Origin of the sequence: Marinobacter sp. NSM, assembly GCF_052380025.1 — a bacterium.
Taxonomy (GTDB): Bacteria; Pseudomonadota; Gammaproteobacteria; order Pseudomonadales; family Oleiphilaceae; genus Marinobacter.
On record NZ_JBQTCK010000001.1, the window covers coordinates 684,217 to 741,887 of the forward strand.

General features: G+C 56.4%; 48 protein-coding genes and 2 tRNA genes (2 of these 50 only partly in view). 12 read left to right on the forward strand and 38 right to left on the reverse strand.

Translation table 11 applies throughout. The features are described 5' to 3' along the window. Both smc and ACTZWX_RS03245 read right to left on the reverse strand, forming a co-directional pair. A protein-coding gene (gene smc, locus ACTZWX_RS03240) for a chromosome segregation protein SMC (protein ID WP_444712723.1) crosses the window boundary here: on the reverse strand, positions 1-2,985 show its 5' portion. The gene continues 507 nt to the left of window position 1, outside the view; 2,985 of the gene's 3,492 nt are visible here — the first part of the coding sequence; the start codon lies at positions 2,983-2,985; its stop codon lies beyond the left edge, outside the window. Position 2,986: 1 nt separating this feature from the next. Then, the gene (locus ACTZWX_RS03245) at positions 2,987-3,667 is read right to left on the reverse strand and encodes a GntR family transcriptional regulator (protein WP_444712724.1); all 681 of its coding nucleotides are present in this window, start codon (positions 3,665-3,667) and stop codon (positions 2,987-2,989) included. Between the two features lie 285 nt (positions 3,668-3,952). Here ACTZWX_RS03245 and ACTZWX_RS03250 point away from each other — a divergent pair, with 285 nt between their 5' ends. Next, positions 3,953-4,879: a GGDEF domain-containing protein gene (locus ACTZWX_RS03250; RefSeq protein WP_444712846.1), complete on the forward strand. Its 927-nt coding sequence runs from the start codon at positions 3,953-3,955 to the stop codon at positions 4,877-4,879. Between the two features lie 16 nt (positions 4,880-4,895). Here the strand turns inward: ACTZWX_RS03250 and rluB are convergent, their stop codons facing one another. From rluB to sdhC, 13 genes are all read right to left on the reverse strand, one after another. Then, on the reverse strand, positions 4,896-5,918 hold the full coding sequence (rluB, locus tag ACTZWX_RS03255) for a 23S rRNA pseudouridine(2605) synthase RluB (protein ID WP_444712725.1): 1,023 nt from the start codon (positions 5,916-5,918) through the stop codon (positions 4,896-4,898). Between the two features lie 38 nt (positions 5,919-5,956). After that, on the reverse strand, positions 5,957-6,625 hold the full coding sequence (gene scpB / locus ACTZWX_RS03260; RefSeq protein WP_072677192.1) for an SMC-Scp complex subunit ScpB: 669 nt from the start codon (positions 6,623-6,625) through the stop codon (positions 5,957-5,959). Positions 6,626-6,639: 14 nt separating this feature from the next. After that, positions 6,640-7,467, reverse strand: coding sequence for a segregation and condensation protein A (locus tag ACTZWX_RS03265; protein WP_152438273.1), 828 nt, complete (start codon positions 7,465-7,467; stop codon positions 6,640-6,642). 37 nt (positions 7,468-7,504) lie between these two features. After that, positions 7,505-8,719, reverse strand: a complete 1,215-nt coding sequence (locus ACTZWX_RS03270; protein WP_444712726.1) for a tryptophan--tRNA ligase — start codon at positions 8,717-8,719, stop codon at positions 7,505-7,507. A 195-nt stretch (positions 8,720-8,914) separates the two neighbouring features. After that, positions 8,915-9,787: a succinate--CoA ligase subunit alpha gene (gene sucD / locus ACTZWX_RS03275; RefSeq protein ID WP_011784666.1), complete on the reverse strand. Its 873-nt coding sequence runs from the start codon at positions 9,785-9,787 to the stop codon at positions 8,915-8,917. Continuing rightward, the gene (sucC, locus tag ACTZWX_RS03280) at positions 9,787-10,953 is read right to left on the reverse strand and encodes an ADP-forming succinate--CoA ligase subunit beta (protein ID WP_061332180.1); all 1,167 of its coding nucleotides are present in this window, start codon (positions 10,951-10,953) and stop codon (positions 9,787-9,789) included. The genes sucD and sucC overlap by 1 nt, the downstream gene beginning before the upstream one ends. 195 nt (positions 10,954-11,148) lie before the next feature. Further along, positions 11,149-12,591: a dihydrolipoyl dehydrogenase gene (lpdA, locus tag ACTZWX_RS03285; RefSeq protein ID WP_444712727.1), complete on the reverse strand. Its 1,443-nt coding sequence runs from the start codon at positions 12,589-12,591 to the stop codon at positions 11,149-11,151. A 35-nt stretch (positions 12,592-12,626) separates the two neighbouring features. After that, positions 12,627-13,844, reverse strand: coding sequence for a 2-oxoglutarate dehydrogenase complex dihydrolipoyllysine-residue succinyltransferase (gene odhB, locus ACTZWX_RS03290; protein WP_072677188.1), 1,218 nt, complete (start codon positions 13,842-13,844; stop codon positions 12,627-12,629). A gap of 25 nt (positions 13,845-13,869) precedes the next feature. Beyond that, positions 13,870-16,707: a 2-oxoglutarate dehydrogenase E1 component gene (locus tag ACTZWX_RS03295; protein WP_444712728.1), complete on the reverse strand. Its 2,838-nt coding sequence runs from the start codon at positions 16,705-16,707 to the stop codon at positions 13,870-13,872. Positions 16,708-17,024: 317 nt separating this feature from the next. Next, on the reverse strand, positions 17,025-17,729 hold the full coding sequence (locus ACTZWX_RS03300) for a succinate dehydrogenase iron-sulfur subunit (protein WP_058091183.1): 705 nt from the start codon (positions 17,727-17,729) through the stop codon (positions 17,025-17,027). 15 nt (positions 17,730-17,744) lie between these two features. Beyond that, a complete protein-coding gene (sdhA, locus tag ACTZWX_RS03305; protein WP_444712729.1) occupies positions 17,745-19,517 on the reverse strand; it encodes a succinate dehydrogenase flavoprotein subunit in 1,773 nt (590 codons plus the stop codon). A gap of 3 nt (positions 19,518-19,520) precedes the next feature. Then, positions 19,521-19,865 (reverse strand): succinate dehydrogenase, hydrophobic membrane anchor protein, encoded by a 345-nt coding sequence (sdhD, locus tag ACTZWX_RS03310; protein WP_061332176.1) that lies wholly within the window; start codon positions 19,863-19,865, stop codon positions 19,521-19,523. Beyond that, positions 19,859-20,233, reverse strand: coding sequence for a succinate dehydrogenase, cytochrome b556 subunit (sdhC, locus tag ACTZWX_RS03315; protein WP_444712847.1), 375 nt, complete (start codon positions 20,231-20,233; stop codon positions 19,859-19,861). The genes sdhD and sdhC overlap by 7 nt, the downstream gene beginning before the upstream one ends. A 477-nt stretch (positions 20,234-20,710) precedes the next feature. Here sdhC and gltA point away from each other — a divergent pair, with 477 nt between their 5' ends. Together gltA and ACTZWX_RS03325 are read left to right on the forward strand one after the other, a co-directional pair. Next, positions 20,711-21,985 carry a citrate synthase gene (gene gltA / locus ACTZWX_RS03320; protein ID WP_061332175.1) on the forward strand — a complete coding sequence of 425 codons (1,275 nt, stop codon included), beginning with the start codon at positions 20,711-20,713 and terminating at the stop codon, positions 21,983-21,985. A gap of 104 nt (positions 21,986-22,089) precedes the next feature. Continuing rightward, entirely contained in the window at positions 22,090-22,959 is an 870-nt protein-coding gene (locus ACTZWX_RS03325; protein ID WP_444712730.1) for an NAD(P)-dependent oxidoreductase, read from the forward strand. Between the two features lie 37 nt (positions 22,960-22,996). Here the strand turns inward: ACTZWX_RS03325 and topA are convergent, their stop codons facing one another. From topA to fadB, 3 genes are all read right to left on the reverse strand, one after another. Next, positions 22,997-25,636: a type I DNA topoisomerase gene (gene topA / locus ACTZWX_RS03330; protein ID WP_444712731.1), complete on the reverse strand. Its 2,640-nt coding sequence runs from the start codon at positions 25,634-25,636 to the stop codon at positions 22,997-22,999. 264 nt (positions 25,637-25,900) lie between these two features. Then, positions 25,901-27,076 carry an acetyl-CoA C-acyltransferase FadA gene (gene fadA / locus ACTZWX_RS03335; protein ID WP_058091189.1) on the reverse strand — a complete coding sequence of 392 codons (1,176 nt, stop codon included), beginning with the start codon at positions 27,074-27,076 and terminating at the stop codon, positions 25,901-25,903. A 32-nt stretch (positions 27,077-27,108) separates the two neighbouring features. Further along, complete coding sequence (gene fadB / locus ACTZWX_RS03340) at positions 27,109-29,256, reverse strand: fatty acid oxidation complex subunit alpha FadB (protein WP_444712732.1); 2,148 nt, start codon at positions 29,254-29,256, stop codon at positions 27,109-27,111. A 314-nt stretch (positions 29,257-29,570) separates the two neighbouring features. Between fadB and ACTZWX_RS03345 the strand changes: the two genes are divergently transcribed. Then, positions 29,571-30,389, forward strand: a complete 819-nt coding sequence (locus ACTZWX_RS03345; RefSeq protein WP_444712733.1) for a hypothetical protein — start codon at positions 29,571-29,573, stop codon at positions 30,387-30,389. Positions 30,390-30,519: 130 nt separating this feature from the next. Then, positions 30,520-30,951 (forward strand): universal stress protein, encoded by a 432-nt coding sequence (locus ACTZWX_RS03350; RefSeq protein WP_072677182.1) that lies wholly within the window; start codon positions 30,520-30,522, stop codon positions 30,949-30,951. Between the two features lie 47 nt (positions 30,952-30,998). Here the strand turns inward: ACTZWX_RS03350 and ACTZWX_RS03355 are convergent, their stop codons facing one another. The 5 genes from ACTZWX_RS03355 to ACTZWX_RS03375 form a co-directional block, all read right to left on the reverse strand. Beyond that, the gene (locus ACTZWX_RS03355) at positions 30,999-31,667 is read right to left on the reverse strand and encodes a DUF6901 family protein (protein WP_444712734.1); all 669 of its coding nucleotides are present in this window, start codon (positions 31,665-31,667) and stop codon (positions 30,999-31,001) included. Beyond that, positions 31,664-33,601 (reverse strand): ATP-binding cassette domain-containing protein, encoded by a 1,938-nt coding sequence (locus ACTZWX_RS03360; RefSeq protein ID WP_444712735.1) that lies wholly within the window; start codon positions 33,599-33,601, stop codon positions 31,664-31,666. The genes ACTZWX_RS03355 and ACTZWX_RS03360 overlap by 4 nt, the downstream gene beginning before the upstream one ends. 5 nt (positions 33,602-33,606) lie before the next feature. Further along, a complete protein-coding gene (locus ACTZWX_RS03365; RefSeq protein ID WP_444712736.1) occupies positions 33,607-34,404 on the reverse strand; it encodes an MOSC domain-containing protein in 798 nt (265 codons plus the stop codon). A gap of 133 nt (positions 34,405-34,537) precedes the next feature. Beyond that, positions 34,538-34,613, reverse strand: a tRNA-Gly gene (locus ACTZWX_RS03370). Between the two features lie 107 nt (positions 34,614-34,720). After that, positions 34,721-35,323, reverse strand: coding sequence for a DUF924 family protein (locus ACTZWX_RS03375; protein WP_444712737.1), 603 nt, complete (start codon positions 35,321-35,323; stop codon positions 34,721-34,723). Positions 35,324-35,415: 92 nt separating this feature from the next. Here ACTZWX_RS03375 and ACTZWX_RS03380 point away from each other — a divergent pair, with 92 nt between their 5' ends. From ACTZWX_RS03380 to ACTZWX_RS03390, 3 genes are all read left to right on the forward strand, one after another. Next, positions 35,416-35,793: a sirohydrochlorin chelatase gene (locus ACTZWX_RS03380; protein ID WP_444712738.1), complete on the forward strand. Its 378-nt coding sequence runs from the start codon at positions 35,416-35,418 to the stop codon at positions 35,791-35,793. 28 nt (positions 35,794-35,821) lie between these two features. Beyond that, on the forward strand, positions 35,822-36,727 hold the full coding sequence (locus ACTZWX_RS03385) for a TIGR01777 family oxidoreductase (protein ID WP_444712739.1): 906 nt from the start codon (positions 35,822-35,824) through the stop codon (positions 36,725-36,727). A gap of 85 nt (positions 36,728-36,812) precedes the next feature. Then, positions 36,813-36,888: transfer RNA gene (locus ACTZWX_RS03390), tRNA-Glu, on the forward strand. A 32-nt stretch (positions 36,889-36,920) separates the two neighbouring features. On the opposite strand, the gene ccoM is transcribed toward ACTZWX_RS03390, so the two are convergent. Next, a complete protein-coding gene (ccoM, locus tag ACTZWX_RS03395; protein ID WP_172972268.1) occupies positions 36,921-37,070 on the reverse strand; it encodes a cytochrome c oxidase subunit CcoM in 150 nt (49 codons plus the stop codon). 255 nt (positions 37,071-37,325) lie between these two features. Between ccoM and ACTZWX_RS03400 the strand changes: the two genes are divergently transcribed. From ACTZWX_RS03400 to pta, 3 genes are read left to right on the forward strand one after another with little or no spacing between them, the layout of a single operon-like run. Next, positions 37,326-39,746: an EAL domain-containing protein gene (locus ACTZWX_RS03400; RefSeq protein ID WP_444712740.1), complete on the forward strand. Its 2,421-nt coding sequence runs from the start codon at positions 37,326-37,328 to the stop codon at positions 39,744-39,746. Between the two features lie 21 nt (positions 39,747-39,767). Further along, positions 39,768-40,955, forward strand: a complete 1,188-nt coding sequence (locus ACTZWX_RS03405; protein WP_444712741.1) for an acetate/propionate family kinase — start codon at positions 39,768-39,770, stop codon at positions 40,953-40,955. A 27-nt stretch (positions 40,956-40,982) separates the two neighbouring features. Continuing rightward, the gene (pta, locus tag ACTZWX_RS03410; protein ID WP_444712742.1) at positions 40,983-43,136 is read left to right on the forward strand and encodes a phosphate acetyltransferase; all 2,154 of its coding nucleotides are present in this window, start codon (positions 40,983-40,985) and stop codon (positions 43,134-43,136) included. Between the two features lie 36 nt (positions 43,137-43,172). Here pta and der read toward each other — a convergent pair whose 3' ends face one another. From der to trmJ, 13 genes are all read right to left on the reverse strand, one after another. Further along, entirely contained in the window at positions 43,173-44,594 is a 1,422-nt protein-coding gene (gene der, locus ACTZWX_RS03415) for a ribosome biogenesis GTPase Der (protein WP_444712743.1), read from the reverse strand. A 63-nt stretch (positions 44,595-44,657) separates the two neighbouring features. Further along, the gene (gene bamB, locus ACTZWX_RS03420; protein ID WP_444712744.1) at positions 44,658-45,821 is read right to left on the reverse strand and encodes an outer membrane protein assembly factor BamB; all 1,164 of its coding nucleotides are present in this window, start codon (positions 45,819-45,821) and stop codon (positions 44,658-44,660) included. Continuing rightward, positions 45,821-46,477: a YfgM family protein gene (locus ACTZWX_RS03425; protein WP_444712745.1), complete on the reverse strand. Its 657-nt coding sequence runs from the start codon at positions 46,475-46,477 to the stop codon at positions 45,821-45,823. The genes bamB and ACTZWX_RS03425 overlap by 1 nt, the downstream gene beginning before the upstream one ends. Before the next feature lie 42 nt (positions 46,478-46,519). After that, on the reverse strand, positions 46,520-47,800 hold the full coding sequence (hisS, locus tag ACTZWX_RS03430; RefSeq protein ID WP_444712746.1) for a histidine--tRNA ligase: 1,281 nt from the start codon (positions 47,798-47,800) through the stop codon (positions 46,520-46,522). Between the two features lie 44 nt (positions 47,801-47,844). Next, positions 47,845-48,963, reverse strand: a complete 1,119-nt coding sequence (ispG, locus tag ACTZWX_RS03435) for a flavodoxin-dependent (E)-4-hydroxy-3-methylbut-2-enyl-diphosphate synthase (protein WP_061332158.1) — start codon at positions 48,961-48,963, stop codon at positions 47,845-47,847. Positions 48,964-48,996: 33 nt separating this feature from the next. Beyond that, entirely contained in the window at positions 48,997-49,980 is a 984-nt protein-coding gene (locus ACTZWX_RS03440) for a RodZ domain-containing protein (RefSeq protein WP_444712747.1), read from the reverse strand. Next, positions 49,970-50,740, reverse strand: coding sequence for a type IV pilus biogenesis/stability protein PilW (gene pilW, locus ACTZWX_RS03445; protein WP_444712748.1), 771 nt, complete (start codon positions 50,738-50,740; stop codon positions 49,970-49,972). Before pilW ends, ACTZWX_RS03440 begins: the two co-directional genes overlap by 11 nt. Before the next feature lie 72 nt (positions 50,741-50,812). Next, entirely contained in the window at positions 50,813-51,922 is a 1,110-nt protein-coding gene (rlmN, locus tag ACTZWX_RS03450) for a 23S rRNA (adenine(2503)-C(2))-methyltransferase RlmN (protein ID WP_058091091.1), read from the reverse strand. Between the two features lie 62 nt (positions 51,923-51,984). Further along, the gene (ndk, locus tag ACTZWX_RS03455) at positions 51,985-52,413 is read right to left on the reverse strand and encodes a nucleoside-diphosphate kinase (protein WP_058091092.1); all 429 of its coding nucleotides are present in this window, start codon (positions 52,411-52,413) and stop codon (positions 51,985-51,987) included. Between the two features lie 66 nt (positions 52,414-52,479). Continuing rightward, a complete protein-coding gene (locus ACTZWX_RS03460) occupies positions 52,480-53,628 on the reverse strand; it encodes an IscS subfamily cysteine desulfurase (RefSeq protein WP_444712749.1) in 1,149 nt (382 codons plus the stop codon). A 19-nt stretch (positions 53,629-53,647) separates the two neighbouring features. Then, on the reverse strand, positions 53,648-54,145 hold the full coding sequence (gene iscR / locus ACTZWX_RS03465; RefSeq protein WP_061332149.1) for a Fe-S cluster assembly transcriptional regulator IscR: 498 nt from the start codon (positions 54,143-54,145) through the stop codon (positions 53,648-53,650). Between the two features lie 78 nt (positions 54,146-54,223). Next, complete coding sequence (cysE, locus tag ACTZWX_RS03470; protein ID WP_444712750.1) at positions 54,224-55,003, reverse strand: serine O-acetyltransferase; 780 nt, start codon at positions 55,001-55,003, stop codon at positions 54,224-54,226. Further along, positions 54,996-55,856 (reverse strand): tRNA (cytosine(32)/uridine(32)-2'-O)-methyltransferase TrmJ, encoded by an 861-nt coding sequence (trmJ, locus tag ACTZWX_RS03475; protein ID WP_444712751.1) that lies wholly within the window; start codon positions 55,854-55,856, stop codon positions 54,996-54,998. Before trmJ ends, cysE begins: the two co-directional genes overlap by 8 nt. A gap of 192 nt (positions 55,857-56,048) precedes the next feature. On the opposite strand from trmJ, the gene ACTZWX_RS03480 reads away from it, so the two are divergent. Further along, positions 56,049-56,849: an inositol monophosphatase family protein gene (locus ACTZWX_RS03480; RefSeq protein WP_444712752.1), complete on the forward strand. Its 801-nt coding sequence runs from the start codon at positions 56,049-56,051 to the stop codon at positions 56,847-56,849. Between the two features lie 91 nt (positions 56,850-56,940). Here ACTZWX_RS03480 and secF read toward each other — a convergent pair whose 3' ends face one another. Next, positions 56,941-57,671 carry the 3' portion of a protein translocase subunit SecF gene (gene secF / locus ACTZWX_RS03485; RefSeq protein ID WP_444712753.1) on the reverse strand. 223 nt of this gene lie beyond the right edge of the window, so only the last 731 of its 954 coding nucleotides appear in the window; the start codon falls outside the window, past its right edge; the stop codon is at positions 56,941-56,943.

The following is a 57,671-nucleotide window of genomic DNA, read 5'->3' on the forward strand; positions in this document are numbered from 1 at the left end:
CAGGGTTTCCAGGGCTTCCATCAGGTCGTTGTGCTGCTCATCCAGGTAGGTCTTTCGCTCACTCTGCACCTGATATTCCTCGATGGCTGCCAGGTTAATGGCCCCCAACCGCTGGATACGGCTACCAATCCTCTCCAGTTCTTCGGCCCAGATTTTCTCATCGGCATCTTCCGGCAACTGGCCCAGCACTTCCTGGAGCTTTACATCCAGCTCCTTGAGCTGCTCGATGTGGTTACCGGACCGGATTTCCAGTGCCTGGGATTCCATCTTGAGCTTTTCAAGCCGGGCCCGTACCTCACCGACCACATGCTCGGTGCGGCTTCTGCCCTGCTCCCGCTCCCGTACTTCGCGGTCAATGTCTTCCAGGGCATCCCTGGCGGCCGAAAGCTTCTCCTCCTCCGCCAACCGGCGCTCCAGAAGCCCCTCGAGTTGAAGCTGAAGGTCTTCCAGTGGCTCTTCAGCGCTCTCTCGGGTTTCCCGGAGCATATCAAGACGCTCTTCCAGCCGTTCTTTCTGCATTTGCATCCGTTCGATGGTCTGCTTCAAACCATCGCGCTGGCTTTGCAATGACTGCAGTTGCAACTGTAGCTGGTGGGCATGGTCCCGGTCGTGGCGGGCTTCCTGGCGAAGCCTGTCGAGGTTCTCTCGCAAGGTATCGCGTTGCTCCAGTAACCGCTCTTTCTCTTCATCGCTGTCCTCGGTTGAGGCCAGCGCCATGTTCCACTCTTCCCGGGCGGATTCGAGATCCTCTTTCTGCTGCTCAAGGCTACCGACCACATCCTCGATATCATCCCGGATACGGGCAAGGCGGGCATCAATCTGTTCAGCCCGGGCTTTCAGGCCACTGACTTTTGAGGACAGGGCACCGAGTTCCCGCTCGGCGTCACTCAAACGGGCCTGGGCTTCTTCCCTGGCCGACTCAGCACGCTCGCCCTGTTCCTGAAGTAGCTCCAGTGCCTCGACCGCCTGCTCAAGCAGCTCTTCCGCCTCTTGCAGGCGTACCTCAAGCTCACTCACTTTCTTCTGGCGCTCAATGACACCGATTTGCCCGGCTTCTGAATCGGGCATCAAGACCCAGTCGCGAGCAACCCAGACGCCCTCAGGGGTAATCAAGCTGTCACCGGCCGAAAGTTGGCACCGGCGCGCCAGTGCTTCACTGGTGGAGTCTGCTGTATCAATACCTGCAAGCAGATGGCTGATCGCCGCCACGCCCTCTACTTTGGCTGCCAACCCGCCAGCAGGCCTTGCTTCAGGCCCCGCAGATACCAGCGCAAGACCTTTTGGCGCGCTGCCCAGGGCGTCAACAAGGTGGTCAAACCCCGGCAATGCAAGCCCTTGGCTGAAGCGGCCAATCACCTGCTCTACCGCAAACTCCCAGCCATCTTCAATACGCAACGCGGCGGCGACCCTCGGCGCATCCGACAAACCGTTGTCCCGCAACCACCCCTGCAGGGCATCGTCATGGCCGCCCATCTGTTCATCCAGCAAGGCCGTCTGGGAATCCAGGGCGGCCTTCAGGCTCTGAACCTGTTGCCGGCGTTCGGCAACGCCCTGCTCGGCTTCCCGCAATTTCTGCCGACTCTGATAAACGTCATCCTGCAGCGCCTGAATACGCTCCGCTGCCTCTTCACGCTGTAGCTCGAGGGTTTCCTGCTGTTCGAGCAGCTCATCCAGTTCCGCCCGGTCCAGCTGCTCTTCCAACAACACCTGTTCGTCCTGCAGTTTGCCGTGACGGTTCTGTAGTTGGGCAATAGCGTCTTCCAGCGACCGGATTCGGGATTGGGCGAGTTCCGCCTGGCGCCGAGCGTCGGATGACCGGGTGCTGAACTCCTCCCACCGGTGCTGCCAGTCACCCATGGCGTCTTCGGCCAGCTGGAGTTTTTCTCCAGACTCTTCAGAACGCATAGCCAGGGCTTCCTGCTCCGGCTCAATCATATCGAGCTCTTCCTGAATGCCCGCCAGCTTTTCTTCGTCCTGCTCGAGCTCACGCCCCAGTTCCCGCTGGTTGGCCATGGCCTGATCCAACTCTGCGGCGGTCTGGCGGCTGCGCTCCCGCTGGTGTTCCAGGCTTTGTTCGATCCGGGCAATATCGGCGCCGGCTTCGTAGTAGCGTGCCTGGGCCCGATTGAAATGTTCGGTGCGTTCGTGGTGGTCTTCCCGAAGCGATTCCAGGGAGGTTTCCAGATTAACCCGTTCGGTCAGCAGTTTTTCCAGCTCGAGCTCGGCATCCCGAATCTTTCCACGCCAGGACTGTAAGTCATTATCCAGCGCCTGCCATCGCAGCACGGTGAGCTCTGCCTTTTTCTGCCGTTCTTCCTGCTTGTAGGCCTTATACTTCTCGGCCGCGGCCGCCTGCCGCTCCAGATGCTGCAACTGGCGCCCCAGCTCTTCGCGGAGGTCGGTAAGCCGTTCCAGGTTCTCCTGGGTGCGCTTGATCCGGTTCTCGGTCTCGCGCCGCCTTTCTTTGTACTTCGATATACCAGCCGCTTCTTCGATGTAAACGCGCAGTTCTTCGGGCTTGGCCTCAATCAACCGGGAAATCATGCCCTGCTCAATAATCGCATAGCTGCGCGGGCCGAGGCCGGTGCCGAGAAACAGATCGGTGATATCCCGGCGGCGGCACTTGGCGCCGTTCAGAAAGTATTCTGACTGGCCCTCCCGTGACACCCGGCGCTTGACCGAAATCTCGTTGAACTTGACGAATTCACCAGGCGCGGTGCCGTCACTGTTGTCGAACACCAGCTCAATGGACGCCTGGCCGACAGGCTTGCGGGCACTGGAGCCGTTAAAGATGACATCCGTCATGGACTCGCCGCGCAGATACTTGGCTGAGCTTTCACCCATCACCCAGCGCACGGCGTCAATGATGTTGGACTTGCCACAACCATTAGGCCCCACCACCGCGGTCATGTTGGACGGGAATGGCACCGTAGTGGGATCAACAAACGACTTGAAGCCAGCCAGTTTGATGGACTTGAGCCTCATATCAGGCGTTCTCCTCCGTGAGAATGCTCAAAACCTGTGCTCTCTGGTGTTCACCGAAATCCTGGATAACCCGCTCCAGGAGCGCCGAATCGCCCTTAACCGCCGCATCCGCCAGATGCCGGAAGAAAGTGCCGGTTTCGGCGATCTCGCTTCTGAAATGCTCAAGGGCGACGTAATAGGTGCGGCTGATGGCGGGCCTGAAATTCTCAAGGGTTTCTTCAAGAAACGGGTTTTCGACCAATCGGTAGGCATAACGCATGACGCCGAAGCCGGCGTCTATGACCTGTTCTGCAGCATCATTGGCATCAGAATTAAGTGCATCAATGACCGCCTGAAGCTCCTTGACCTGGCTCATCACGCCACTAAGCTCCGAACCGGACCACCGCTCCAGCACTTTTCGCCCGAGCATGCATAGCAGGTCAATGTAGATATCATACAAGGCGTTGACTGAACCCGGGGTAAGGTCAGACACCACCGCCCCACGACGCGGAAATATTTCTACCAGGTGCCGGCGTTCAAGTATCAACAGCGCTTCGCGAACCGAGCCACGGCTGACGTTCAGCTCACCGGCCACTTTCAGCTCTTGAATCCGCTCCCCCGGCTTGAGATCACGAATGATGATCCGTTGGCCAATATGCTGCGCGATTTGCTCTGAAAGGCTCTCCGGTGCCTGAAATCTCATAAGCCTGATGCTCTCTTGTTATGACAGGACATGGTCAGGCGCAGAAGTTTATCACAGCCTCCGGCCAGCCCCACCCCTTGTCTTACATTTTGATTGCAGGATTTGCCCCAGCGGCAATGCCCTGCCGGAAAAATGGCGCTTTCGGACAATGACCGCGCCAAAACCCTCAAAACGGAATAAAGAAAACATTATACTCCATTGTTTATTATGTCTTTATTTTCAATGGCACAGTTCATGCTGGTAAGGCTGCAACTATACCCGTTTCCAGAAGCAGAGCGAGCCATTGTGAAAAACCTGACTTCGATTCAGCCGTCAAAGACGCAGCCGGCCAGGCTGGCCGCCCTGAAGCAGTCGTTTCATGACTGGAACCAGTCCCCTGATGTTCTTACCAAGATGGCAAAACGACTGTCTACCACCCTGTCACTGGAAACCCAACTAGGCATCATTGCAGAGGAAGTTGCACAAACCATCCCGTTTGATGCCCTCAATTACCGGCATCGGATTGCCCGGCAGGATTTTGTGTTCTCAACCGGTATGGGCGGGCCCCATCGCTGCGAGTATCGCCTTACGCTGGAGGGTAGTTACTATGGCACGCTCGCCTTTCATCGCCGGCAAAAGTTTTCAGACGAAGAACTTACTGGCCTGGAGATGATGCTCTCGGCAGCCATCTGCCCGCTGCGCAATGCCTGCCAGTTCATCGCCATTGAGCAAGCCGCGTTGACCGACGCCCTGACCGGCATTGGCAACAAACGAGCCCTTGACGAAGCTCTGCTGCGGGCAAGCGCGCTAGCCGACCGGCATGGCGATCCCTGGAGCTTGATCCTGTGCGATCTGGACCACTTCAAACTGATCAATGACAATCACGGCCATGTGGTTGGGGATCATATCCTCGCCAGAACTGGAGAGAAGTTGGAACAAGCCATTCGAAATTCGGACACAGTGTATCGATTTGGCGGGGAAGAATTTGCGGTATTACTGCCTCACACCAGTGAGCAGGAAGCACGAGAGGTTGCCGAGCGCATTCGCCTGGAGATCGAAAGTATTCGGGTGGATGGTGGTGAGACCCCGCTGACGGTTACCGGCAGCTGCGGTGTGGCAACCCACCTTGCAGACGAGGCGCCGGAGCAGTGGCTGGCACGGGCGGACGAGGCGTTATATCGGGCGAAAGCGCAGGGCCGCAACTGCACCCGCGTTTTCGCCAGTATTTCCTGAGCAACAATCGGGGGGCTTATTCGCCCCGATTGTTGCGAGCCGGCTTCTTTGCGCCTGACCTTGCTTTGCGGTCATCGCGCTTTGGCTTGGCGGGCGCAGCGTCGCTGACCTGCCAGGTTCCCTTGCGAGCACGCTGCAAAGATTTTCCGGGACTTTTTCTTCGCCTGCGATCATGAGCCGCCTGCTCACCGGGCGTCTTTTGCGGAATATCCACTGCCGACAGGCCAACTGCTTTGCTCAGGGCATCCACACCTTTCTGATCCAGTTCTTCCCACTTGCCCAGGGTAAGGCGGCTTGGCAAGAAAATTGGCCCATAGCGCACCCGCTTGAGCCTGCTGACCCTAACCCCCTGGGACTCCCACAGGCGCCTGACTTCCCGGTTCCGTCCTTCCATCAGGGTCACGTGGAACCACTGGTTGATGCCGCTGCCGCCAGCGGGTGCCAGGTCGGAGAACTTGGCCATGCCGTCATCCAGCAACACACCTTCCAGCAAACGCTGCTGCATGGCGTCGTCTACCTCACCAAATACCCGCACGGCATATTCCCGGTCAATCTGGCTCGACGGGTGCATCAACCGGTTGGCAAGCTCACCGTCAGTTGTGAACAACACCAGCCCGGTGGTATTGATGTCCAACCGCCCGATGGCGATCCATCGCTGGTCTTTCAGGCGTGGCAAGCGGTCAAATACCGTCGGCCTGCCCTCCGGATCTTTCCGGGTGGTGACTTCGCCCTCGGGCTTGTTGTAGATCAGCACCCTGCGAACTACCTGGGCGGCGGCTGACACATCCAGCTGCTTTCCATCCAGCTCGAAACGGTCGTCCGTTGTGGCTTTCTTTCCCGGCTCCGCGGGTTGGCCGTTAACCTGTAAACGCCCGGATTCCATCCACCCTTCAATCTCCCGGCGAGACCCAACACCCGCTCTTGCGAGCAGCTTCTGAATGCGTTCAGGGCCCGCCGTCAGAGCCTTATCGCCCTGAGATGCTCGGGTTCTGGAACCTGGTTTTCCAGGGCCTTGTTTTCCGGGGCTAGATGCCGCCATGTAATACGTCCTTACCGATTAACCGATGTCTTTTGACATCAGTGAAGTGTCTGTTCCGATTCAGCAGTCTGGTTGTCTCCGGGTTGTCCGGGGTCGTCACTGCTGTCATTTTGGGATGATTCAAACTGAATCTCCCCCTGTATGTTTCGTTCGATCTCCCGGCCAATTTCCTCGAGATCACGAACCTCAGACAGCGGTGGCAGTTCATCCAGCCCTGTCAGGTTAAAGTAATCCAGAAACTGTCGGGTGGTGGCGTACATTGCAGGGCGACCCGGCACATCGCGATGGCCAACAACTCTTACCCACTCTCGCTCAAGCAGGGTACGAATGATATTGCTGCTTACCGTAACACCGCGAATATCTTCAATTTCACCCCGGGTGATTGGCTGCCGATAGGCAATCAGGGCCAGGGTTTCGAGCAGTGCCCGGGAATACCGCTGGGGTTTTTCCTCGAACAAGCGTCCAACCCAGGGTGCCAGCTCTTCCCTCACCTGCAGGCGGTAACCGCTGGCCACCTTCTTCAACTCAAAACCTCGCCCCTCGCAGGCTTTGTCCAGCTGCACCAGCACGTGCTCCATCACCTGGCGGGATGGCCGCTCGTCTTCCACAAACAATTCTCTGAGCTGTTCCAGCGACAGGGGCTTTCCAGCCGCCAGCAGGGCTGCTTCGGCAATCGCCTGAACACGCGCAAGATGGTCTTCGTTCATAATCTGGCCTTCACCTAGCTGGCAGCCCGGGCACGCACGTGAATCGGGCCCAGCACCTCTGCCTGTACAATTTCAATCAGCTGCTCTTTCACCAGTTCGAGCGTTGCGAGGAACGTCACCACCACACCCAGCCGCCCTTCCTCAATGGTAAACAGGCTTTCAAACGTGACAAACCGGTCGCCCTGAAGCACTGAGAGAATGTGAGACATTCGCTCGCGGGTCGACAGCCGTTCTTTCTCAACATGGTGACTGGTGAATAGATCCGCCCGTTTCAGCACGCCATGCAAAGCCAACAAAAGCTCTTTCATATCCACTTCCGGGTGGGGCTGAGACGAAGGCAGCTTCGGTAAAGCAGCTGACGCTGCAAAAATGTCGCGCTCCATACGCGGCATTTCATCGATATCTTCGGCAGCCTTCTTGAACCGCTCGTACTGCTGCAACCGGCGAATCAGCTCCGCCCTGGGGTCCAGTTCCTCGTCATCGTCTGTTTCATGGCGGGGCAGCAGCATTCGGGATTTTATCTCTGCCAGCGTGGCCGCCATCACCAGGTATTCGGCCGCCAGTTCAAAGCGCATGGCTTCAACTGCGCCGATGTAGTCCATGTACTGGCGGGTGATTTCACTCACGTCAATATCAAGGATGTTCATGTTTTGCCGGCGTATCAGATACAGCAGCAAATCAAGGGGACCCTCGAAAGCCTCCAGAAACACCGCCAGGGCATCGGGAGGAATGTAGAGATCCTTGGGGATATCCACCAACGGCTTGCCGGAAACCAGAGCCAGAGGCACCTGCTCGCCGGCCTCAGCCGGGGCATGTGTCAACTCGTCAGTCTCGTCGGTCATGGCTTCTCCAGCCGTTGGCAGTGGCTACCGGGTGAACTCAGCGGTAGCTGAGGCCCATGGCAGCGCGAACTTCTTCCAGGGTGTCGCGAGCCGCATCCCGCGCGTGTTCGCGGCCTTCTTCCAGAATGGACCGAACCACATCCGGGTTGTTCTCATAATCCCGGGCCCGCTCGTGAAGCGGCCGCTGCTCTTCAATCACTGCATCGATCAATGGCTTTTTGCAATCCAGGCAACCAATGCCAGCGCTGCGACAGCCTTGCTGTACCCACTCACAAGTCTCGGCGTCTGAGTACACCTTATGCATACTCCAGACCGGACATTTCTCCGGGTCACCCGGATCGGTCCGGCGCACCCGCTGAGGGTCTGTCTGCATGGTGCGGATTTTCTGGGAAACGCTGTCAGGCTCTTCCCGCAGGCCGATGTAGTTGTTATAGGACTTGGACATCTTCTGTCCATCCAGGCCCGGCATTTTCGATTCCGGCGTCAACAACGGCTGGGGCTCTGGCAGGATTACCTTGCCGCCGCCTTCGATATAGCCGTACAACCGCTCCCGGTCACCCAGGGAAATGTTCTGCTGCTCTTTCAACAGTGCCCGTGCGGTTTCCAAGGCCTCCATGTTGCCCTCTTCCTGATAGCGTTTCTTCAGGTTGCGGTAGAGTTTGGCGTTTTTCTTACCCATTTTGACGATGGCCGCCTCGGCCTGCTCTTCAAAACCGGGCTCGCGGCCATAGATGTGGTTGAAACGGCGAGCGATTTCCCGGGTAATTTCCACATGGGAGACCTGATCGGCACCCACCGGCACCTTGCCTGCCCGATACATCAGGATATCCGCAGTCTGAAGCAGCGGATAACCCAGGAACCCGTATGTTGCCAGGTCTTTCTCCCGCAGCTTTTCCTGCTGATCCTTATAGGTAGGAATACGCTCCAGCCAGCCCAGCGGGGTGATCATCGAGAGTAACAGGTGCAGTTCCGCATGCTCCGGCACCTGAGACTGAATGAACATGGTCGACGACCCCGGGTTAACACCGGCGGCCAACCAGTCAATAACCATGTCCCACACACTTTGTTGAATACCGGATGTGTCATCGTATTGCGTGGTCAGGGCATGCCAGTCTGCCACGAAGAAGAAGCACTCATACTCGTGCTGGAGTTTCACCCAGTTTTTCAGCACACCGTGATAGTGGCCGAGGTGAAGCTTGCCGGTCGGTCGCATACCGGACAAAACCCTTTGCTGGGAATCTACAGAACTCAAAGCACGAACTCCTTATTTCTGTTTATTAGGCGCCTGGTTTCACCACCGGAGGTGGCTCAGGAAATCAGGCTGGCCGGGCATTATAGTCTTTACACCTCGCTGCGTTAAGCAAAGCGATATAAAACACCGGCGCCATAACGTAAAACCCCCGGAATTCTCGCGAACCCGGGGGTTTTGGTGAAGGTTATGGCGGGCTTACCAGCCAGTCACTTCCTTCAGGGCCTTGCCGATTTCGGCCAGGCTGCGCACGGTTTTAACGCCGGCATCTTCCAGGGCGGCAAACTTCTCGTCTGCGGTACCCTTACCACCAGAAATGATGGCGCCAGCATGGCCCATACGCTTCCCAGGAGGTGCAGTGACACCGGCGATGTAGGAAACCACAGGCTTGGTGACGTTCTCTTTGATGAACGCAGCCGCTTCTTCCTCGGCGGTACCACCGATTTCGCCGATCATCACGATGGCTTCGGTTTCCGGATCTTCCTGCAGCAGCTTCAGAATGTCGATGAAGTTGGAGCCAGGAATCGGGTCACCACCGATACCGATACAGGTAGACTGACCGTAGCCGAAGTCAGTGGTCTGCTTGACCGCTTCGTAGGTCAGGGTGCCGGAACGGGATACGATGCCAACCTTACCCTTCTTGTGGATATGGCCAGGCATAATGCCGATCTTGCACTCGTCCGGAGTGATCACACCCGGGCAGTTCGGTCCGATCATGCGAACGCCTTTACGGTCAACGTATTCTTTGGCGTAGAGCATGTCGATGGTCGGGATACCTTCAGTGATACAAACGATCAGCTGAATGCCGGCATCGGCCGCTTCGATGATGGCGTCCTTACAGAACGGAGCCGGAACATAGATGACGGTCGCTTCTGCACCGGTCTTCTCTACAGCTTCACGTACAGTGTTGAACACCGGCAAGCCCAGATGCTCAGTGCCGCCCTTACCGGGGCTGACACCACCGACCATCTTGGTACCGTAGGCAATGGCCTGCTCAGAGTGGAAGGTACCCTGTGCGCCGGTAAAGCCCTGGCAGATAACCTTGGTGTCTTTGTTGATCAGGATGCTCATTATTTACCCCCTGCGGCTTTAACGACTTGCTCTGCGGCGTCCGCCAGACTGGTAGCGGCGATAATGTTCAGGCCGCTGTCCTTGAGCACCTTGGTGCCCAGTTCTGCATTGTTGCCTTCGAGACGAACCACAACCGGCACTTTAACGCCCACTTCCTTGACCGCACCGATGATGCCTTCAGCAATCATGTCGCAACGCACGATGCCACCGAAGATGTTGACCAGAACGGCCTGCACAGCATCGTCAGACAGAATGATCTTGAACGCTTCGGAAACGCGCTCTTTGGTCGCGCCGCCCCCTACGTCCAGGAAGTTAGCAGGCTGGCCGCCAGACAGCTTGATGATGTCCATGGTACCCATGGCGAGGCCAGCACCGTTAACCATACAACCGATGTTGCCTTCCAGCGCTACGTAGTTCAGTTCCCACTTGGCCGCTTCGGCTTCGCGAGCATCTTCCTGGGAAGGATCACGCATTTCGTGGATTTTCTTCTGACGGTAAAGCGCATTACCGTCGATGCCGATCTTGGCGTCCAGACAGTGCAGGTCGCCAGCCGGAGTGATCACCAGCGGGTTGATCTCTACCAGCGCCAGATCGCGCTCTTCAAACAGCTTGGCCAGGCCCAGGAAAATCTTGGTGAACTGACCAATCTGCTTGCCTTCCAGACCCAGTTTGAATGCCAGCTCGCGGCCCTGGTACGGCTGAGCGCCTACCAGCGGATCGATTTCGGCTTTCAGGATTTTCTCGGGAGTCTCTTCAGCAACCTTCTCGATTTCCACGCCACCCTCGGTGGAGGCCATGAAAACGATACGGCGGGTGCCACGGTCAACCACCGCACCCAGATACAGCTCCTGATCGATGTCTGTCAGGGATTCAACCAGAATCTTGCTTACCGGCTGGCCATTCTCGTCAGTCTGGTAAGTTACCAGGTTCTGGCCCAACCACTTCTGGGCGAACTCACGGATGTCTTCCTTGTTCTTGACCAGCTTTACACCGCCGGCCTTACCGCGGCCACCGGCGTGAACCTGAGCCTTGACAACCCATGCGTCACCGCCAATTTCAGTGGCAGCGTCAACAGCTTCTTGAGGCGTATCGCAGGCAATGCCCTGGGATACTGGCAGGCCATACTCAGCGAAAAGCTGCTTGCCCTGATATTCATGCAAATTCATAGTTAATGTCCCGTCTATTGATGGAGGATAACCACGTACGGAAATGAACCCGCTGGCACACCGCCCTTGGCATACCAATCGCGAATTCGTTCTTGCGGGCAAGGGATCGCCTGAACCCGCCGGTTACGCACACAGAAAGCTGCCTTTATGATGGCAGCGGGGCGCCGACATTGGCGCCCCGATTCCGGTGTTGCGTTACTTCTTCTTGCGACGGTTGGCGACGTGAATCGCACCGCCAGCAACAGCCAGGGCCGCCTCGTGCACTGACTCTGACAGAGTCGGATGCGCAAAACAGGTCAGGGCCAGATCTTCTGCACTGGAACCGAATTCCATGGCAATAACGCCCTGGGCAACGATTTCAGACGCCTGAGGACCAACAACGTGAAAGCCCAGGATACGATCCGTCTTAGCGTCTGCGATGATCTTGACCATACCGGCGGCCGCATTCGCCGCCATGGCTCGGCCGTTGGCCGCAAACGGGAAGCTGCCTACGTTGTATTCTTCACCTTCGGCCTTCAGTTGCTCTTCGGTCTTGCCGACCCAAGCCACTTCCGGGAAGGTGTAGATCACGTTCGGGATGCAGTCGTAGTTGACCTGCGGCTTATGACCGGCAATGCGTTCGGCAACCATCACGCCCTCTTCAGACGCTTTGTGCGCCAGCATCGGGCCACGAACGATGTCACCTACCGCCCAGACACCCGGCGCTTCGGTTTTGCAGTTATCGTCCACAAAAATGAAGCCGCGCTCGTCCATGGTCACGCCGGAATCCTCGGCCAGGGCGCCGTCGGTGTAGGGGCGACGACCAACGGCAACAATCAGCTTGTCGAACTTCGCTTCCTGCTTGCCCTTGGAATCTTCGTAGCTGACGTTCACCAGCTTGCGCTTGACCTCGGCACCGGTCATGCGGGCACCGGTGATGATGTTCAGGCCCTGCTTCTTGAATTGCTTGAGCGCATCCTTGGCGACCTGCTGGTCCACCGCCGGGAGGAAGCTGTCCTGAGCTTCAAGGACAGTCACTTCTGAACCCAGGCGGGCCCAAACGCTGCCAAGCTCAAGACCAATCACACCGGCACCAATAACGCCAAGGCGCTTGGGTACTTCAGTGAACTCCAGCGCGCCCTCAGAATCGACGATATACTCGCCGTCAAACTGTGCAGGCGGAATCTCGATCGGCTTGGAACCCGTCGCCAGAATAACGTTGTCGGCTTCGTAGGTCTTGGTCTTGCCGTCTTTGTCGGTAACTTCCACCTTGCGACCAGCCAGTAGCTTGCCATGACCGTGAATGGAAGTTACGCCGTTAGCCTTGAACAGTCCGGCAATACCGCCAGTCAGTTGCTGCACGATGCCGGACTTGCGCTCCATCATCTTCGCCACATCGATATCAACACCCTTGGTCATGATACCCATGGACTCATAATCGTGGCTGGCTTCCTCAAATTTGTGAGTCACCTCAAGCAGTGCTTTGGACGGAATACAGCCCACGTTCAGGCAGGTGCCGCCCAGAACCTGGCTTTTACCGTCTTTGCTTGTCCAGGACTCCACACAGGCCGTTTTCAGGCCAAGCTGGGCCGCCTTGATAGCTGCAACGTAACCGCCGGGGCCGGCGCCAATGACAATAACATCGAACTTATCGGACATAATCTTTCCTGTTATCGAATTCGTTGAGTGTCAGCTTACACGTCCAGCAGGATACGGGCCGGGTCTTCCAGCATTTCCTTGATCGCAACCAGGAACTGCACCGCTTCCTTACCGTCGATCATACGATGATCGTATGACAGCGCCAGGTACATCATCGGCAGGATCTCGACCTTGCCATTCACCGCCATCGGGCGCTCCTGGATCTTGTGCATGCCCAGAATAGCGGTCTGCGGCGGATTCAGGATCGGCGTGGAGATCAGTGAACCGAAGATACCACCGTTGGTGATGGTGAAGGTGCCACCAGTCATGTCTTCGATGGCCAGCTTGCCTTCCTTCGCCTTGGTACCGTACTCGACAATCTTCTTCTCGATATCAGCCAGGCCCATAGCGTCGGAATCGCGAAGTACCGGAACCACAAGACCGCGATCCGTGGATACGGCAACACCGATATCCTGATAACCGTGGTACACCATGTCGTTTCCGTCGATCGAGGCATTTACCGCCGGGAAGCGCTTGAGGGCTTCGGTGGCAGCCTTGGTGAAGAACGACATGAAGCCCAGCTTGATGCCGTGGCGCTTCACAAAGCTGTCCTGGTACTGCTTGCGCAGCTCCATGATGGGCGCCATGTTCACTTCGTTGAACGTGGTCAGCATGGCCGCTGTCTGCTGGGCATCCACCAGACGCTTGGCAATACTGGCGCGCAGGCGAGTCATCGGAACACGCTTCTCCGGACGCTCACCCTGGGCAACATTTACCTCAGGCATGGCTGCCGGCTTGGCAGCGGCACCACCGGAGGACTTGCTGCTATCCACAAAGTTCTGCACGTCTTCCTTCGTCACACGGCCGTCTTTGCCAGTGCCCTTGACGGAGGCCGGGTCAACGTTATTTTCTTCGGCCAGCTTACGGGCAGCCGGGCTCAGGATGGCGTCGCCGGAAGTTGCAGCCGGGGCTTCTTCTTTCGGCGCCTCAGCCTTGGCTTCAGGCTTGCTCTCTGCCGGCTTGGATTCACCCGCAGCGCCTTCCTTGAATTTGCCGATCACCTCACCGCTTTCGCAGGTGTCGCCTTCGCCCTTGAGAATTTCTTCGATCACACCATCAGCAGGCGCAACCACTTCGAGCACAACCTTGTCGGTCTCAATATCGACAATCAGCTCGTCACGGGAGCATGCCTCACCGGGCTGCTTGTGCCAGGTCGCGACGGTGCCTTCGGCGACCGACTCAGGGAAAACGGGGGCTTTAATCTCTGTTGACATTACGGATCCTTAGTTCGGTAGCTCGTCAGATTTCAAACGCGTCGTTAACCAGTTTCTTTTGCTCTTCGATGTGAACAGACATGTGTCCACAGGCAGGAGCAGCAGAAGCCTCACGACCGGCATACTGAAGGTGTAACTTGGGGTTCAGGCGCTGCAGCGCGTTACGCATATGATGCTGACTGCAGTACCAGGCACCCTGGTTCATCGGCTCTTCCTGACACCACACCACATGCTTGAGCTTGGGGTACTGGGCCAGGAGCTCGTCCAGATCATCACCGGGGAACGGGTACAACTGCTCAATCCGGACAATGGCGACGTCGTCTCGTTCATCCGCCTTTTTCTTCTCCAGCAGGTCATAATAGACCTTGCCGCTGCACATAATCAGTCGGGACACCTTCTTGGGATCAGAAGGCTCCTTCTCGGGCAGAACGGTCTGAAAAGTACCGGAGGTCAGATCATCGAGGCCGGAAATGGCTTCTTTATGACGCAACAGGCTCTTGGGGGTAATAGCCACAAGCGGCTTACGCAGCGGGCGCTTCACCTGCCGACGAAGCATGTGGAATACCTGGGATGGCGTAGTGGGCACGCACACCTGGATGTTGTGCTCCGCACACAGCTGCAGGAAGCGCTCCAGACGGGCTGAACTGTGCTCCGGTCCCTGGCCTTCATAACCATGGGGCAGCAGCAGCGTCAGGCCACACAAACGGCCCCACTTGTGCTCCCCACTGGTCAGGAACTGATCAATAACCACCTGGGCACCGTTGGCAAAATCACCGAACTGGGCCTCCCAGACAATCAGTGCGTCCGGCGTGGTGGTGGAATAGCCATATTCGAATGCCATAACCGCTTCTTCGGAAAGCAGCGAGTCATAAATATCGAACTTGGGCTGCTCGTCTTTCAGGTTCTGCAGGGAAATATGGGTAGACCCGTCTTTCTGGTTATGCAGAACAGCGTGGCGGTGGGAGAAAGTGCCCCGCCCCACGTCCTGACCCGTCAGGCGGATCGGGTGACCTTCATTCAGCAAGGTGGCATAAGCCATCATCTCACCGTAGCCCCAGTTCAGTGAGAGTGCGCCGGCCGTCATCTTTTCGCGGTCATTGACGATCTTGGAAACCTGACGCTGAATGCTGAAGCCTTCAGGCACCTCGGTAATCTTCTTACCCAGCTTCTGGATGGTCTTCAGAGCCACACTGGTCTTGCACTTGGCAGTCCACTCATGACCAAGGTACGGAGCCCAATCCACATACAGCTCTTTGTTGGGCTCTTTGACCAGCGATTTGACCACGTGATCGCCCTTATCGAGCGCGTCGCGGTAGTCGGTCTCCATCTGCTTGGCTTCTTGTTCGGTAATCACGCCAGCTTCAACCAACTGGTCTGCGTACAGATTGCGGGTGGTCTTGAGCTTGCGGATCTTTTCATACATGAGCGGCTGGGTAGCCGCCGGCTCATCCGCTTCGTTGTGACCGCGGCGGCGGTAGCACACCAGGTCAATGACCACATCCCGCTTGAATTCGTTGCGGTAATCCATGGCCATCTGGGTAACAAACATCACCGCTTCAGGATCGTCTGCGTTTACATGCAGAATCGGCGCCTGAACCATTTTGGCGACGTCTGTGCAGTATTCAGTCGAACGCGCATCTTCCTGCCGGCTAGTGGTAAAACCAACCTGGTTGTTGATCACGATGTGAATGGTACCACCCACGCCGAAGCCCCGGGTCTGGGACATCTGGAAGGTTTCCATCACAACACCCTGACCCGCAAACGCTGCGTCACCGTGCATGACAATTGGCACAACCTTGCTGCCGTCGGTATCGCCACGGCGATCCTGACGGGCCCGCACAGAGCCCACCACTACAGGAGATACAATTTCCAGATGCGACGGGTTAAACGCCATAGCCAGATGAACTTCGCCACCGGGGGTCATCACGTTGGAAGAGAAGCCCTGGTGATATTTCACATCACCGGAGCCCGAATCCGCGAGCTTCTTGCCCTCAAATTCATCAAACAGTTCTTTCGGGTTTTTGCCGAGAGTATTAACCAGCACGTTGAGGCGGCCACGGTGGGCCATCCCCAGAACAATTTCCTTGGCGCCGTATGAGCCTGCTCGCTGGATCAGTTCATCCAGGCATGGAATCAGGCTCTCGCCACCTTCCAGACCAAAGCGTTTTACACCCGGATAGCGGGAGCCAAGGTACTTTTCCAGGCCCTCAGCAGCTGTCAGACGCTCCAGGATATGCTTGCGGGTCTGAGCTTCGTACTCAGGGAGTGAGCGCACAGGCTCCATACGCTGCTGAAACCAACGCTTGATGCGAGTATCTACCACGTGCATGTACTCAGCACCGATGCTCTCGCAATAAGTCTGGCGCAGGCCCTGCACGATGTCGCCGAGCTTCATCGTTTCGGAACCGAAGTTCAGTGAACCGGTCTGGAATTCCAGATCAAGATCCGACTCGCCCAACTCGTGGAAAGACGGCTCAAGATCTTCAACAGACTCACGCTGCCAGACACCCAGAGGGTCAAGCCTGGATTCCTGATGTCCGCGGAAACGGAACGCATTGATCAGCTGTAGAACACGAATCTGCTTTTTATCGGCATCTGAGGTGGCACTGGCAGGTACGCCACTGCTGGCCAGGAAACGCTGATTGCGGGCGATATGCTCAAACTGTTCGCGGATGGTTGAGTGGACAATGTCGCGGCCATGATAGCCATCAACACTGGGAAGCTTGTCGAAGTAGCTTCGCCACTCTTCAGGAACGGCGTTGGGGTCTGTCAGGTAGGTTTCAAAAAGCTGTTCAACATAGGCCAGATTGCCACCTTGCAGGTGGGAAGTCTGCCATAACTGCTCCATGATGCTTTCGTGCATTTTGAATAGCTCACCTTGGGCTGGTGCGGGGGAGCCGGTATGGTCGGCCAGGGGTAATTCACAGTCAATACGGGTTATTACGGCATGACTTTGGCCACCACACCCAGCAAGGATGTTTTCCGTCCCCAGTGATTTTTTATACTCGGCAACACTGCCCGGCATCCTGGATAAGTCAACCGAAGCAGCGGGCCTAAGTTTGCACTCCATTAAGACCTTTGACTATAAGCCTTTGGTTGAAGGCCCCGCGTAATGCGAGGCCTTCGGGGTACTAAACTGGTGCCGAAACACCAGTATAGCTGGTGCTACAGAATTTGCTCTCAGGTAGCGCGCTGCAGCAACAGGTTCCGAATGTGGCCAATTGCCTTCGTGGGGTTCAGGCCTTTCGGACATACACTGACACAGTTCATGATACCCCGACAGCGGAAGACGCTGAACGGGTCATCCAGGTTGGCCAGACGCTCCGCCTGTGCGGTATCACGGCTATCCGCAAGGAAGCGATAGGCCTGCAGCAGGCCAGCCGGACCGATGAACTTGTCCGGATTCCACCAGAACGACGGGCAGGACGTGGAACAGCAGGCACAGAGAATACACTCGTACAGGCCGTCCAGCTTCTCACGATCTTCCGGAGACTGCAGGCGCTCAATGGCGGGTGCCGGGGTGTCATTCACCAGGTACGGCATCACCTTTTCATACTGCTTGTAGAACAGGCTCATGTCGACCACCAGGTCCCGGATCACCGGCAAACCAGGCAGCGGGCGCAGAACCAGCTTGTTGTTCTTGACCACATCCGACACCGGAGTGATACACGCCAGGCCGTTCTTGCCATTCATGTTCATACCATCAGAGCCACAGACACCTTCCCGACAGGAACGGCGATAGCTCATGGAAGGATCCCTCTCCTTCACCAGGTTCAGAACATCCAGGACCATCAGGTCTTTACCTTCCGGAATCTCAACCTCTACATCCTGCATGTAAGGGGCATTATCGGTTTCCGGATTGTAGCGATACAGGCTTACCAACATTTTCAGGATACCCCCTTAGTAGGTCCGGACTTTCGGCTGGAAAGTCGGAACCGTTTTCGGTGCAAAGTTCACGTCACGCTTGCCAACACGCTTTTCCAGCGGGAAGTACATGGAGTGCTTGAGCCAGTTCTCGTCGTCACGCTCGGTGAAGTCGTTACGGGCGTGGGCACCGCGACTTTCCTTACGCTCGATCGCAGACTTGGCGGTGGCGTATGCAACTTCGTACAGGTTATCCAGCTCGAGCGCTTCAATACGCGCGGTGTTGAATGCCTTGCTGGTATCGGCCAGCTTGGTTTTGCGTACACGCTCGCCGATTTCTTCCAGCAGCTTGATACCCTTCTCCATGCTGTCGCCATCGCGGAACACGCCAAAGTATAGCTGCATGCAGTTCTGCAGATCCTTACGGACCTTGGCCACTTCTTCGCCTTCAGAAGCACTATCCAGACGCTCCAGACGGGCCATGGCGCGTTTGATATCTTCTTCGCTGGCACCATCAACCTCGAAACCGCCGCGCAGCTGCTCTTCAATGTGCAGGCCAGCCGCACGACCGAAGACCACCAGATCCAGCAGAGAGTTACCACCCAGACGGTTGGCGCCGTGTACCGATACACAGGCAGCCTCACCGCAGGCAAACAGGCCGGGAATCGGTTTATCGTTGCCGTTTTCGTCTTGAGTCAGTGCCTGACCACCTACGTTGGTGGGAACACCACCCATCATGTAGTGACAGGTCGGAACGACCGGGATCGGCTCTTTCACCGGATCAACGTGCGCAAAGGTACGGGACAGCTCACAAATGCCCGGAAGGCGCAGGTTCAGGGTTTCTTCACCCAGGTGATCCAGCTTCAGTAATACGTGATCCTTCTCGGGACCACAACCACGACCTTCCAGGATTTCCAGAACCATGGAACGTGCAACCACATCACGGCCAGCAAGGTCTTTGGCGTTCGGAGCATAACGCTCCATGAAGCGCTCACCCTCGGAGTTGATCAGGTAACCACCCTCACCCCGACAACCTTCAGTAACCAGTGTGCCAGCGCCGTGGATACCGGTCGGGTGGAACTGCCACATTTCCATATCCTGCACCGGGAAGCCGGCTCGCAGCGCCATGCCAATACCGTCACCGGTATTGATCATCGCATTAGTGGTGGAGGCATAAATACGACCAGCACCGCCGGTGGCAAGGACAGTGGCCTTGGATTTGATGTACGCCACTTCACCGGTTTCGATCTCGATGGCTACAACACCAACCACTTCATCCTTGCTGTTCTTGACCAGATCAACCGCATACCACTCATTAAGGAAGGTGGTACCGCCCTTCAGGTTGGCCTGATAAAGGGTGTGCAGCAAGGCGTGACCGGTGCGGTCCGCAGCAGCACAGGTACGAGCGGCCTGGGTGGGGTTATCCGGACCCTTGGACTGCCCGCCGAACGGGCGCTGGTAGATACGGCCCTGCTCGGTGCGGGAGAACGGGAGACCCATGTGCTCCAGTTCGAATACTGCCTGGGGGCCCACAGAACACATGTATTCGATGGCGTCCTGGTCACCGATATAGTCGGAGCCCTTGACGGTATCGTACATGTGCCAGCGCCAGTCATCGTTGGGATCGGCACTTGCAATCGCACAGGTAATACCGCCCTGGGCGGATACGGTGTGCGAACGGGTCGGAAATACTTTTGTGATACACGCAGTTTTGACGCCAGTCTCAGTCAACTGCAGGGCGGCTCGCATACCGGCACCGCCGCCACCGATAACAATCGCGTCGTAAGACATGGTCTTGATGTTAGCCATCGATTAAAGCCCCCAAAGAATCTGAATGCCCCAGATCAGGTACACAAACATGGTCAGACCGCACAGCGCCTGGACAAGGAAACGGGGCGCCATGGATTTGAGATAATCAGTCGTCACAGTCCAAAGACCAACCCATGCATGGGCACCCAGGGAAAGCAGTGCCAACAGGGTAAAAATACGGAACCAGGTCTGGTCGAACAGCGCGCTCCAGGTTTCGTAGTTGATGTCTGTCATCACCATGAAGCCCAGCAGAAACACTGTGTAAATAGCCAGTACGTAGGCAGTGACACGCTGGATCAGCCAATCAAAAACGCCACTGCGGCCGAGGTTAGTTACGCTGCTTACCATACCCAGACTCCTGCCAGAATGATGAGAACAATGGAAACCACAACAGTGATCTTCGCGGCGAGGCGACCGCTCTCAAGCTCTTCTGCAATACCCATATCCATCAGCAGGTGCTTAATGCCCGCAACCAGGTGGTACAACAGAGCAGACAGGATGCCCCAGATAATCAGCTTCGCCAGGAAGCTGTCCAGCAGTTCGCTCACCCGGGCGAAACCATCTTCTCCGGACAGGGAGAGATCCAGGCCGTACAACAGGAAGGCAACACCAGCAAAAATGATGATGCCGCTGATGCGATGCAGGATCGACGTGATGGCAGGCAGCGGGAAATGGAACTTGCCGAGATCGAGATTTACTGGTCGTTTGCTATTCACAGCGCTCTCACACTCTCTCTTGGTTCCGCAGGACCGAAAACCGGCTGCGGATGGTTGGTATGTTGGGATCGGAGGATCGATACGAGACCGATAACCGATTGGTTCAGGAGGGCGGATGGTAACCCGGTAGCTTGCTATGCTGAAGCGTACATTGAGGTTCATCCCCGATTCCGGGCTACGGATTATAAGGAGACACCCCGGTAATTACAAACTTGCAACAACGCCCAAAGCCTTGGCCACAGGCGCCCCACACCCTCTATAAGCATTATTGACAAATTCAATTTCACCCGTTTGGCACCGTTATTCCGGATATCCCTCATTTACACGCGAAATTTAAATTGCCGCTTTTCGAGACTTGTGCATTGACAAAAAAGGCTGACGCCCTATATTTTGCCGCCAGTTTTGCGATAATACGCGCTTTCTGGCGCATCTACATATGCAGAAAAGCTGTTACAGCTAATCAAACAGGAGAGCACCATGACCGACAGGAAAGCCACGCTCTCGGTGGGAGATAAGTCCATTGAGCTACCGGTTTATTCCGGCACCGTCGGCCCTGACGTTATCGACGTACGCGGCCTAGTCCAGGAAGGCGTTTTTACCTACGATCCGGGTTTTGTATCCACTGCAGCCTGCGAATCCGCCATCACCTACATTGATGGCGCCAAAGGTGTGTTGCTGCACCGCGGTTACCCGATTGACCAGCTGGCCGAGCAGTCTGACTTCCTTGAAGTGTGCTACCTGCTCCTGAACGGCGAGCTGCCCAGCGAAGACGAAAACAAGCGCTTCCACGACACCATCAAAAACCACACCATGCTGCACGACCAGATGCGCAACTTCTTCAACGGCTTCCGCCGTGACGCGCATCCGATGGCTATCATGTGTGGCGTTGTTGGCGCCCTGTCTGCGTTCTACCACGACCAGATGGACGTAACCGATCCCAAACAGCGTGAAGTAACAGCTCATCGCCTGATTGCCAAGATGCCAACCATCGCGGCCTGGTGCTACAAGTATTCCGTTGGTCAGCCATTCATGTATCCGCGTAACGATCTCTCTTACGCTGAAAATTTCCTGCACATGATGTTTGGCACTCCATGTGAAGAGTACAAGCCGAACCCGGTTCTTGCCAACGCGATGGACAAGATCTTCATTCTGCATGCCGATCATGAGCAGAACGCCTCTACCTCCACCGTCCGTCTGGCCGGCTCTACCGGTGCTAACCCCTATGCCTGTATCGCTTCCGGCATCGCAGCACTCTGGGGGCCCGCCCACGGTGGCGCGAATGAGGCCGTTCTGGACATGCTGGCTGAAATCGGTGACGAGTCCAACATTGAGACGTTCATCGCCAAGGCCAAGGATAAAGATGATCCTTTCCGCCTGATGGGCTTTGGCCACCGGGTGTACAAGAACTTCGACCCGCGCGCCAAGGTTATGGCACAAACCGCTCACGAAGTGCTGAGCGAACTGGGCCTAGAGAACGATCCACTGCTGAAGATCGCGCAGCGCCTGGAAAAGATCGCCCTGGAAGACGAGTACTTCGTAAAGCGCCAGCTTTACCCGAACGTCGACTTCTACTCCGGCATCATCCTGAAAGCTATCGGTATTCCGACTTCCATGTTTACCGTTATCTTTGCGATGTCCCGCACCATTGGCTGGTTCTCACACTGGAACGAGATGGTCAGCGGCAACTACCGCATCGGCCGCCCGCGCCAGCTGTATACCGGCTCGCCAAAGCGCGACTATCCGAAGAAGTAATCAGTTCGGATTGCCCGGAAATGAAAAAGCCGCTGACCCAGCGGCTTTTTTCGTATCATGGCAATACAAAACTCTCCCAATCCAACGATGACAAGGAGCAGACCATGGCAACCATCGCTTTTATCGGGCTCGGCGTAATGGGCTATCCGATGGCCGGTCACCTGGCCCGAGCCGGCCACGACGTATCCGTATGGAACCGCAGTGGCACAAAGGCTCAGCAATGGGCGAAACAGTACCCAGGAAAAGCCTGCAACAGTATTGCAGAAGCGGTCAGCAATGCCGATGTGGTACTGACCTGCGTTGGTGCCGACAAAGACCTCCAAGAAGTCTACACAGCCCCTGACGGGATCATCAGCAATACGCCGGCCACCGCCATTCTGGTAGACCACACCACGGCCTCTGCCGGCATTGCCGAGACATTGGCTGAAGCCGCGCAGGCCAAGGGTCAGGGTTTCATTGATGCCCCGGTATCCGGCGGCCAGCAAGGGGCTGAAAACGGACTTTTAACCATTATGTGCGGCGGCAGTGACGAAGATTTCCGGAAGGTTCAACCGATACTCGAATGCTATGCCCGGGCACTCAACCTGATGGGCCCGGTGGGTAGCGGCCAGAAAACGAAGATGGTCAATCAAATTGCCATTGCCGGTCTGGTTCAGGGCCTGTCAGAAGCGCTGCACTTTGCCGAACAAGCAGAGCTCGATGTACGCAAAGTGGTTGACGTGATTTCCAAGGGGGCGGCGCAGTCATGGCAGATGGAAAACCGCTCCGGCACCATGATTGACGGCAAATTTGAGCACGGTTTTGCGGTGGACTGGATGCGCAAGGACCTGGCCATCTGCCTGGAAGAAGCTCGCAAAAACGGCTCCAGATTGCCGGTAACGGCGTTGGTAGACCAGTTTTACGGAGATGTGCAGGAGATGGGCGGCAACCGCTGGGACACCTCTTCGCTGATTCAGCGGCTTCGCAAGAAGTAATGATTAGCCACGGACACTCACGCCCGTGGCTAAACTATCACTTCTTCTTGTCCCGCGGCACCCAGCGGCCGTTTTCGTACCAGGCGGACCAACCGGTGGCTTTGCCATCCTGTTCCGACATCACGTACTGCTCTTTGGACTTCCGACTATAACGGATCACCGTCGGGTTACCCTCAGGGTCTTTCTCCGGGGCGTCCATCAGGTAATCGTATTTCGGATCGATTTCCTTCCGGTGTGGCTTGATTTCCATCACCAGCGGTGGACGGGTTTCCCGGTTTTTCGGGAACTTACTGGCAGCCAGGAACAGGCCGGAAGCACCATCACGGAGCACATAAGTGTCATCCACTTTCTGGCACTGAAGCTCCGGCATGGGTACCGGGTCCATTTTGGGCGGGGCCGGCTCACCGTTCTTGAGTAATTTGCGAGTGTTCTTGCACTCGGCGTTGGTGCAACCGAAATACTTGCCAAATCGACCGGTTTTCAGCTGCATTTCCGAGCCACACTTATCGCACTCGAGTGTTGGCCCATCATAGCCCTTGATACGGAAACTGCCCTCTTCGACTTCATAGCCAGAGCAATCCGGATTGTTACCGCAAACGTGCAGCTTGCGTTTCTCATCAATCAGGTAGCTGTCCATGGCAGTGCCACACTTCGGGCAACGGCGCTTCTTGCGCAACAGGCGGGTTTCGCCCTCGCCTTCCACATCCTCATCGGCACTGACTACTTCGTCGCCAGAGACCAGATTGATGGTGGTCTTGCAACGCTCCTTGGGCGGCAATGAGTAACCGGAACAGCCAAGGAACACACCGGTGCTGGCCACGCGAATCTGCATATTACGGCCGCAGCTCGGGCAGGATATGTCTGTCTCTGTCGGGGTGTTGGCACGCATGCCGCCATCAGACTTTTCAGCGCTTTCGAGCTGACTGCGGAATTTGGCGTAGAAATCGTTCAGCACTTTCTTCCACTGAACATCACCCTCTGCGATTTCGTCCAGCTCACCCTCAAGGCGAGCCGTGAAATCGTAATCCATCAGGTTCGGGAAGGACTCCGCCAACCGTTCGGTAACAATTTCACCCATTTTCTCGGCATAGAAACGGCGATTCTGAAGCCGAACGTAGCCACGATCCTGGATGGTAGAGATGATCGAAGCATAGGTAGAAGGCCGACCAATACCCTGTTTCTCCAGTTCTTTAACCAGGCTGGCTTCGGTATACCTTGGTGAGGGCTTGGTGAAGTGCTGGGTTGGGTCCAGCTTTTTCAGATCCAGCGACTGGTCCACCTTAATATCGGGCAGAGCCACATCTTCATCTTTCTTGGCAGACTGGGGCGCAGCTTTCAGGAAGCCGTCAAACTTGACGATACGACCACGGGTTCGGAGCTCATAATCGCCATTGGCGACCACAATGGAAGTACTCAGGAACTCGGCATCGGCCATCTGACAAGCAATAAACTGACGCCAGATCAGGTCATAGAGCTTCTCAGCGTCCTTTTCCAGGCCGCTTATGTCCGTAGGCCTACGGGATACGTCAGTAGGACGAATCGCTTCGTGGGCCTCCTGAGCGCCTTCCTTGCTGCCATACAGGCGGGGGCTGTCCGGCAAATAGCGATCTCCGAACTGCTTCTGGATAAATTCACGGCAGCCCGTTACCGCATCCTGACTCAGATTGGTGGAGTCAGTACGCATATAAGTAATAAAACCGGCTTCATAAAGGCGCTGGGCCAGCATCATGGTTTTCTTGACGCTGAAGCCCATGCGATTGCTCGCCGCCTGCTGGAGCGTGGAGGTAATAAACGGCGCCGACGGCCGCGAGCGGGTCGGCTTGTCCTCCCGCTTTGAAACCCTGAAGCCGCCGGATTTCAGGCGATCGACGTGCTCTTTGCTCTGAGCCTCGTTTACCGGGCGATAAGGTTTGTCATTGTAACGCGTAACCTCGAACCGCGCCGGATCTGCAGAACCATCTGCGGTCAGGTCCGCATGCAGCTGCCAGAACTCTTCCGGTACGAATTTCCGGATTTCCCGCTCCCGCTCAACAATCAACCGAACGGCAACAGACTGCACCCGGCCGGCAGACAACCCCCGGGCAATCTTCGCCCACAACAGCGGAGACACCATATAACCCACGACACGATCGAGAAACCGGCGCGCCTGCTGGGCATTTACACGGTTGTTATCGAGGTTTCCAGGGTCTTTGAACGCTTCCTGAATGGCTCGCTTGGTTATTTCATTGAACACCACCCGGCGATACTTTTCCGGTTCGCCACCGATGGTCTCCTGAAGGTGCCAGGCAATGGCCTCCCCTTCTCTATCCAAATCCGTTGCGAGGTAGATGTGGTCGGCGGATTTGGCCAGTCGCTTGAGCTCGCTGACAACTTTTTCCTTGCCGGGCAGTATCTCGTAGCGGGCGCTCCAGTCGTCATCAGGGTTTACGCCCATGCGGGCAACCAGCTGCTCCCGAGCCTTACGCTTCTTGTGCTCGGCTTTTTCTTCCGGGCTCATCTTGCGGGTGGCGGCGGCCTGCTTTGCCCGTTCTTTCGGGTCTGACTGGCTGCCACTACCACTGACAGGCAGGTCACGAATGTGGCCAACACTGGACTTCACGATAAAATCCGAGCCCAGGTACTTGTTGATGGTCTTCGCTTTCGCTGGTGACTCGACAATAACGAGACTTTTACCCATATCGGAGATCTGTATCCTTGGCGATAATTCGGTTAATAGCTGAACAAACCGCAAACTCGCATAAAAATCAGGCAACTGGAAAACATAGAGCTGCCATTGTGTATAGGCTCACTGTTTTACAGGGTCAAGAATTGCAAGACAACCCATTCTTTGATTTCAGTCAGCCTTTTTTTCAAATATCAGCAGCAGACACCAGGCCCTGAAACAGGAAGGCCCGGCAAAAGCCGGGCCTCCTGATGAGCGTTACTGATTCGGATCAACCGATCAGAGGCGCTCCCACACAGTGGCAATGCCCTGGCCAAGACCGATACACATGGTGGAAACACCAAGCTTACCGCCTTTGGCCTGCATAACATTCAGCAGTGTGGTGGAGATACGGGCACCAGAGCAGCCCAACGGATGGCCAAGGGCAATCGCGCCGCCGTTCAGGTTAACCTTCTCTTCCATTACGCCCAGCAGTTTCAGATCTTTCAAAACCGGCAGGGATTGGCCAGCGAAGGCTTCGTTCAGTTCCCAGAAGTCGATGTCTTCGACTTTCAGGCCAGCACGCTTCAGCGCCTTCTTGGTAGCCGGAACCGGACCGTAGCCCATGATCGCGGGATCACAGCCGGCAACTGCCATGCTGCGAATCTTGGCGATCGGCTTGAGGCCCAGGGCTTCTGCCCGCTCGGCTGACATCAGCACCATCGCAGCGGCACCGTCGGTCAGCTGCGAGGAAGTACCAGCAGTCACGGTACCGTTCTTCGGATCAAACGCCGGACGCAGCTGGCTGAGGGACTCAGCCGTGGTTTCTGGACGAATGGTCTCGTCTTCTTCGATCAGCTTCACAAAGCCATTTTCGTCATGACCTTCAACCGGAACGATTTCGTTCTTGAAGCGGCCTTCGACGGTAGCTTCGTGAGCCAGGCGATGGGAACGGGCACCGAACTCATCCTGTTGCTCACGGGTAATGCCGTGCATTTTCGCCAGCATTTCTGCAGTCAGGCCCATCATGTTGGAGGCCTTGGCAGTGTACTTGGACGCAGCCGGGTTGTGGTCAAAGCCAGCGGTCATGGGTACGTGGCCCATGTGCTCGACACCACCCACCATGAACACATCACCGTTGCCAGTCTGGATAGCCTGGGCAGCTGTGTGGATGGCGCTCATGGCGGAACCACACAGACGGTTAACGGTCTGGGCAGCAGACTCGTGAGGGATACGGGTCAGCAGGGAAATCTGCCGCGCCACGTTAAAGCCCTGCTCTTTGGTCTGGTTTACACAGCCCCAGATCACATCTTCTACTTCTTTCGGGTCGAGCTTCGGGTTGCGCTCAAACAGTGCTTCAATCAGCGCAGCGGACAGAGTCTCGGCGCGAACGTTGCGGAAACAGCCGTTTTTGGCACGACCCATCGGAGTCCGCACGCAATCGACGACGACAACGTCTCTCGGATTAAGGCTCATAGATCTTTCTCCGTTCGGAAATCTCGTTAGGGTTAGCCAAAGAACTTCTTGCCGGTCTTGGCCATTTCACGCAGCTTCTCGGTCGGCGCGTACAGCGGGCCAAGATCTGCGTACTTGTCTGCCAGTTCGACGAACTTGTCTACGCCCATGTCGTCGATGTAGCGCAGAGCACCACCACGGAACGGAGGGAAACCGATACCGTAGATCAGGCCCATGTCTGCATCGGCCGGGTCTTCAACAATGTTGTCTTCCAGGCAGCGAACGGTTTCCAGGCACAGAGGAATCATCATGCGTGCGATGATTTCTTCTTCGTCGAAGTCCTTGCTGCCGTTAACCACAGGCTCGATAAGCTTGTAGGTTTCTTCGTCGACAACTTTCTTCGGCTTGCCCTTCTTGTCTTCTTCGTACTTGTAGAAGCCCTTGTCGTTCTTCTGCCCGTAACGGTTGTTCTCGAACATCACGTCAATGCCAGACTTGAAGTCGGCCTTCATGCGATCCGGGAAGCCCTCTGCCATCACTTCGTTGGCGTGCTTGGCAGTATCCATACCCACAACGTCGAGCAGGTAAGCCGGGCCCATGGGCCAGCCGAACTTCTCCATCACCTTGTCGATCTTCTGGAAATCAGCACCGTCACGCAGCAGCGCGGCAAATCCACCGAAATACGGGAACAGAACACGGTTAACCAGGAAGCCCGGGCAATCGTTGACCACGATCGGGGTCTTGCCCATGGCCTTGGCGTAAGCAACGGTGGTCGCGATGGCACGGTCACTGGTCTTCTCGCCACGGATAACCTCAACCAGCGGCATCATGTGTACCGGGTTGAAGAAGTGCATTCCACAGAAGTTCTCCGGACGCTTCAGGTTCTTGGCCAGAAGGTTGATGGAGATCGTAGAGGTGTTAGAGGTCAGGATGGTATCTTCGCGAACCGCGTCTTCAGTTTCACGCAGAACCGCGTCTTTAACCTTCGGGTTCTCAACAACCGCTTCAACCACCAGATCTACGCTCTTGAAATCGCCGTAGTTCAGGGTTGGTGTGATGTTGTTCAGAACATCGCCCATTTGGCCGGCGTCCATCTTGCCCTTGGCAACGCGCTTGGACAGCAGTTTCTTGGCCTCATTCAGGCCCAGCTTGATGCCGTCCTGATTGATGTCCTTCATAACAATCGGCGTGCCTTTCAGCGCAGACTGGAACGCCACACCGCCACCCATGATACCGGCACCCAGTACAGCGGCCAGTTTCACGTCAGAAGCTTCTTTTTCCCAGGCACTGGCTTTCTTCTTCAGAGCCTGGTCATTCAGGAACAGACCAACCAGACACGCGGCAACGTTGGTCTTGGCCATCTTGGCGAAGCCCTTGGCTTCCACTTCGATTGCCTTGTCGCGGGTCATGCCGGCATGCTTCTGCATGGTCTTGATGGCTTCCACCGGCGCCGGGTAGTTTTTGCCAGCCTTGCCGGCCACGAAAGCCTTGGAAATCTCGAACGCCATCATGCTTTCCATGGCGTTCAGCTTGATCTTGCCCTTCTTCTCTTCGCGACGGGCCAGGTTATCCAGCTTGCCATCGTTGCACTGGCTGATAATGGCAACAGCGGCGGCTACCAGCTTGTCGGCTTCAACCACGGCATCAACAGCGCCCACTTTCAGAGCGGCATCGGCACGGTTTTCAGTACCACCGGCAATCCACTCAACGGCGTTGTCCACACCCACCAGACGGGACAGACGTACAGTACCGCCAAAGCCCGGGAAGATACCCAGCTTCACTTCCGGCAGACCAACCTTGGCCTTGGGAGCCATAACACGGTAGTCGGTGGCCAGACACATCTCAAAACCACCGCCCAGAGCGATACCGTTGATAGCGGTAACCGTCGGGAACGGCAGATCTTCGATGGCGTTGAAAACTTCGTTCGCCTTCAGGTTGTTAGCAACGAGGTCTTCCTCGGAACCTGCAAACAGCTCGGTGAACTCGGTGATATCCGCACCGACAATAAAGCTGTCCTTGGAGCTGGTGACTACCAGGCCCTTGAGGTTCTTCTGGGATTTGAGTGCTTCAGCTGCGGCGCCCAGCTCTTCGATGGTGAGACGGTTGAACTTGTTAACTGACTCGCCCTGCAAGTCAAAGTCCAACTGAGCGATCCCGCCTTCGATCTCTTTAACCGTGATGGCTTTACCTTCGTAAATCATCAACTGATCTCCAGTCTGTGTTTGGAACTGCTGACAACCGGTTGGCGAAACGCCGAGCCGACTGCCTTTGCAGCGAGATTTCGGTCACTGCCCGATCATTCGATCCAAAAAATTCATACAGTCGTTTGAATCGTGAGGACACACGATGAAAAAAAAAGACGCGTTTGTCAATTTGTTTCTTGATGAAACCTGATGAAAAAAGGGAGTACAGCCTGTAAGGGCCGGAAACTACTTGATTAGCCGGCAGAGTTACTTTAACTTCGAGATGCGACTTTAGTCCACAATAATAAAACAGTATTACGGAGACTCATCCGATGAAAGACGCTCGCCTGCGCATTCAGTCACTGCTTGCCGCACTGCTACTACTATCCCTGACCGCGTTTGGCGCCCAGGCACAGGACACCGGCGCAGACTTCCTGTCAGATCTGCACGATTTCCGCATCAACAACTATCTGGCTCTGGACTCGTTCTACGCATTCAGCGCCAACGGCGACACGGAAGCCCTCAATCGTATCGTGGGCAGCATCAACGCCTCCAATAATGCGATGAACGCCGTGATCGCCAGCACCAGTGGCGTTCTGTCGCCACAGCAAGTGGAAGGGCTTAACCAGGACTTTGACCAGTTCAAGGACCTCATGCGCGGGAACATCAACGAAGTCCGGGATCGCGGCTACCCTGACCTCCGCCTGATGGCCGATCTCGCAAACATGGCGTCAAGCATGAACGAGCGTGCTACCGAGCTTTATGGCGTTGCCCAGGAGAACAGCGGTACCCAGGCTGACGCGCGTATTGAGTCAGCTCGCTCCGCGGCCGTGGTGATGGCGCAAATGATGGCAAGGTACTCCGCACGCACCCACTCCTCCGTGGCCCAGACATTCCAGGGCGCATCAGATGAAGCATCGCTGGACCAGCAGGCCCTGATGTTTGATAACTTGCTGGCCCGGGTGCAATCCGGCTCCGCCAGTGCTGAGCTCAAGGCCGCCATTGATGATGTCAGCTCCAAATGGCAGTTCATCCGCGGTTCCTACATCAACTACAACGAAAACAACGTCAGCTTCGTCATTGACCGCTATTCCAAAGGGATCATTCGCAGCCTGACCACCACCATCGAAATCCTTGAAAGTAACGCCTGATGTGTCTTCGGGCGGACTAACGGTCCGCCCGAAGTTTTCCTTCCTGTTGATGCCCGTCAGAATCCCGCTACACTTTCTCGTATAAACTATTGATGCTGATTATTACCCCAATTTGCAAAGGAGTGACTGAATGTCGACCTACAACAAGATGCTGGTTGCCATTGATCTGACAGAAGAAGCCCCGCAGGTTCTGAACAAAGCGAAAGCGATCTGCGACGCTTATGGCGCCGAGCTTTTTCTCGTCCATGTTGTTGAGCCGGTGGGTTACGCCTACGGTGGTGATATCCCGATGGACCTGACCGAACTTCAGGACCAGTTGGACAAAGCCGCCCGCGAGCAGCTGGCGAAGTACGGTGACCAGTACGGCGTACCGAAAAGCCACCAGATCGTCACGGTTGGCCGTCCGGAATCCGAAATCCATCGTCTGGTAAAAGACCAGGGCGTTGATTTGGTGATCGTTGGCAGCCATGGCCGCAAGGGGTTTCAGTTGCTTCTGGGCTCAACTGCCAACGGCGTACTGCACGGCACCCAGTGCGACGTTCTGGCCATCCGGATTCACTGAGCCACTCCGCCCAAAACGCCGATTGAGGCACCATGACAAAGGGAGGCTTACGCCTCCCCTTTCATTCTCGCCCGTAGTTTTCTCAGTTGACTCTCCAGTGACACGCTGACACTCGACGCCATGGAGAAAAAATTCAGCAATGCTTTGAGGTTACTGTCGCCTTTGCACACCGCATGAATCCGTTGCCAAAGCGCCTGATTTACCAATTGAAGCCTCTGATTCCGCTCTACCAGCCCCTTTAACTCCCAATCAGCCTGCTCCTGGTTCCGCTGGGCAAAAAATTGCTGCAGCAGATAGTAGCCGACGCTCCGCATAACGAATTCGTCGCTGTTAGCGAATGGAAGATGATGCAGCGCCATCGGTTTAAGTTCTGACAGCACCGGGCAGCCACTGGTCGCCATCCTCAGCCCAAGCAATGAACGCAGCGCTTCCTCAAGCGTCGTCTGCTTGGAGTAAGTGCGCCGGTCGTCGGTGACCTCTACATCTACTTTCTGGTAGGCATCTTCGGCCTGAAACGCCTCAACCACTGGCAGGATTTCAACTGCCGCCGGGCAGTATTCCACCTCCCCCGCTTTCAGCGGACAATTTGAGCACTTGCAGTGCTCAAGCCTGACCCAGGAAGGGAATCCCGAGACCGGTGGCTTCGCGGGCTCACCGGTCACCTTGAATTCGATGTTTCGTCCATCATGAAATTTAAAATTATAATTGATATTCATTGACTCGCCTGTTCTTCCAGCTCCATCCACCGCTCGATAACCGACTCCAGTCGGGTTTCCGTTTCCGACAACTTTTCAAGAACGGCTGAGACTTCGTCCGGTGGGCCTGAATAAAAGTCAGGGGCAGAAATGGATTCCTGAAGTTCTGCCACCTCACGTTCCAGTGCCTCAATCTTGCCCGGCAACTGTTCCAGTTCCAGTTTAAGCTTGTAACTCAGCTTTGCGGCCTTCGGTTTTGCCGACTGCGACACAGTCTCTGACACCGGCTGCGTATTTTTGTCCGAACTGTCGGATTTATCACGTTTGTCCTGCTTGTCGAGGCGACTTCCGGAGGTCTCCGAGGGAAACCTGCCGCCCTGCCGACGCCAGTCTGTGTACCCGCCAACGTACTCCCGTACCGAACCGGAGCCATCCAGAAAGATGGTATCCGTCACCACATTATCGAGAAATTCCCGATCGTGACTAATGACGATGACTGTACCGTTAAAGTTCCCCAGTTGTTCTTCCAGCAATTCAAGGGTTTCGACATCCAGGTCATTGGTAGGTTCATCCAACACCAGTATATTGGCCGGCTTGCTGAAAAGCTTGGCCAGCAACAAACGCGCGCGCTCGCCACCGGAGAACACCCTGACCGGGGAACGGGCACGCTCAGGTGTAAACAGGAATTCCTGGAGATAGCCCAGAACATGCTTGCTCTGGCCGTTGATATCGATGAATTCGCGGCCTTCAGCCAGATTATCGAGGGCATTACGTGAGAGATCCAGCTCTCCCCGGAGCTGATCGAAGTACGCCACTTGCAGGTTGGTCCCCAGGCGGATACTACCCTCAGTAGGCTCAAGCTCACCAAGCAGCAACCTGACCAGGGTGGTTTTACCGGTGCCGTTCTCCCCCACCAGACCAATCTTGTCGCCCCGGATCACCGTCAGGTCCATATCGCGCACAACCTGTTGACCGCCCGGGTATGAGAAGCCAGCCTGTCGCGACTCTGCCACCAGCTTGCCGGATTTCGCCGCCTCTTCCACGGAGAAGTTTGCCGTACCTCCTCGCACCCTACGCTGTCGATGCTCCTCGCGCATAGCCTTCAAAGCCCGCACGCGCCCCATGTTCCTGGTGCGGCGGGCCTTGATACCCTGGCGAATCCAAGCCTCTTCCTGTTTCAGGCGCTTATCGAACAATGCGTTCTGGCGCTCTTCATCTTCCAGCGCCTTCTCCTTGAGCTCAAGATACCGGTCATAGCTGGCAGCAAAACTGATCAGCTGCCCACGGTCGAGTTCAACCACCCGCGTGGCCATGCGCCTGATAAATGCCCGATCATGACTGACAAACAGCATCGCCCCGCGAAACTGGGTCAAGGCCTCCTCCAGCCAGGCAATAGCGGGCACATCAAGGTGGTTAGTTGGCTCGTCCAGCAACAGGATATCCGGCTCTGCCACCAATGCCTTTGCCAGCAAAACCCGGCGTTGCCACCCACCTGAGAGTGTGTTGAGGCGGCGGTCCGGGTCTATGCCATATTGCCCCAGAATGGTGTTCACCTTTTGATCAAGGCGCCAGCCATCCAGTGACTCCAGGCGCTCCTGGACCTTCATCAGACTATTCATCGAGGCCTCGTCAACACTTTGGGACAGCCGATGAAACTCCGCCAAGAGTTCGCCTGTTTCCGGAAACGCCGAAGCGACAACGTCATAAGCCGTCCGGACATCGTCTGCTGGCAGGCTCTGAGGCAATACCGCAAGCACCGAGCCTTCCTCAAGACGGACAACACCCGCATCCGGGGTGACGTCACCACTGACGATTTTCAGTAAGGTTGACTTGCCCTCGCCGTTACGCCCGAGAAGGCACACTCGTTCCCCGGGATCAATCATCAGGGTTGCCTCATCCAGCAATGGATGCATGCCGAAAGCCAGGGATATTTTTTCCAGTGTTAACAAAGGCACCTTGATCAAGACTCCTGTTGGGAAATGTCTACCGCATCACCGACCGAAAGGCGCCCGCGACCCTGGTGAACGACATTCTGGCCGAAAATCACACCATCCCTGGTTTTGCGATAACGGGAGAGCGTTCTGAGGGGCTCGGTATCCGGATCTTTCAGGCCAGTATCCGGGTCCACCGTGGTCATGATGCACCGGGAACAGGGTTTTGCGACCGAAAACCGGGTTTCACCGACGGTAATACTTTGCCAGCTATCTTCAGACCAGGCCTCAGCCCCTGAAATGACAACGTTCGGCCGAAAACGTCGCATTTCCACGGCTTTGGCCAGCCGGCTATTGAGCTCATCCAGGGATGCCTGATTGGTTATCAGCAAGGGGAACCCATCGGCAAATCCGACCCGGCGGTTTTCCGGCACCCGCAACGGGTCTACACGACGAAAACTCTCATCGGGGATGTACACAAAACGAAGGGACTGGCCTACGTAACGACTGATCGCCGCATCGGCCGGCTCAGGGCCGGTCACGGCGTCCACGGTATCGCGCCAGACCTTGACCTCCATCCTGCCATTGCCGGGACTCAGGCCAAAGTCACCCTGCCCCGGAACACCGATCTCAACACCCTGAGGCCCTAGACGGGTCGCAACGTTTGCCAACAAAGGCAGCTGTCGCTGGGTAATAAACTGCCCCTGATCGTCCACCAGCATCCAACGGCGGTCCCCCGCGGGTCCGAATTCATCCAGTTCGAATGAAGACACTTCGATGCCAGCCAGAGACTTGACCGGGTATATAACGACGGATTGAACACGCATGATGACCACCCTTGCAAGTAACAGGTTTGGGATGGAAGTAAGCGAGTATAACCGACGAACCCATGTCCATGGGGGAGGAATGCGGAGCAGAAAACAAAAAACCCGGCCTTGTGGGCCGGGTTTTTCCTGAATCTGGAGCGGGAAACGAGATTCGAACTCGCGACCCCAACCTTGGCAAGGTTGTGCTCTACCAACTGAGCTATTCCCGCTTGCTGTCAGAGGGCGCTGCCTCTCAACGGCTGCGTATTCTACTGATCAGCGTTCGGCCGTCAACAATTTTTGTTAAAAATTTGTGATTACCCTCACCAGCGCCGTTTTACTGACCAAATCGGCGACCGCCCGCCAGGTAGGCCTGCTCTGCCTCCGTGGATGTTCGCCCCAGCGCTTTGTTTCGATGGGGGAAGCGGCCGAATTGCAGCACGATATCCCGGTGATCAACGGCCGACTGCAGGAAGCTGCCCAAAAATTCGGCGAGCAATCCGTCGGCACTGGCAACCAACTGCTCATAACATGCCACTGACAAATCCTGATCCTTCTTGAGCTCCGAATGCTGCATGGGCATATAAAGAAACGCCCTTTGAATTAGAGGTAGCTCAAGATCCTGCCCCTTATCCATTGCCTGCCTGCTTAGATGGCGGGCCAGCCGATCACTTTCGAACGCCAGGGCACCGCCACGGAAGATGTTACGGGTAAACTGATCGAGCAGCAGTATTTCAGCCAATGCGCCTCCCGCCTCATTTCGCCAATGCTCCAAACCCTGCTCAGAGGCGAACAGCACCAGCGAAAGAAAGCGCCTTCGAATTTCCTGGTCAAACTTCCGATCGGACCGAAACCAACGGTTTCGGTGATCGGCATCCGGCAGCCCATGCACATCCAATTTTCCAAACCAGAAATCCAGAAGCTCTTTCCAATCGAACATTTACCGACTCCCTGTTACATTTAAATCAGCGGGTGTACAGGATCTTATTTGATTACGACCGAAGCATTCCATTTGACCACCCAGGAGCAACCATGACCCAGCCTCACCGCATTATTCTGCTGGCCCACGGCAGCAGTGACCAACGCTGGTGTGAAACCTTTGAACAACTGGCAGCGCCAACCCTCAAATCGGTCGAGCAAGCCGCCATCGCCTATATGGAGCTGGCCGAACCCTCGCTGGAAACCATCGTGAGCCAGGGCAAAGCCGAGGGTACCGAGCACTTTACCGTGGTTCCCCTGTTCCTGGCAGCGGGCCGGCACCTGCGCAAAGATGTACCGGCAATGATCGCAGACCTGGAAAGCCAGTATGGCGTCCATATCAAACTGGCGCCACCCATTGGCCAGAACCCTCAGTTGGGCGATGCCATCCGGGACGTTGTGCTCCAGGAACTGGAGAATAGCGGATCCTGAAACCATCAGCCGACAGGAGGAGATCACCATGGAAAAAAAAATCCTGATTACCGGTGGTACCGGTTTTATCGGCACCATACTCTGCCGCGAGCTGGTCAACAAAGGGTATGGGCTGACCGTTCTCAGTCGGCAACCGGCAGATACGGTTCGGGCACTGTGTGGTCGAGTAGAAGCGACATCAAACCTGAAGCTTCTTGAAGGGCACCAAGGGTACCATGCCGTCATCAATCTGGCCGGCGAAGGAATCGCCGACAAGCGTTGGACGGCGTCCCGAAAACAGGCCCTGCGGGACAGTCGTATTGGCGTAACCCGGACTTTGGTTGATGTATGCAAAAGCTGGCAAAGCCCGCCGGAAGTTTTGGTATCTGGTTCTGCTGTGGGCTACTACGGCGACCAGGGAGATCATCTGGTTACAGAGGATACCCACCCACATCCGGAATTCACCCATGAATTATGTCGTGACTGGGAACAGGCAGCACTGCCTTTGGAGGAGCTCGGCACCAGGGTTTGCCTGTGTCGCACCGGCATTGTAACTGGCAGGGGTGGCGGCTTCCTGCAGAGAATGATCCTGCCCTTCCGGCTTGGCCTTGGCGGTCGCCTCGGCAACGGACAACAGTACATGCCCTGGGTGCACAGGGATGATGTGGTTTCAGGGCTTATCTGGATGCTTGAGAGCCCCCACGCGAAAGGAGCCTACAACATGGTAAGCCCCAATCCGGCCACCAATAGGGAGTTCACCAAAACCCTTGGCAAGGTTGTTCACCGGCCCACGGTATTCCCGGCCCCCGCGCCGGTGCTCAAACTGGTACTGGGTGAGATGGCAGGGCTATTACTCACCGGGCAGAAAGCAGTTCCGGCGAAACTGCAGCACGAGGGCTTCCGGTTCAAATACGCCGAACTGGAACCAGCACTTGCGGATAGCGTGGCGGGGTAAATTTTTCAAAAAAATCGTTGACAGGACAAAAGCCCTTACTTAATATACGCGCCACCTCGACGAGGCAAGTTGTTGAAAACGTTGCGTCCCCTTCGTCTAGTGGCCTAGGACTCCGCCCTTTCACGGCGGCAACAGGGGTTCGAACCCCCTAGGGGACGCCAATTTTTCAATCGGTTAATCGACTTCCTTTTGGTTATCCGCCCTGCCCTCTATGTTGACCATTGTGACCTTTTCCTCCGTGGGCTTTCTGGTCTTTCATTACGAAAATCCCAACCCCCACAAAAAAGCCAACCATCAGTAATACGGTTGCGATACCTGCGATAACGACTGCATCCATATACATAGCGTTAACTCCTGTTCTATCTGAAACTTGATTAAGCTCAGGTTACGCCCGGGCGACCAACCTCGTATTGATCTGTGTCAAAGGCAACTATCACCTCTTTCATTTCACAAACTGCGAAACACCGCCCGAATTATTCCGATATTTCCTGCATTTGCAGCGCATTCGACATAAACTACTGCTATAGTCGGTAACAGGATAAGCACTCACTCTGCGCATCTTATGCCTGATATCCAATGTGATAGCGAAGTTCGCAACATGCCAGAATTCATGCCCCGATTGAGGCGTATTCGCACAGCCTCTCCGCTTTCCTTCAGGCTCCTGGCATGGATCCTATTGTTCAGTACTGCCTTCACGCTTCTGGCGGCGGGCGTGCAGATCTATTCTGATTACCGTAAAGACCTGTCGCTGATCGAAGAACGGATGGAGGTGATTGAATCCGGCTACGCCTCAAGCCTGGCCCGAAGCCTCTGGGCCCTGGATCAGAAACTGCTGCAAACCCAGATGGAAGGCATCCTCAGCCTACCGGACATCATCCACCTCCGACTCCGAATTGAGCCTGACTACGAACTTGTGATGGGCGAGATCCCGAGGCACGCAGACACCCTTGTCCACCGGTTCGAACTCGTTCAGCGAGATGGCACTGAATTCCTGCTTGGAGAACTGGAGATTACCGCCAACCTGGAACGGGCTTATGGGGAGCTCCAGAGGAAAGTCGGTGTTATTCTGGCAACCCAGTTCCTGACGGTCTTTTTTGTTTCCGTCCTGATACTTTGGATCTTCCAGCACCTGGTCACAAGACACCTCACCGCCATGGCGGACTACACCAAGGATCTTTCCCTGAAAAACCTGTCCAGGCCCCTGGTGCTGGACAGGCCTGACAGCTCGGCCAACGGCAAAGATGAATTGGGCATGGTAACGGATGCCATCAACCAGATGCGGGAAAGGCTGAATGAGGATGTCGCCCGGCGCGAGCGAGACGCAGCCGACATCCTGAAGTTTTCCAAGGCCATTGATCAGAGCCCCTCTTCGGTTCTGATCTGTGACCGGCAATGGCGCATCGAGTACGCTAACCGAAAGTTCAGTCAACTTACCGGCCATACTATAGACGACATCATCGGCAAACACCCTTCGCATCTGATCGAAAACAGTATGGACATTCAGGACGCCCGCCATCTTTGGCAGTCCATCCGGCTACAGGTACAACGGGTTGGTGTTTGGCAAGGCGAAGTCAACAGTATCCGGCGCAATGGTGAGCGCTACTGGGAGCAGCTGGTGGTCACCCCTATCCGCGATACTAACGGTGACACCACCGGCTACCTGATCCTCGGTGAAGACATCAGCATCCGTAAGCGTTATGAACAGCAACTGTTGCGCCAGGCCAATTACGACATATTGACCGGCCTGCCAAACCGGATGCTGGCCCTGGATCGCCTCAAGCTGGCACTGGCCCAGGCCCGCCGAGACAATTCCCAGGTGGGGGTCATGTTCCTGGACCTCGACAATTTCAAACACATCAACGACACCCTGGGCCACGACGCCGGCGATACCCTGCTGGTGGAGGCCGCCCGCCGCATCTCCAGCTGCCTCAGGGGCACCAGTACCGTAGCCCGCCTGGGTGGGGATGAGTTTCTGGTTATCCTTCCGGGCCTCACGGGAACTGAGGCCTCATGCCAGGTCGCGGAGAGGATCCTGAAAACCTTTGCCCCCGCGTTTATGCTCAATGGCCAGGAAGTCTTCGTGACAACGAGTATCGGGATCGCCATCTTCCCTACCGACTCCGACAACAGTGGTACATTGCTCCAGCATGCAGATGCCGCCATGTATCAAGCCAAGCATAAAGGAAAGAGCTCCTACGCCCAGTTCACGCCGGAAATGACTGAAGTGTCCCATGAGCGGCTTCAGATGGAGTCCCACATGCGCAAGGCGCTGGAGCTTGGAGAATTCGAGCTGTATTACCAGCCGATAGTGGACACCGCTTCTGGCTCATTGATCGGTGCCGAGGCGCTGCTGCGCTGGAATAATCCGGCCATGGGCATGGTTATGCCCGACCGGTTCATTCCGCTGGCTGAAGAAACCGGCCTGATCATCCCGATCGGTGAATGGGTTATCGAGGAGGCCTGCAAAGCCGCTGTCACCTGGCGAGCCATGACCGGCCTCGAATCCCTTTCGATTGCGGTCAATGTATCGCCCCGCCAGTTCCGGGACCCCGGCTTTACCGATGCAGTCATGCGCTCCCTCAACGCCAGCGGGCTGCCACCGGAATGCCTTGAGCTGGAGATTACCGAAAGGCTCATTCTTGATAACACCATTGAAACCGCCGACATCCTTCGGCAACTGGACAGGACCGGCATCCGGCTGTCAGTTGACGACTTCGGAACCGGCTATTCGGCCCTCAGCTATCTGAAGTCGTACCCGTTCGACACACTCAAGATCGACAAATCCTTTATTCAGGATGTGTTGAACGAAAGTGGAGACGCCTCACTCGTGCGCGCTATCATCAACATGGCTCACAGTCTGGGACTGAAAGTCATCGCCGAGGGCGTCGAGGAAGAGGGGCAAACCCACTTCCTCAAGAATGAAAGCTGCGACTATTCCCAGGGCTACTTCTACAGTCGCCCGATGCCCGAGCAGGATTTCATCTACTGGCTGGAAACCAATCATCGGGCCAATCTCTGAATCATCAAAACGGCACCAAGCATGGACGAAACAATACTGGTCGTGAACTGCGGCAGTTCATCTATCAAACTCGCGCTGTTCGACAGCAACCTCGAGAAACAAGCCTCTGCACTGGCTGAACGGTTGAACAATCCCGACTCATTGGCAAAGATTTCCGGTGATAGCGTACCGGTGGCCTTACCTGCAAACGCTTCCCACGACCACGCCCTGCAGGCTCTGGTAAACGCTTTCTACGACCGCAACCTGATGAACCGAGAGCCTGCCTCCATCGGTCACCGGGTGGTTCATGGTGGCGAGGCCTTTCGGGAGGCCGCACTGATCGACAAAAACACCATAAAGGCCATTGAGGATTGTGCCTCACTGGCGCCACTTCACAATCCAGTCAACCTGATTGGCATCAACGCCATGCAGCGACTGTTTCCGGATGTACCGCAGGTGGCAGTTTTCGACACCGCTTTCCATCAGAGCCTGCCAAAACGGGCCTTCCTGTATGCCCTGCCTGAACATTATTACCGGGAATGGGGTATCCGGCGCTATGGGTTTCACGGCACCAGCCATCAATTTATGGCCCATGAGGCTTCGCGCCGGCTGGGCAAGACACCGGCGACGACGTCCATCATTTCAGCGCATCTTGGCAACGGCTGCAGCATGACTGCCATCGATAACGGCATCAGCAAAGATACCAGCATGGGGCTGACGCCTCTGGAGGGGCTGGTGATGGGCACCCGAAGTGGCGATGTCGACCCGGGGCTGTTTGACTACCTGGCCGGGCGCGGCATCAGCGCCAGTGAAGTTCACAGGGTTTTGAACCAGGAAAGTGGCTTGCTCGGGCTGTCTGGACAGGCCAATGATATGCGCTCGCTGTGCGAGCTGGCTGACCATGGCCACGAACCTTCACAACTGGCCATCGATGTATTCTGCTACCGTCTGGCGAAGTACTTTGGGGCCATGATGGTGTCCCTGAACCATCTGGATGCCCTGGTGTTCACCGGTGGCATCGGAGAGAACAGTGCGAGAGTCAGAGCCCAGACGATCGAACACCTGAAATTACTGGGTATTACTCTCGATCCGGACCTGAACAACCATCACGGCCAGTACAGTGAAGGCCATATTGGTGACGCGGATTCCCGTTTTCCGGTACTGGTCATCCCAACCAACGAGGAACTGGTGATTGCCCGAGAAGCCAGCCGGCTCGCTAACCTAAACTGACATTCGAGGACGTAACCAGGAACCATTATGGCTAAGAGTCTGTTTATTGCCCCGACATCCCTTGATTCGGGCCTCACTTCCGTATGCCTGGGCTTGCTGAGGGCTCTGGAACGGGAAGGAGTAAGCGTCGGTTTTTATAAGCCTTTCAGTCAATCGGTGCATCGTGGTGAGGCCCGGCACAACGAAGGCAAGGACTCCTCGGTAGAGTTCGTCCGCTCCCGCAGCCACGTGCAGACACCCGCCCCCCTACCCCTCAAGCAAGCCCAGCAGTTATTGAACCACGGCAAGGCGGATTTGCTGCTGGAAACCATTGTCGGGGAGTACCAGAAGGTCGCCAAAGACTTCGACGTTGTCATTATCGAGGGCCTTGTGCCAGACCGAAGCGAGGCCTACATTGCCCGGCTGAATGTAGAAGTGGCCCGGAACCTGAATTCCGAGGTCATTCTAGTCAGCACCCCGAGAACCTGCACGGCTTCCGAACTGGACGAGGAACTGGATTTCTCCGCCCGGATTTTTACCGCCCCGTCGGACCCTGACGTGATCGGCGTTATCCTGAACAAGGTTGGTGCCCCGGAAAAAACGGGCATCGCCCTTGACCAGCACCCCGATCACGAGCACCAGGACATCGATTATCAGACAGCCTGTTCGGTATTCAACACCGGGCGCTTTCGCCTGTTGGGTGAAATCCCCTGGCAACCGCACTTGCTGGCACCCCGTGTTTCCGACGTGGCCCGCGAGCTCGCAGTACCGGTACTCCATGGCGGCCAGATGCACTCCCGGCGGGTACAGCGCGTGTCGGTGTGTGCCCGCACCATCCGGAACATGACCGACATCCTCAAGCCAGGTACCCTGCTGGTCACCCCGGGTGACCGGGAAGACATCATCGTGACCACAGCCGTGGCGGCACTCAACGGTGTGCCGCTCGCTGGGTTGATGCTCACCGGTGGCCTGATGCCCGATGACAGGGTAATTGACCTGTGTCGGCGAGCACTCGAAACGGGGCTGCCGGTGCTCAGTTCTTCAACCAATACCTATGAAACCGCTCACATGCTTGCCAACCTGTCGGCCACCATTCCCATCGATGACCCCGATCGGATTGAACAGGCCATGGAGTCTGTGGCTACGCGAATCGATACCGACTGGCTGCAGGAACATTTGAAGGTTCAGCGCCAGGGGCGCCTGTCGCCACCAGCGTTTCGTTATCAACTGTCCGAACGGTCCCGGGCAGCCAACAAACGCATCGTGCTGCCTGAAGGTGCGGAACCCAGAACCGTTCAGGCCGCCATCATTTGCCACCAGCGTAAACTTGCCCGCTGCGTTCTGATCGGTGATCCGCGAGAAATACAATCGGTTGCCAGCTCCCAGGACGTTGAACTGCCCGAAGACCTTGAGATTCTTGATCCTCAGTCAGTCCGGAATCGCTATATCGCGCCCATGGTGGAATTGCGAAAACACAAAGGGCTAACTGAAGACATGGCCGAAGCCATGCTCGAGGACAACGTGGTACTGGGCACCATGATGGTTGCCATGGATGAAGCCGACGGTCTGGTGTCAGGGGCCATTCACACCACCGCCAATATCGTTCGACCGGCTCTGCAGCTGATCAAAACCCACGATCACGCCAAAGTGGTGTCATCGGTATTCTTCATGCTCCTGCCCCAGCAGGTACTGGTTTATGGTGACTGCGCCATCAACCCGGACCCGAACGCTGAGGAACTGGCAGATATTGCCATCCAGAGTGCCCAGTCCGCCGAGGCCTTCGGCATCGAGCCGGTGGTTGCCATGATCAGCTACAGCACCGGGGAATCCGGCACCGGCGCAGATGTAGATAAAGTCAGGGAAGCCACTCGTATTGCCAGGGAACGCCGCCCTGACCTGTTGATAGACGGCCCGCTGCAGTACGATGCCGCAGCCATCGAAAGTGTCGGCAAGGCCAAGGCACCCGACAGCAAGGTTGCCGGTAAGGCAACGGTATTTGTGTTCCCGGATCTCAACACCGGCAATACCACCTACAAGGCGGTTCAGAGAAGTGCCAATGTGGTCAGTGTTGGCCCGATGCTGCAAGGCCTGAGAAAACCCGTAAACGATCTGTCGCGTGGGGCGCTGGTGGAGGATATTGTTTTCACAATTGCCCTGACGGCGGTTCAGGCCCGCCAGGTAGAGAGTGCCGGGTTGGCGTAACGCCAACCCGTTACAGAAGGGGCACCGCCCGTCAGATCAGCGCTTGACGCTCTTCTGCCGGGTTTTGCGCACACGGCGCCCCTTCTTGATGTCGTTGTCTTTTTTCACTTTCTGGCGCGGCGTCAGGCGGTCCACCTTGGTGGCGAAGGGGTTTTCCCCAGACCGGAACTCAAACCGAATGGGCGAGCCCACCACCTTCAGCACCTTGCGGAAGGTATTCTCCAGGTACCGTTTATAAGCACCGGGCAACGAATCAACCTGATTGCCATGCACCACCACCACCGGCGGGTTGGAACCACCCTGGTGTGCGTAGCGCAGCTTGATACGACGACCATGAACCATGGGGGGCTGATGCTGGGCCACGGCATCCTGCAGGATGGCGGTCAAGCGATTGGTTGGCCACTTGGCCATTGCGGACTCATAACAGGCCTGCACAGACTCGTACATGGTGCCAACACCGGTACCATGCAAAGCCGAGATATAATACTTGTCGGCGTAGTCCAGGAAGTCCAGGCGGCGCCCCACCTGCTCTTTTACCTTTTCGCGGTCTTCCGGATCCATGCCATCCCATTTGTTGATGGCAATCACCAGGGAGCGGCCCGCATCCAGAACAAAGCCGATCAGGTGCATATCCTGGTCAACGAGCCCTTCCCGGGCATCAATCACCATAATAACCACATGGGCGTCGTCTATGGCCTGAAGGGTTTTGATGATGGAGAACTTCTCCACCACTTCTTTCACATTCTTCCGGCGCCGCACACCGGCTGTATCAATGAGGGTGTACTGATGGCCGTGCCGCTCATAGGGTATATACACGCTGTCCCGTGTGGTGCCGGGCATATCGTAGACAACCACTCGTTCCTCACCCAGCATCCGGTTGACCAGAGTCGATTTGCCTACGTTCGGGCGACCGACCACTCCAATTCGGATACCCGGGTACCGATCAGCCCGGTCCTGCTCTTCAACGTCCACCGGCTCAGGCAGCAGAACTTCCAGTAGCGAGCGGATACCCCGGTTATGGGCGGCCGCAATCTGGAAGGTGGACTCAAAACCCAGGGAGTAGAAATCGGCGGCGGCGACATCCGGGTCCTGGCCATCGGTCTTGTTCACCACCAGGTGCGCCTGCTTGCCGGAACGGCGCAGATGATCTGCAATCATCTCATCACCGGCTGTCAGCCCTGCCCTGCCGTCGACCAGAAACAGGACGATATCCGCTTCCTCAACGGCCTGCATGGACTGGCGGGCCATCTCTGCGTCCAGCCCCACCTCGTCACCGGTCAAACCACCGGTATCGATGACAATAAACTTCTGCCCCTCGTATTGACCCTCTCCGTATTTACGGTCACGGGTCAAACCCGGAAAATCCGCCACCAGCGCGTCGCGGGAACGGGTCATCTGATTGAAAAGAGTGGACTTACCCACGTTCGGGCGTCCTACCAGGGCAATAACTGGGGTCATAATGTTCTGCTATATAGAAAGGTCAAAAGCCCGGCTCATGCCGGGCTGATCATGTGAACGGTGTTACTTTTTTGGTTTCAGGCTGTAAACCGCCATTCGCCCACCGTTGCCGTAAACCAGCAGGTTACCATCTTCAATCACCTGAACCGGTACGCGGATACCGTCACTGTCGAACTTCAGCTGGCCCTGCAAGGCGCCATCCTCCCGGGAGAGTGCGTGCAGGTAGCCCTCGTAATCCCCGGTAACCACGTAGTCACCGCTGGCCACCGGCCGGGTGACCTGGCGCCAGGACAACCGGTCCTGAACCCAGAGTTCGCGGCGGTCGCTGCCCCGGTAAGCAATAATGTCACCGTTCGCCGCCGCCAGGAAGATGCTGCCACCACCAATACTTGGCGAGTAGAAACTTGAAGCACGGCGGCTCCAGATTTCCTGCCCGGAGCGAATATCGACCAACGCCAGCTTGCCCTGGTACCCCGCCACCATAATGGCCGATTCCAGGACCAGCGGCTGGCCACCGATATCCACCAGCCGCTCCAGTTCTGTGCGGCCCTGTGGTTGCCCGACTTCGTATTGCCAGACTGGCTGGCCAGCATCCGCGGTGAGCGCTATAACACGGCCGTTGGCGAAAGAAGCAATCACAATATCGCCGCCCACCAAAGGGGCCGCCGCCGTGCGCATGGACAGCACCGGTACCTGGCCGTCGTATTGCCAGAGGCGTTCGCCATTAGCAGCATCGAAACCGATAACGCGGCCATCAGTGGTTTGCGCAACCACCAGGGAGCCGTTGGACTGCGGCGCAGCCAGACCTTCGGTTGGTAATGAGGCCCGCCATAACTCCTCGCTGGTTTCCCGGGACAGGGCGACCAGTTCGGCGTCGCGGGTGATGTAATACAACTGCTTACCGTCGCCACCAAAGCCAGCAAATATCCGATCTTTCGACCGCCGCTGCCAGAGCGCCTTGCCATTCCCGGGCTCCACCGCCGCCAGCAGGCCATCGGCAGAGGCTGCATAGATCACGTCGCCGGCATACAACGGTGCCAGGTGCAAAAACTGGTCATCATGTCCCTTACCGACTGACATGGTCCAGATAAGTTTGAACTCAACAGTGGCATCAATTTCAGGAACCGGCACCGGCTGTTCAAAGGTGTCCTTGGTGCTGCAGCCCACGAGCAGCACCATCAGGGATGCCAGAGAAAAACGAACGAACCTGTTGCGAGTTACCCGCATCAGGCCCCCTCCCCAACACCAAGGTCAGAGAGCTTAAGTTCCAGAATACCGCTGCGGCCTTGTTGGTTTTGCTCCCGTGCTGTGATGTAGGCATCACGAGCGCCGTCGGTATCACCTTGTGCGAGCAGGATGTCCCCACGCAATTCTGAGAACACGCCAGCGAAGGCGTCGGCATTAGGCGCACGATCCAGGGTTGCCAGGGCGTCATCGTACCGCTCGGCAGCAAACTGTGCGCGGGCCAGTCGGTTACGCACAACCAGGCTCAGGGCCGGGTAATCCGCTGCCTTGTCCAGGGCCCAGTTCAGTGAGTCAATGGCGGCCTCGGCGTTACCGTCCACCATCATCTGTTGGCGAGCGAGTACCAGGTTGCCATAGATGGCGTAGGCGCTCTTGCCATAGTCGTTGCGAAGGGTCTCGGCAACAAATGCAACGGTTTCGCTGGCATTCTCGTCGGATTCATCGGCAAAGGCATTGAGCAGAGTGGCAAACTGGTTAGCCGCTTCCGCACGCTGCTGAGCCTGGTGGTTCTGCCAGGCCTGCCAGCCGAATACGATGGCCAGCGCAGCACCGATACCAATCAGCAGAGAACTGCCGTTCTTCTTCCACCAGTCCTTGATCGCCTGGATCTGTTCCTCTTCGGTGCGCAACTCAGCCATGTAAACTCCTGTTCATCAATAATGTTGCTGTTCTTGTGAAATTCATTGTGCAAGCCGGCTGGCAAGCGCCTGGGCCAGTTCACTGCGGGCAATGTCCTGCTGCGGCTCATCGTCGCGCAAGGGCTTCAGGCCAACATTGCCACTGGCCAGCTCATTCTCGCCCAGGATGACCGCGTAGCGGGCGCCGCTGCGGTCCGCCCTCTTCATCTGGCTCTTGAAGCTGCCGCCGCCACAGTGAGTGACAACCACACTACCGGGCAACGCGCTGCGAAGTTCTTCGGCAATCACCATTGCCGGGGCAATAACCTTGTCGCCCATGGCGGTTACGTATACGTCGGCATGGTTGTTAACGTAATCAGGCACCAATTCCAGGGTTTCCAGCAACAGGATCAGTCGCTCCAGCCCCATAGCAAAGCCCACCGCCTTGGTTGGTTTGCCACCCAACTGCTCTACCAGACCATCGTAACGGCCACCAGCACACACGGTGCCTTGTGCGCCGAGGCTGTCGGTAATCCATTCGAAAACCGTTTTGCCATAGTAATCCAGACCCCGAACGAGGGACGGGTTTACGCTGTATTTCACATCGGCGGCGTCCAACAGCCCCTTCAATTGCTCAAAGTGGGCCCTGGATTCGTCATCAAGGTAATCGTCCAGGCTTGGCGCCCCTTCCAGGATTTTCCGGGTTCCGGGATCCTTGCTGTCCAGAATTCGTAAGGGATTCGTGGTCAACCGGCGCTTACTGTCGTCATCCAGCTGATCCCGGTACTGGTCCAGATAATCAACCAGAGCCTGGCGGTAGACTTTCCGGGCTTCACTGGTGCCAATGGAGTTAATCTCAAGGCGCGTATGCCCGGCAAGACCAAGGGCCTGCCACAGCCGCGCCGTGAGTATCAGCAACTCGGCGTCTATATCCGGACCATCCATGCCAAAACATTCCACGCCAATCTGGTGGAACTGGCGGTAACGGCCTTTCTGGGGGCGTTCGTGGCGGAACATCGGGCCGGTATACCAAAGCCGGCGGGTCTGGTTGAACAGCAGGCCATGCTCTTCAGCTGCCCTGACGCAACCGGCTGTACCCTCCGGGCGAAGGGTCAGGCTGTCGCCATTCCTGTCGTCAAAGGTGTACATTTCTTTTTCGACGATGTCAGTTACTTCACCAATCGAGCGCTTGAACAGCTCGGTCTGTTCAACCACCGGCATGCGGATTTCCTGGTATCCGTATTGCCCAAGTACCTGACGTACCGTTGACTCTACATACTGCCAGACGGGGGTCTGCTCCGGCAGAATATCGTTCATTCCGCGGATTGCCTGAATCTTAGCCAAGTTAAAACCCTGATACTTTAATGAATGATGTCGAATTGGACGGCTCAGTCCGCAGACCGGGCAATCACGGATTCTTCCTGCTGCTGCCGCTCTGCAACTTTTTCCCGGATGATTCGCTCCAGGTCGTCCGTCAACGTCGCATTGTCCAACTTCTGATTTGGCTTTCCGTCCAAATACAGAAGGTTTTTCGGCGTACCGCCCGTCAACCCGAGGTCCGCCACCTTGGCTTCTCCGGGACCGTTCACTATGCAGCCAATAATGGCAACGTCCAGGGAGGTATTGACGTCTTCCAGGCGAGCCTCCAGATCATTCATGGTCTGGATTACATCGAAGTTCTGTCTGGAACAACTGGGGCAAGCGATGAAGTTGATACCACGGCTGCGCAAACGCAGGCTCTTGAGAATATCGAAGCCAACCTTGATTTCCTGCACGGGGTCGGCGGCCAGTGATACCCGAATGGTGTCGCCAATACCGTCCATCAGCAACATGCCGAGGCCGATAGAGGATTTCACTGTGCCCGAACGAAAGCCTCCGGCCTCGGTAATGCCAAGATGCAGCGGCTGTACAATCTGGGAGGCAATCTTCCGGTAGGCATCAACGGTCATAAATACCTCTGACGCCTTCAGGCTAACCTTGAAATCCTGGAAATCGTGTTTATCCAGAATATCGATGTGCCGCATGGCAGACTCTACCAGGGCCTCTGCAGTGGGTTCACCGTATTTGCGCTGCAGGCTCTTTTCAAGAGACCCGGCATTCACGCCAATACGGATCGGGATATTGCCGTCCCGAGCGGCACTGATGACCGCATTGACGCGATCGTCCCGGCCAATGTTACCGGGGTTGATGCGCAAACAGTCAACACCAAGCTCGGCCACTCGCAGGGCAATTTTGTAATCGAAGTGAATATCAGCAACGAGCGGCAGAGATACGCGCTTGCGAATCTGTCCGAACGCTTCAGCGGCCTCCATGGAGGGTACTGAAACACGGACGATATCGGCGCCGGCCTCCTGCAACGCTGCAATCTGGCCAACAGTCGCCTCTACATCACAGGTGTTTGTGTTGGTCATGCTCTGAACCGCAATCGGTGCATCGCCGCCAACCGGCACATTGCCCACCATGATCTGGCGGGATTTACGTCTTTTGATCGGGGATTCGTGTTTCATTTGCTGGAACCAACAGTTATTCGGGCGTTCGGATCAAAGTTCGAGCGTGAACTCCGATCGGTTGTTCACTACGCGAAAATCACCAATATTCAGGGTTTCACCCTGGAATCGAATGGACTCAACGGCGCTCACAGCACCAATAACCACAGTCAACGGTGCAGCTCCGGTCACATCCAGTTGCTCTCCGCTACGTCGCAAGCCGCTGACCAACCGGCTACCGCCGGCGTCTGTCACTTGTACCCAGCAATCTCCTGAAAAGGCAATCTGCAGCCTGGCCTCGGTTGTCGCGGCGGGAGCAAGGAGCCGTTCTTCCTGCAAAGCAGGCTCTGTAGACTGGGTGACAGCGGGCACCCGGTCAGGCGGAAGCTCTTCCAGCTCCGCACCGGTGGGTTCAGGCTCCAGCGGCTCTGCCGGGGGTACACGTTCAATTTCCGGAACCGACGAGCCTTCTTCAGGTAACGGCTGTTCTGCAGCGCTGAACTCGTCATTCGGCTCGGTAACCGGCTGCACGTCCTGACCATCACTCATTTGGCCCCGATCCGGCGTCACTGTCCCGGCCGGGGTTTCCGCCTCTGGAGCCGCCTCACCGTCCGTTCCCTGCTCCGCAAGATATCCTGCGATCAAGTAGGCCACCAACGCGACAACCAACAGCGCCAAGAGCAGTTTTGCAACCTGACGCTTGCGGCGCTTCTTGCGTTCAATGGAAACCAGGGGGCTTGCCTGGTGTTCCAGTTCCTTTTGCTGGCGCGCCGGCTCCAGCTCCCGATTCAGGTCGGCAATAACCGCGTCTGCGTTGAGCCCCACCTGGCGGGCATAGGCACGCACATACCCTTTGAGGAAAAGCTCACTGTCTATTTTGCTGTAATCGCCGTTTTCTATAGCCTGAATCACAGACGGCCGGAGATGCTGTTCATCAGCAATGGCTGAGACGCTCAATCCGAGACGTTCACGACCTTGCCGAAGCTGCTCCCCGACAGGCTCCGCCGTCACCTGATCTGGCTCCACGTCACCGGTCATTGGCAATCAACACCCTGTATTGTTGGTATTCCAAAGAATCTGAGTAATCATTTCGGAGCAACATCGCCAGGCTCACTTCCTGATCACGATCATTAAAATGCCGCGCTATCCGAATACCCGTGTACAGGCTTTCCGCCGAGTGTGACAAGCGGGTATTGCGCTGGATCATGGTCTGGAGGCGGCTGTAATAACGGGAAGCCTCGGTAAAATCCTCCTGTTCAACCAACACCCTGGACAGAGAAAGCAAGGTTCTTGCTTCACCGCGAGTCAGTTCCACCGCACGTCGGTAGGCTCCCACGGCAGCATCCAGGTTACCAAGCCGCTCCTCAGTCATGCCCAGATTATAGAATACCGCTCCGCGCTCCCGGTAACCGGTGTCGCGTGAAGCAACACTGAACTGATCCCGAGCTTCGGAAAACCGTCCGTTACTATATAGAAAAGCGCCGTAGTAAACCCGCGCCCGGGAGTAACTGGAATCCTGACTGATGGCGCGTTTGAAGTTACGCTCGGCCAGTTCCGGCTCACCCTCAGCGTTATAGACCAAACCCATGGCAGCCAGGGCTTCAGAACTATTCGGGGAGAGTTCCAGGGCACGTTCAAGGTGGTGGCGAGCACGATCAAGATTGCCCTGACCGATGTAGGCCGTGGCCAGCTGTACGTAGTTACTGACCGCTTTGTCGCGGTCCGCTTCCCGGGAAAAGCGACTGTCGGTTGTGGTTACACAACCAGAGAGAACAAGACCGAACAAAAGAACAGCCATTGTAAACAGATGCGAGCCTTGTGCTTTTCCTTTCACGAAACACCTTACCTTAGTCGCTTCCGCGTTGTTAAATCAGGGGTTTACCTGCTGTACTGCAATATATCTCTGGCTCCTGCGAGTTCGGTCCTCCACCCGCCCGACCAATTGCCCACAGGCAGCGTCGATATCGTCACCACGGGTGGTACGAATGGTGGTTACGTATCCGCCCTCGTTGAGTACCGTCTGGAATCGTCGCGTTGCGTTCATGCTGGGCCGCTTGAAATCGCTTTCCGGGAACGGGTTGAACGGGATCAGGTTAATCTTGCAAGGCAGACCTTTCAACAGGGCCACCAGCTCCCGCGCATGTTCCGGTTTATCATTAACCCCTTCAATAACCGTATATTCAATGGTGGCCTTACGTTTATCCGGCAACCGGGCGAGATAACGCCGTGTCGCCGCCAGTAGTTCCGCTATGGGATACTTTTTATTCAATGGAACCAGCGTGTTGCGCAGCTCATCATTGGGTGCGTGGAGCGAGATGGCCAGTGAAACATCGGTAACCTCACCCAACCGGTCCAGGGCAGGCACCACGCCAGACGTGCTCAGGGTCACCCGCCGTTTGGAGATACCATAGGCCAGATCTTCCATCATCAGGTTCATGGCATCGACGACGTTGTCGAAGTTAAGCAGCGGCTCTCCCATGCCCATCATGACCACGTTGGTGATCGGGCGATCATTGGGATCAAACGGCATGAAGGCTCTTCGGGCAACCCAGACCTGACCGATAATCTCAGCGGCAGTCAGGTTACGATTGAAGCCGCGCTTGCCGGTGGAACAGAACGTGCAGTCAAGGCTACAGCCAATCTGCGAAGACACGCACAGGGTGCCCCTCTCGCCGTCCGGAATCAGCACCGTTTCAACACTGTTGCCGTTGTCCATGCGCATCACCCACTTTCGGGTGCCATCTTTGGAGGTTTCGTCATAAACCACCTCCGGACCACGAACTTCGGCGATTTCCTTGAGCCGTTCACGCAGTACGCGGCTCATATTGGTCATTTGATCGAAGTCATCAACGCCTCGCTGATGGATCCACTGCAGCACCTGCTGCGCCCGGAAGCGCTTTTCGCCCAGGGTTTCGAAGAAAGCCTCAAGCTTGGCTTTGGGCATCCCCAGGAGATTGATTTTTTCGGCAGTGCCAGTCATGCAATAACCTCGATCAGATAACCAATCCAGGGGTGGCGTTCACCACCCCCGAATCAACAAAATCAGCCGCGCGGGCAGATTTCGTTGTCATTGAAAAAATACGCCACTTCACGCTCAGCGGAAGCTGCGGAGTCAGAACCGTGAACGGCATTGGCATCAATGGATGATGCAAAGTCAGCACGGATAGTGCCGGCTGCGGCTTCTTTCGGGTTGGTAGCACCCATCAGATCGCGGTTCTTGAGAATGGCGCCTTCGCCTTCAAGTACCTGAACCACCACCGGGCCGGAAGTCATGAAAGCAACCAGATCGTTGAAGAACGGGCGCTCTTTGTGCTCGGCGTAAAAGCCTTCTGCCTGTTCCTGGGTCAGGTGCATCATCTTGGCAGCGACAATTTTCAGGTCAGCTTTCTCGAAACGGCTGTAGATTTCGCCGATAACGTTCTTGGCGACCGCATCAGGCTTGATAATAGAGAGCGTGCGCTCGTTTGCCATGGTATTTCTCCACTCAGGTTCATGAAAATTCAGGGGTGCGATTATACGCAGTCCGGGTGCAACTGCCTACCGCACGGCTCGAAGTCGGGTAACAACATCAATAATTTGCGAACAGGCAAAATCAACTTCCTGTTCGGTGCTGAACCGGCCAAACGAAAACCGAAGGGCACGGTGGGCCAATTCATCACTCAAACCTATGCCCCGCAGCACAAACGAAGGCTCAACGGTCGCTGAAGCACAGGCAGAACCAGAGGACACGGCCAGGTTCCGCAGCCCGAGCATTAATGATTCAGCCTCAACGCCCTCGAACGACAGATTGACAATGCCTGGCACCCGATGTTCCCGGCTGCCGTTAAAGTGAACCCCCTCAAGCCCTTCCAACCCGGCAAGAAATCGCTCACGAAGCGATTCCAGACGGAGCATTTCATCATCAAGCCCGGCGCCAGCCAGCTCGAACGCTCGCCCCATACCAACAATCTGATGGGTAGGCAGGGTACCAGAGCGCATCCCCCGCTCATGGCCACCGCCATGCATCTGAGCCTGGATACGCACATCGGGAGAACGGCGCACATAAAGCGCACCCACGCCCTTGGGGCCATAGACCTTGTGCGCTGACAACGACAGAAGATCAACGTTCAGCTGCCCCACGACCATCGGGATCTTACCCGCAGCCTGGGCGGCATCAACATGCAGCAGGATGCCGCGCGGGCGAAGCTGCTCACCGATGGCGGCAATATCGGTCACACACCCCAGCTCATTGTTCACCATCATCAGGCTGACCAGCACGGTGTTATCACGCAGAGCGGCTACCACCGCCTGGGGGTCAATCCGACCGTCAGACTCGGGGTGCAGCCAGGTAACGTCAACACCGTTTTGCTCGAGCCATTTGCAGGTATCCACAACCGCCTTATGCTCGATCACCGAGGTTACAATGTGAGGCGACTCGTGGCCGGCAACCGCACCCTTGATGGCCAGGTTGTCGGACTCGGTAGCGCCGGAGGTCCAGACAATCTCCCTTGGGTCGGCGTGAATCAGGTCAGCGACCTGGCGTCGAGCGTTTTCAACGGCCGCTTCCGCTTGCCACCCGTAGCCATGGGAACGAGAAGCAGGATTACCAAACACTCCGTCAAGGGTCAGGTAGTTCATCATGTCTGAGGCAACAGACGGATCAACGGGCGTCGTGGCCGCGTAGTCCAGGTATACGGGCTTTTTCATAATCACAGGATGCTGTTTATCAGGCAGTGGCCTGGTCGGTCAGGCGTTGGGTATTAATCGCGTCAGAGTCATCATCCGAGTGCTTCCGGTTCTGGCGATCCGCCACCTGACGAATCTCGCGCTTCCGCATCAGATCCCCCAGACTGATTTCACTCAGGAACTGATGAATCTGATCACTCAAATCAGACCATAAATGGTGGGTAAGGCACTTCTCGCCATTCTGGCAATCGCCCTTATTACCGCAGCGGGTGGTATCGAGTGATTCACTGACCGCATCCACTACTTCGGCAACGAACACATCGTCGGCGGGACGGCTCAAACGGTAGCCACCACCCGGGCCTCGCACACTCACTACCAGGTGCTGGCGACGCAAGCGAGAGAACAGTTGCTCCAGATACGAGAGGGAAATTTCCTGCCGGGCTGAAATGTCTGCAAGACTTACCGGCCCCTGGCTTCCGTGCAGAGCCAGGTCAAGCATCGCCGTAACAGCGTAGCGGCCTTTGGTGGTCAGCTTCATACTCTCAGCCCCAGTGACGGGATTGAATCTCGATTCGCAGGACTGAGTATGAATTGACCTACCAAAACAGTCAAGTATTCAACCCCTACCCTCGTTGTCCACCTCGTCGCGCACGCAGTCAAAATCCTCTTCATGCAAAGGTGGCAACTCTCCGTTCTGGTATTCACTGTTTACCTTGCGAAGTGCTTTGCACATGGTTTCAATGCGATCATCCACCGCATGCATGTGGTCAAGAAGCGAACGCATGGCCCGGGCAACCGGGTCTGGCATCTCTTCGGTCACACCATAGGCATCAAAACCCATGCGCTCCTCCATTTCCTTGCGCCGCACGTCATCGTCGGAATGGCGTGTCACAATCACGCGGCCAGGAATGCCCACTACGGTAGCGCCCGCTGGCACCGCCTTGGTGACCACGGAATTAGAACCAATCTTTGCACCGGGTCCTACTTCGAACGGCCCAAGAATCTTCGCACCAGCCCCGACAACCACGCCATCACCAATGGTGGGGTGGCGCTTGCCCTTATTCCAGCTGGTCCCACCCAGGGTTACTCCCTGATAGAGAGTGACGTCATCACCAATAATCGTGGTTTCGCCAATTACCACACCCATGCCGTGGTCGATAAAGAACCGGCGGCCAATCGTCGCACCCGGATGAATCTCAATGCCGGTAAACCACCTCGCCAGCGAGGAGACGGTCCTTGCCAGCCACTTCAGCCCGAGATTCCATAGCCAATGGGAAAACCGGTGAAACAGCAATGCATGGAGGCCCGGGTAGTTGGTGAGCACCTCAAACGTGTTCCGTGCCGCCGGATCCCGATGAAATACGCTTTTTACATCTTCCCTTAGACGTTCAAACATGGCCTTTGTCCTGCCCCTCATCCGCAGTGGTTTTCTGCTTGTCGTTCCCCGGCAAGGTTCCGGCAGCCTTTTGTACGGATGTCAGAATGCCCCGAAGGATATTGATTTCCATCTGGTCAAGCCGCGCGCGCTGGAATAGACGTCGCAGGCGGGTCATCAGTTGCCTGGGGTTGTTTCGACGATGGAAGTCCACATCCACCAACACCTGCTCCAGATGCCCGAAGAACCCTTCCACTTCCTGAACCTCTGCCGGCGGCACATCCCAACCACGGTCACCCGGACCAACCATGGCCTCAAGATTGGGACTTGCCTCACCTTCTTCAAGGCTCTGCAGGTAATGCATCCGCAATTCATAACAAACCACCTGCACCGCCATCGCCAGATTCAGTGAACTGTAGTCCGGATTCGACGGAATATGAATGTGGTAATGGCAACGCTGCAGCTCTTCATTGGACAAGCCGTGGTTTTCGCGCCCAAACACCAGCGCCACACGGCCCCGCTGACTGTATACCCCCGCCGTGGCCGCAGCCTGGGGCGGAGCAATGACCGGCCAGGGCACCTTTCGCCCCCTGGCACTGGTACCCATTACCAGAACACAATCCGCCAACGCTTCATCAAGCGTACCAACAACCTGAGCCCTGTCCAGAACGTCTGAGGCACCGGCAGAACGAGCGTACGAGGCTTCGTCCGGGAACGACGCCGGGTTAACCAACCACAAGTTCCCCAGCCCCATGTTTTTCATCGCTCTCGCTACCGCGCCAATGTTGCCGGAATGGGAAGTTTCAACCAGAACAATTCTGACCTGATCATTAAACGTGTCAGAACCTTCCTGTGGCAATGCGGGCTTGTGCATGGTCTTCGGGCCTATGAATTAACGATCAGTAAATAGAGGATGGGAATGATAGCAGAAACCCGGGCCGCACTGCTCTCCGGAGTTGCCGAAACTCCGTGGTATCCGTGCATTTGCTGAGCCAAAAAACGTACAAGCGCGGGTTGTTTTTGCTATCATAGCCGGCCTTCACACACCCGGATAACGAACACTCAGATGCAACCAGCAATTAAAATGGCCCTGCGCGTTGCCCGCCAGGGATCAGATTACCTGAAAGCACATTTCGAGCGACAGGAAGCCAACGGCAAGGACGAAGCCGAGCGCTACCGCCAGCTCGAACGGGTTGAGAAATCCATTTATGACAATTTCACCGAGCAACTGGAAAAGGCGTATCGGGACCACACCATCGCACCGATGGGTGAAGCCGACGCCGCTGGCAGCGAACGCAGCTGGCACATTTTCCCGGTGCTTGGTCGTGAAAATTTTGTTCGCGGCATTCCGGAGTTTGCTCTGGCACTGAGCCAGAAGAAAAACAACCGGACCGAAAACCTGTTACTGGTTAACCCGATCACGGGCGAAGAGTATTCTGCCAGCCGCGGCCATGGTGCTGCCCTCAACAGCCGGCGGGTGCGCACATCCGACATCAAGCTGCCGGGCAAAGCAGCCCTGGCAACCAACTTGCTGGACCAGGCACGCAAGGGCGACGACCCGATGATCTGGGGTGAGATGGCTGCGGTTCTCGCTCGCGAAAGCGCCATATTCCGCACCTCTGGCTGTGTCGTGCTGGATATCGCCCGCGTTTCCGCCGGCCTTCTGGACGCCGCCGTGATTTTCCGCCCGGAAGCCAGCGATCTGGACCTCGGCGTTACCCTGGCCATGGAGTCCGGTTCCCTGACTGGCGACTTCTCCGGCAACCCGTCTGCCGGCAACGCTCGCCAGCTGGTCGTGGCCAACCCCAAGCTGTTCCGGGAAGTGCTGAAGGTACTGCACCCGTTCCGTGGTCGCTTGCCCAGATAATCTCCCGGGCAAGAAAAAACCGCCATTTCCTTTCGGAACTGGCGGTTTTTTGTGCCTCCAAAAGCAGGAGGCCTGAGCCTCCCAAACCAAATCACATCCGGTTAAGCCACTCGGGGGGCTGCTCTTCTTCGGCTTGCTCTCCGGTACCCTCTTTCGCTGGCACCATCAGGTCCTCACGGGTAACACCCATCACCATCAGCATGTTGGCGGACACATAGATAGAGGAGTAGGTACCCACAACTACGCCAATAATAAGGGCCAGGGCGAAATTGTTGATAGCTTCACCACCAAATAAATACAACGCGAGCAAGACCACCAAGGTGGTGCCAGACGTGTTGATGGTACGTGTGATGGTCTGGTGAATGGACTCGTTAATAATATCCCACGGCTCACCAACCCGCATTTTCCGGAAATTCTCCCGGATGCGGTCTGCAACAACGATGGTGTCATTCAGGGAGTAACCGATCACCGCCAACAGCGCCGCAAGAACGGTCAGATCGAATGTCCACTGGAACAGCGCAAACACGCCCAGCACAATGATGACGTCGTGAGCCAGCGGAATCACCGAGGCGATACCAAACTTGAACTGGAAACGCATACCCACGTAGATCAGCACCACAGCCAGGGCAATCAGCAGCCCAAGCCCACTGTCCTCTTTGAGCTCATCACCAACCTGAGAACCGACAAACTCTGAACCCACCAGCTCAAGCTCATCGCCGGAAGCAGCCAACATATCGGCTACTTCACGGGCTAACTGATCGTTCTCGGCTTCCGCCATGCGGATCAGAATGGTGGTATCAGCACCGAAATTCTGCACAACGA

What these genes read in the sequence shown, in the direction of transcription:
- ACTZWX_RS03385 (WP_444712739.1), top strand. Translation starts at nt 35,822, where the DNA reads ATGGAAAAAAAAATCCTGATTACCGGTGGTACCGGTTTTATCGGCACC.
- fadB (WP_444712732.1), bottom strand. Translation starts at nt 29,256, where the DNA reads ATGATTTACGAAGGTAAAGCCATCACGGTTAAAGAGATCGAAGGCGGG.
- ACTZWX_RS03365 (WP_444712736.1), bottom strand. Translation starts at nt 34,404, where the DNA reads ATGCGTGTTCAATCCGTCGTTATATACCCGGTCAAGTCTCTGGCTGGC.
- scpB (WP_072677192.1), bottom strand. Translation starts at nt 6,625, where the DNA reads ATGAACGAAGACCATCTTGCGCGTGTTCAGGCGATTGCCGAAGCAGCC.
- trmJ (WP_444712751.1), bottom strand. Translation starts at nt 55,856, where the DNA reads ATGCACAAGCCCGCATTGCCACAGGAAGGTTCTGACACGTTTAATGAT.
- ACTZWX_RS03380 (WP_444712738.1), top strand. Translation starts at nt 35,416, where the DNA reads ATGACCCAGCCTCACCGCATTATTCTGCTGGCCCACGGCAGCAGTGAC.
- gltA (WP_061332175.1), top strand. Translation starts at nt 20,711, where the DNA reads ATGACCGACAGGAAAGCCACGCTCTCGGTGGGAGATAAGTCCATTGAG.
- ACTZWX_RS03325 (WP_444712730.1), top strand. Translation starts at nt 22,090, where the DNA reads ATGGCAACCATCGCTTTTATCGGGCTCGGCGTAATGGGCTATCCGATG.
- ACTZWX_RS03405 (WP_444712741.1), top strand. Translation starts at nt 39,768, where the DNA reads ATGGACGAAACAATACTGGTCGTGAACTGCGGCAGTTCATCTATCAAA.
- ACTZWX_RS03400 (WP_444712740.1), top strand. Translation starts at nt 37,326, where the DNA reads ATGCCAGAATTCATGCCCCGATTGAGGCGTATTCGCACAGCCTCTCCG.
- ACTZWX_RS03375 (WP_444712737.1), bottom strand. Translation starts at nt 35,323, where the DNA reads ATGTTCGATTGGAAAGAGCTTCTGGATTTCTGGTTTGGAAAATTGGAT.
- bamB (WP_444712744.1), bottom strand. Translation starts at nt 45,821, where the DNA reads ATGCGGGTAACTCGCAACAGGTTCGTTCGTTTTTCTCTGGCATCCCTG.
- ccoM (WP_172972268.1), bottom strand. Translation starts at nt 37,070, where the DNA reads ATGTATATGGATGCAGTCGTTATCGCAGGTATCGCAACCGTATTACTG.
- ispG (WP_061332158.1), bottom strand. Translation starts at nt 48,963, where the DNA reads ATGAAACACGAATCCCCGATCAAAAGACGTAAATCCCGCCAGATCATG.
- der (WP_444712743.1), bottom strand. Translation starts at nt 44,594, where the DNA reads ATGACCCCAGTTATTGCCCTGGTAGGACGCCCGAACGTGGGTAAGTCC.
- ACTZWX_RS03460 (WP_444712749.1), bottom strand. Translation starts at nt 53,628, where the DNA reads ATGAAAAAGCCCGTATACCTGGACTACGCGGCCACGACGCCCGTTGAT.
- pta (WP_444712742.1), top strand. Translation starts at nt 40,983, where the DNA reads ATGGCTAAGAGTCTGTTTATTGCCCCGACATCCCTTGATTCGGGCCTC.
- ACTZWX_RS03350 (WP_072677182.1), top strand. Translation starts at nt 30,520, where the DNA reads ATGTCGACCTACAACAAGATGCTGGTTGCCATTGATCTGACAGAAGAA.
- sucD (WP_011784666.1), bottom strand. Translation starts at nt 9,787, where the DNA reads ATGAGCATCCTGATCAACAAAGACACCAAGGTTATCTGCCAGGGCTTT.
- topA (WP_444712731.1), bottom strand. Translation starts at nt 25,636, where the DNA reads ATGGGTAAAAGTCTCGTTATTGTCGAGTCACCAGCGAAAGCGAAGACC.
- ACTZWX_RS03355 (WP_444712734.1), bottom strand. Translation starts at nt 31,667, where the DNA reads ATGAATATCAATTATAATTTTAAATTTCATGATGGACGAAACATCGAA.
- cysE (WP_444712750.1), bottom strand. Translation starts at nt 55,003, where the DNA reads ATGTTTGAACGTCTAAGGGAAGATGTAAAAAGCGTATTTCATCGGGAT.
- ACTZWX_RS03440 (WP_444712747.1), bottom strand. Translation starts at nt 49,980, where the DNA reads ATGACCGGTGACGTGGAGCCAGATCAGGTGACGGCGGAGCCTGTCGGG.
- ACTZWX_RS03425 (WP_444712745.1), bottom strand. Translation starts at nt 46,477, where the DNA reads ATGGCTGAGTTGCGCACCGAAGAGGAACAGATCCAGGCGATCAAGGAC.
- ACTZWX_RS03345 (WP_444712733.1), top strand. Translation starts at nt 29,571, where the DNA reads ATGAAAGACGCTCGCCTGCGCATTCAGTCACTGCTTGCCGCACTGCTA.
- ACTZWX_RS03300 (WP_058091183.1), bottom strand. Translation starts at nt 17,729, where the DNA reads ATGTTGGTAAGCCTGTATCGCTACAATCCGGAAACCGATAATGCCCCT.
- iscR (WP_061332149.1), bottom strand. Translation starts at nt 54,145, where the DNA reads ATGAAGCTGACCACCAAAGGCCGCTACGCTGTTACGGCGATGCTTGAC.
- ACTZWX_RS03295 (WP_444712728.1), bottom strand. Translation starts at nt 16,707, where the DNA reads ATGCACGAAAGCATCATGGAGCAGTTATGGCAGACTTCCCACCTGCAA.
- sucC (WP_061332180.1), bottom strand. Translation starts at nt 10,953, where the DNA reads ATGAATTTGCATGAATATCAGGGCAAGCAGCTTTTCGCTGAGTATGGC.
- rlmN (WP_058091091.1), bottom strand. Translation starts at nt 51,922, where the DNA reads ATGACTGGCACTGCCGAAAAAATCAATCTCCTGGGGATGCCCAAAGCC.
- pilW (WP_444712748.1), bottom strand. Translation starts at nt 50,740, where the DNA reads ATGGCTGTTCTTTTGTTCGGTCTTGTTCTCTCTGGTTGTGTAACCACA.
- ACTZWX_RS03245 (WP_444712724.1), bottom strand. Translation starts at nt 3,667, where the DNA reads ATGAGATTTCAGGCACCGGAGAGCCTTTCAGAGCAAATCGCGCAGCAT.
- ACTZWX_RS03265 (WP_152438273.1), bottom strand. Translation starts at nt 7,467, where the DNA reads ATGACCGACGAGACTGACGAGTTGACACATGCCCCGGCTGAGGCCGGC.
- sdhA (WP_444712729.1), bottom strand. Translation starts at nt 19,517, where the DNA reads ATGGCTAACATCAAGACCATGTCTTACGACGCGATTGTTATCGGTGGC.
- ACTZWX_RS03480 (WP_444712752.1), top strand. Translation starts at nt 56,049, where the DNA reads ATGCAACCAGCAATTAAAATGGCCCTGCGCGTTGCCCGCCAGGGATCA.
- lpdA (WP_444712727.1), bottom strand. Translation starts at nt 12,591, where the DNA reads ATGTCCGATAAGTTCGATGTTATTGTCATTGGCGCCGGCCCCGGCGGT.
- sdhD (WP_061332176.1), bottom strand. Translation starts at nt 19,865, where the DNA reads ATGGTAAGCAGCGTAACTAACCTCGGCCGCAGTGGCGTTTTTGATTGG.
- ndk (WP_058091092.1), bottom strand. Translation starts at nt 52,413, where the DNA reads ATGGCAAACGAGCGCACGCTCTCTATTATCAAGCCTGATGCGGTCGCC.
- rluB (WP_444712725.1), bottom strand. Translation starts at nt 5,918, where the DNA reads ATGGCGGCATCTAGCCCCGGAAAACAAGGCCCTGGAAAACCAGGTTCC.
- odhB (WP_072677188.1), bottom strand. Translation starts at nt 13,844, where the DNA reads ATGTCAACAGAGATTAAAGCCCCCGTTTTCCCTGAGTCGGTCGCCGAA.
- fadA (WP_058091189.1), bottom strand. Translation starts at nt 27,076, where the DNA reads ATGAGCCTTAATCCGAGAGACGTTGTCGTCGTCGATTGCGTGCGGACT.